General features: G+C 73.8%; 50 protein-coding genes and 1 riboswitch (1 of these 51 running past the window's edge). Of the genes, 35 read left to right on the top strand and 15 right to left on the bottom strand.

Going from position 1 to position 56,993, the window contains the following annotated elements; genetic code table 11:
- Positions 1-160: 160 nt before the first annotated feature.
- Complete coding sequence (locus tag ACFVFS_RS01125; protein ID WP_380618733.1) at positions 161-955, bottom strand: alpha/beta hydrolase; 795 nt, start codon at positions 953-955, stop codon at positions 161-163.
- Positions 956-1,222: 267 nt separating this feature from the next.
- On the opposite strand from ACFVFS_RS01125, the gene ACFVFS_RS01130 reads away from it, so the two are divergent.
- From ACFVFS_RS01130 to ACFVFS_RS01140, 3 genes are read left to right on the top strand one after another with little or no spacing between them, the layout of a single operon-like run.
- On the top strand, positions 1,223-2,047 hold the full coding sequence (locus ACFVFS_RS01130) for a lysophospholipid acyltransferase family protein (RefSeq protein ID WP_380619117.1): 825 nt from the start codon (positions 1,223-1,225) through the stop codon (positions 2,045-2,047).
- Positions 2,048-2,085: 38 nt separating this feature from the next.
- On the top strand, positions 2,086-3,348 hold the full coding sequence (gene macS / locus ACFVFS_RS01135) for a MacS family sensor histidine kinase (RefSeq protein ID WP_380618735.1): 1,263 nt from the start codon (positions 2,086-2,088) through the stop codon (positions 3,346-3,348).
- 40 nt (positions 3,349-3,388) lie between these two features.
- Positions 3,389-4,099 carry a response regulator gene (locus tag ACFVFS_RS01140; protein WP_380618737.1) on the top strand — a complete coding sequence of 237 codons (711 nt, stop codon included), beginning with the start codon at positions 3,389-3,391 and terminating at the stop codon, positions 4,097-4,099.
- A 56-nt stretch (positions 4,100-4,155) separates the two neighbouring features.
- Here the strand turns inward: ACFVFS_RS01140 and ACFVFS_RS01145 are convergent, their stop codons facing one another.
- A complete protein-coding gene (locus ACFVFS_RS01145) occupies positions 4,156-6,090 on the bottom strand; it encodes an anthranilate synthase family protein (RefSeq protein WP_380618739.1) in 1,935 nt (644 codons plus the stop codon).
- A gap of 306 nt (positions 6,091-6,396) precedes the next feature.
- On the opposite strand from ACFVFS_RS01145, the gene ACFVFS_RS01150 reads away from it, so the two are divergent.
- Both ACFVFS_RS01150 and ACFVFS_RS01155 read left to right on the top strand, forming a co-directional pair.
- Positions 6,397-7,734, top strand: coding sequence for a class II 3-deoxy-7-phosphoheptulonate synthase (locus ACFVFS_RS01150; RefSeq protein WP_380618741.1), 1,338 nt, complete (start codon positions 6,397-6,399; stop codon positions 7,732-7,734).
- Positions 7,735-7,903: 169 nt separating this feature from the next.
- A complete protein-coding gene (locus ACFVFS_RS01155) occupies positions 7,904-8,191 on the top strand; it encodes a bacterioferritin-associated ferredoxin (RefSeq protein WP_380618743.1) in 288 nt (95 codons plus the stop codon).
- 13 nt (positions 8,192-8,204) lie between these two features.
- Here ACFVFS_RS01155 and bfr read toward each other — a convergent pair whose 3' ends face one another.
- Positions 8,205-8,684, bottom strand: coding sequence for a bacterioferritin (gene bfr / locus ACFVFS_RS01160; RefSeq protein WP_376084104.1), 480 nt, complete (start codon positions 8,682-8,684; stop codon positions 8,205-8,207).
- Between the two features lie 248 nt (positions 8,685-8,932).
- Here bfr and ACFVFS_RS01165 point away from each other — a divergent pair, with 248 nt between their 5' ends.
- Positions 8,933-9,562, top strand: coding sequence for a sulfite oxidase-like oxidoreductase (locus tag ACFVFS_RS01165; protein WP_380618746.1), 630 nt, complete (start codon positions 8,933-8,935; stop codon positions 9,560-9,562).
- A 40-nt stretch (positions 9,563-9,602) separates the two neighbouring features.
- On the opposite strand, the gene pknB is transcribed toward ACFVFS_RS01165, so the two are convergent.
- From pknB to thiO, 4 genes are all read right to left on the bottom strand, one after another.
- Positions 9,603-11,405 carry a Stk1 family PASTA domain-containing Ser/Thr kinase gene (pknB, locus tag ACFVFS_RS01170; RefSeq protein WP_380619119.1) on the bottom strand — a complete coding sequence of 601 codons (1,803 nt, stop codon included), beginning with the start codon at positions 11,403-11,405 and terminating at the stop codon, positions 9,603-9,605.
- Between the two features lie 126 nt (positions 11,406-11,531).
- Entirely contained in the window at positions 11,532-12,329 is a 798-nt protein-coding gene (locus tag ACFVFS_RS01175) for a thiazole synthase (protein WP_380618748.1), read from the bottom strand.
- A 2-nt stretch (positions 12,330-12,331) separates the two neighbouring features.
- Positions 12,332-12,553 carry a sulfur carrier protein ThiS gene (gene thiS / locus ACFVFS_RS01180; RefSeq protein WP_380618750.1) on the bottom strand — a complete coding sequence of 74 codons (222 nt, stop codon included), beginning with the start codon at positions 12,551-12,553 and terminating at the stop codon, positions 12,332-12,334.
- Entirely contained in the window at positions 12,550-13,713 is a 1,164-nt protein-coding gene (thiO, locus tag ACFVFS_RS01185; protein ID WP_380618752.1) for a glycine oxidase ThiO, read from the bottom strand. The genes thiS and thiO overlap by 4 nt, the downstream gene beginning before the upstream one ends.
- A riboswitch (TPP riboswitch) is annotated at positions 13,705-13,817 on the bottom strand. It overlaps the preceding gene by 9 nt.
- Before the next feature lie 105 nt (positions 13,818-13,922).
- Between thiO and ACFVFS_RS01190 the strand changes: the two genes are divergently transcribed.
- The 3 genes from ACFVFS_RS01190 to thiE all read left to right on the top strand — a co-directional run bounded on the left by ACFVFS_RS01190 (position 13,923) and on the right by thiE (position 16,221).
- On the top strand, positions 13,923-15,152 hold the full coding sequence (locus ACFVFS_RS01190; RefSeq protein ID WP_380618754.1) for an NAD(P)/FAD-dependent oxidoreductase: 1,230 nt from the start codon (positions 13,923-13,925) through the stop codon (positions 15,150-15,152).
- A 62-nt stretch (positions 15,153-15,214) separates the two neighbouring features.
- Positions 15,215-15,580: an Rv2175c family DNA-binding protein gene (locus ACFVFS_RS01195; RefSeq protein WP_380618756.1), complete on the top strand. Its 366-nt coding sequence runs from the start codon at positions 15,215-15,217 to the stop codon at positions 15,578-15,580.
- The gene (gene thiE / locus ACFVFS_RS01200; RefSeq protein ID WP_380618758.1) at positions 15,577-16,221 is read left to right on the top strand and encodes a thiamine phosphate synthase; all 645 of its coding nucleotides are present in this window, start codon (positions 15,577-15,579) and stop codon (positions 16,219-16,221) included. The genes ACFVFS_RS01195 and thiE overlap by 4 nt, the downstream gene beginning before the upstream one ends.
- 66 nt (positions 16,222-16,287) lie before the next feature.
- Here the strand turns inward: thiE and ACFVFS_RS01205 are convergent, their stop codons facing one another.
- On the bottom strand, positions 16,288-17,394 hold the full coding sequence (locus ACFVFS_RS01205) for a polyprenyl synthetase family protein (RefSeq protein WP_380618760.1): 1,107 nt from the start codon (positions 17,392-17,394) through the stop codon (positions 16,288-16,290).
- Between the two features lie 221 nt (positions 17,395-17,615).
- Here ACFVFS_RS01205 and metF point away from each other — a divergent pair, with 221 nt between their 5' ends.
- Both metF and ACFVFS_RS01215 read left to right on the top strand, forming a co-directional pair.
- On the top strand, positions 17,616-18,530 hold the full coding sequence (metF, locus tag ACFVFS_RS01210) for a methylenetetrahydrofolate reductase [NAD(P)H] (RefSeq protein ID WP_380618762.1): 915 nt from the start codon (positions 17,616-17,618) through the stop codon (positions 18,528-18,530).
- 122 nt (positions 18,531-18,652) lie between these two features.
- On the top strand, positions 18,653-19,552 hold the full coding sequence (locus ACFVFS_RS01215; RefSeq protein ID WP_380618764.1) for a hypothetical protein: 900 nt from the start codon (positions 18,653-18,655) through the stop codon (positions 19,550-19,552).
- A 440-nt stretch (positions 19,553-19,992) separates the two neighbouring features.
- On the opposite strand, the gene ACFVFS_RS01220 is transcribed toward ACFVFS_RS01215, so the two are convergent.
- Positions 19,993-21,498: a phytoene desaturase family protein gene (locus ACFVFS_RS01220; RefSeq protein ID WP_380618766.1), complete on the bottom strand. Its 1,506-nt coding sequence runs from the start codon at positions 21,496-21,498 to the stop codon at positions 19,993-19,995.
- A gap of 10 nt (positions 21,499-21,508) precedes the next feature.
- Complete coding sequence (locus tag ACFVFS_RS01225) at positions 21,509-22,147, bottom strand: DUF4126 domain-containing protein (protein WP_380618768.1); 639 nt, start codon at positions 22,145-22,147, stop codon at positions 21,509-21,511.
- 501 nt (positions 22,148-22,648) lie between these two features.
- Here ACFVFS_RS01225 and ACFVFS_RS01230 point away from each other — a divergent pair.
- The 3 genes from ACFVFS_RS01230 to ACFVFS_RS01240 all read left to right on the top strand — a co-directional run bounded on the left by ACFVFS_RS01230 (position 22,649) and on the right by ACFVFS_RS01240 (position 24,847).
- Positions 22,649-23,233 carry an SAV_6107 family HEPN domain-containing protein gene (locus ACFVFS_RS01230; RefSeq protein ID WP_380618770.1) on the top strand — a complete coding sequence of 195 codons (585 nt, stop codon included), beginning with the start codon at positions 22,649-22,651 and terminating at the stop codon, positions 23,231-23,233.
- A 63-nt stretch (positions 23,234-23,296) separates the two neighbouring features.
- Complete coding sequence (locus ACFVFS_RS01235; RefSeq protein ID WP_380618772.1) at positions 23,297-24,049, top strand: methyltransferase domain-containing protein; 753 nt, start codon at positions 23,297-23,299, stop codon at positions 24,047-24,049.
- 408 nt (positions 24,050-24,457) lie between these two features.
- Positions 24,458-24,847, top strand: a complete 390-nt coding sequence (locus tag ACFVFS_RS01240) for a DUF3040 domain-containing protein (protein WP_380618774.1) — start codon at positions 24,458-24,460, stop codon at positions 24,845-24,847.
- A gap of 88 nt (positions 24,848-24,935) precedes the next feature.
- Here the strand turns inward: ACFVFS_RS01240 and ACFVFS_RS01245 are convergent, their stop codons facing one another.
- The 4 genes from ACFVFS_RS01245 to ACFVFS_RS01260 all read right to left on the bottom strand — a co-directional run bounded on the left by ACFVFS_RS01245 (position 24,936) and on the right by ACFVFS_RS01260 (position 30,590).
- A complete protein-coding gene (locus ACFVFS_RS01245) occupies positions 24,936-27,398 on the bottom strand; it encodes a transglutaminaseTgpA domain-containing protein (RefSeq protein ID WP_380618776.1) in 2,463 nt (820 codons plus the stop codon).
- Positions 27,395-28,717 (bottom strand): DUF58 domain-containing protein, encoded by a 1,323-nt coding sequence (locus ACFVFS_RS01250; RefSeq protein WP_380618778.1) that lies wholly within the window; start codon positions 28,715-28,717, stop codon positions 27,395-27,397. Before ACFVFS_RS01250 ends, ACFVFS_RS01245 begins: the two co-directional genes overlap by 4 nt.
- A 1-nt stretch (position 28,718) precedes the next feature.
- Positions 28,719-29,768: an AAA family ATPase gene (locus ACFVFS_RS01255; protein WP_380618780.1), complete on the bottom strand. Its 1,050-nt coding sequence runs from the start codon at positions 29,766-29,768 to the stop codon at positions 28,719-28,721.
- Between the two features lie 282 nt (positions 29,769-30,050).
- Entirely contained in the window at positions 30,051-30,590 is a 540-nt protein-coding gene (locus ACFVFS_RS01260; RefSeq protein WP_380618782.1) for a beta-class carbonic anhydrase, read from the bottom strand.
- 507 nt (positions 30,591-31,097) lie between these two features.
- Between ACFVFS_RS01260 and rsmH the strand changes: the two genes are divergently transcribed.
- The 16 genes from rsmH (at position 31,098) to ACFVFS_RS01340 (ending at position 49,621) form a co-directional block, all read left to right on the top strand.
- On the top strand, positions 31,098-32,072 hold the full coding sequence (rsmH, locus tag ACFVFS_RS01265) for a 16S rRNA (cytosine(1402)-N(4))-methyltransferase RsmH (protein WP_380618784.1): 975 nt from the start codon (positions 31,098-31,100) through the stop codon (positions 32,070-32,072).
- A gap of 129 nt (positions 32,073-32,201) precedes the next feature.
- A complete protein-coding gene (locus ACFVFS_RS01270) occupies positions 32,202-32,729 on the top strand; it encodes a hypothetical protein (protein ID WP_380618786.1) in 528 nt (175 codons plus the stop codon).
- On the top strand, positions 32,726-34,966 hold the full coding sequence (locus tag ACFVFS_RS01275; protein WP_380618788.1) for a penicillin-binding transpeptidase domain-containing protein: 2,241 nt from the start codon (positions 32,726-32,728) through the stop codon (positions 34,964-34,966). Before ACFVFS_RS01270 ends, ACFVFS_RS01275 begins: the two co-directional genes overlap by 4 nt.
- 6 nt (positions 34,967-34,972) lie before the next feature.
- A complete protein-coding gene (locus ACFVFS_RS01280) occupies positions 34,973-36,625 on the top strand; it encodes a UDP-N-acetylmuramoyl-L-alanyl-D-glutamate--2,6-diaminopimelate ligase (RefSeq protein WP_380618790.1) in 1,653 nt (550 codons plus the stop codon).
- Positions 36,622-38,022: a UDP-N-acetylmuramoyl-tripeptide--D-alanyl-D-alanine ligase gene (gene murF / locus ACFVFS_RS01285; protein WP_380618792.1), complete on the top strand. Its 1,401-nt coding sequence runs from the start codon at positions 36,622-36,624 to the stop codon at positions 38,020-38,022. The genes ACFVFS_RS01280 and murF overlap by 4 nt, the downstream gene beginning before the upstream one ends.
- Entirely contained in the window at positions 38,022-39,083 is a 1,062-nt protein-coding gene (gene mraY, locus ACFVFS_RS01290; protein WP_380618794.1) for a phospho-N-acetylmuramoyl-pentapeptide-transferase, read from the top strand. Before murF ends, mraY begins: the two co-directional genes overlap by 1 nt.
- The gene (gene murD / locus ACFVFS_RS01295; protein ID WP_380618796.1) at positions 39,080-40,528 is read left to right on the top strand and encodes a UDP-N-acetylmuramoyl-L-alanine--D-glutamate ligase; all 1,449 of its coding nucleotides are present in this window, start codon (positions 39,080-39,082) and stop codon (positions 40,526-40,528) included. The genes mraY and murD overlap by 4 nt, the downstream gene beginning before the upstream one ends.
- A 46-nt stretch (positions 40,529-40,574) precedes the next feature.
- Positions 40,575-41,951, top strand: coding sequence for a putative lipid II flippase FtsW (gene ftsW / locus ACFVFS_RS01300; protein ID WP_380618798.1), 1,377 nt, complete (start codon positions 40,575-40,577; stop codon positions 41,949-41,951).
- 6 nt (positions 41,952-41,957) lie between these two features.
- A complete protein-coding gene (gene murG, locus ACFVFS_RS01305; protein WP_380618800.1) occupies positions 41,958-43,064 on the top strand; it encodes an undecaprenyldiphospho-muramoylpentapeptide beta-N-acetylglucosaminyltransferase in 1,107 nt (368 codons plus the stop codon).
- On the top strand, positions 43,057-43,833 hold the full coding sequence (locus ACFVFS_RS01310; RefSeq protein ID WP_380618802.1) for a cell division protein FtsQ/DivIB: 777 nt from the start codon (positions 43,057-43,059) through the stop codon (positions 43,831-43,833). The genes murG and ACFVFS_RS01310 overlap by 8 nt, the downstream gene beginning before the upstream one ends.
- A 410-nt stretch (positions 43,834-44,243) precedes the next feature.
- Positions 44,244-45,473: a cell division protein FtsZ gene (gene ftsZ / locus ACFVFS_RS01315; RefSeq protein ID WP_380618804.1), complete on the top strand. Its 1,230-nt coding sequence runs from the start codon at positions 44,244-44,246 to the stop codon at positions 45,471-45,473.
- Positions 45,470-46,201: a peptidoglycan editing factor PgeF gene (gene pgeF, locus ACFVFS_RS01320; RefSeq protein WP_380618806.1), complete on the top strand. Its 732-nt coding sequence runs from the start codon at positions 45,470-45,472 to the stop codon at positions 46,199-46,201. Before ftsZ ends, pgeF begins: the two co-directional genes overlap by 4 nt.
- A complete protein-coding gene (locus ACFVFS_RS01325; protein WP_380618808.1) occupies positions 46,201-47,007 on the top strand; it encodes a YggS family pyridoxal phosphate-dependent enzyme in 807 nt (268 codons plus the stop codon). The genes pgeF and ACFVFS_RS01325 overlap by 1 nt, the downstream gene beginning before the upstream one ends.
- A gap of 227 nt (positions 47,008-47,234) precedes the next feature.
- The gene (locus tag ACFVFS_RS01330; RefSeq protein ID WP_344333946.1) at positions 47,235-47,837 is read left to right on the top strand and encodes a cell division protein SepF; all 603 of its coding nucleotides are present in this window, start codon (positions 47,235-47,237) and stop codon (positions 47,835-47,837) included.
- A gap of 93 nt (positions 47,838-47,930) precedes the next feature.
- On the top strand, positions 47,931-48,212 hold the full coding sequence (locus ACFVFS_RS01335; RefSeq protein ID WP_030301231.1) for a YggT family protein: 282 nt from the start codon (positions 47,931-47,933) through the stop codon (positions 48,210-48,212).
- A 59-nt stretch (positions 48,213-48,271) separates the two neighbouring features.
- Positions 48,272-49,621, top strand: coding sequence for a DivIVA domain-containing protein (locus ACFVFS_RS01340; protein WP_380618811.1), 1,350 nt, complete (start codon positions 48,272-48,274; stop codon positions 49,619-49,621).
- Between the two features lie 168 nt (positions 49,622-49,789).
- Here the strand turns inward: ACFVFS_RS01340 and ileS are convergent, their stop codons facing one another.
- Complete coding sequence (gene ileS, locus ACFVFS_RS01345; RefSeq protein ID WP_380618813.1) at positions 49,790-52,921, bottom strand: isoleucine--tRNA ligase; 3,132 nt, start codon at positions 52,919-52,921, stop codon at positions 49,790-49,792.
- A 580-nt stretch (positions 52,922-53,501) separates the two neighbouring features.
- Here ileS and ACFVFS_RS01350 point away from each other — a divergent pair.
- From ACFVFS_RS01350 to ACFVFS_RS01370, 5 genes are all read left to right on the top strand, one after another.
- A complete protein-coding gene (locus ACFVFS_RS01350) occupies positions 53,502-54,023 on the top strand; it encodes a TraR/DksA family transcriptional regulator (RefSeq protein WP_380618815.1) in 522 nt (173 codons plus the stop codon).
- An 82-nt stretch (positions 54,024-54,105) separates the two neighbouring features.
- A complete protein-coding gene (gene lspA, locus ACFVFS_RS01355) occupies positions 54,106-54,888 on the top strand; it encodes a signal peptidase II (protein ID WP_380618817.1) in 783 nt (260 codons plus the stop codon).
- Between the two features lie 64 nt (positions 54,889-54,952).
- On the top strand, positions 54,953-55,891 hold the full coding sequence (locus ACFVFS_RS01360) for an RluA family pseudouridine synthase (protein WP_380618819.1): 939 nt from the start codon (positions 54,953-54,955) through the stop codon (positions 55,889-55,891).
- A 10-nt stretch (positions 55,892-55,901) separates the two neighbouring features.
- Positions 55,902-56,363, top strand: coding sequence for a GNAT family N-acetyltransferase (locus ACFVFS_RS01365; protein WP_380618821.1), 462 nt, complete (start codon positions 55,902-55,904; stop codon positions 56,361-56,363).
- 99 nt (positions 56,364-56,462) lie between these two features.
- Positions 56,463-56,993 carry the 5' portion of an alpha/beta fold hydrolase gene (locus ACFVFS_RS01370; RefSeq protein ID WP_380618823.1) on the top strand. It continues 2,328 nt past the right edge of the window, so only the first 531 of its 2,859 coding nucleotides appear in the window; it begins with the start codon at positions 56,463-56,465; its stop codon lies off the right edge, out of view.

Consider the following 56,993-nt stretch of genomic DNA (forward strand, 5'->3'; position numbering starts at 1 on the left):
AGCGGGAGCGCCGGCCACCGCTTCGCCGACCGGTCCGCGGCCGGTCTGCTCGCCGTCCGCCCGCCCGGCGCCCGGCCGCGCGCCGCCGGTGGCCGCACCCTCCTCGCGGGGCGTCTCGTCCTCGCCGCCCGCCGTGCTGCTCTCGTGCACTTCCGGCCCTTCAGCCTTGGTGGTGGTCGGATTTCGCCGGGGTGGCGCCCGCCGCGTGCGCGGAAGCCAGCCGTCGGATGAAGTCCTGGGCGGCCGCGAATATTTCCGCCGCGTCGTGGTCGAGCGTCGCGACGTGGTAGCTGCGCTGGCACAGCCGCTCCGTCACGTCGGTCGAGGATATCCGGGTGAGCACCAGCTCGGAGTTGGCCGCGGAGACCACGTGGTCCTGCGGGCTGCGGAAGAGCAGCACCGGCTGGGTCACCTGGGGCAGCCGCGCCTGGACGTCCTTCCACAGCCGGGCCAGCGACCAGGCGGCGTGCAGCGGTGTGCGGTCGTAGCCCAGCTCGACCGCGCCGGGCCGGGCGATGTCGTTGGCGACCCCGGGCAGGCTCGGGAGGAGGTGGCGCAGCACCGGCAGAATGACACTCGCGGGGTTGTCCGAGCGCACCGACGGGTTGACCAGCACCAGTCCGGCGACCGCCGGACCGTGCACCGCGGCCAGCCGCAGCGCCAGGCCGCCGCCCATCGACAGCCCGACCACGAACACCCGCTCGCACTCCGCGGACAGGGCCAGTAGCTCCCGCTCGACCTCGGCGTACCAGTCCTCCCAGCGGGTCGGCTGCATGTCCTCCCAGCGGGTGCCGTGGCCCGGCAGCAGCGGCAGCGCGACGGTGTACCCGGCGGCGGCGAGGTCCTCCGCCCACGGCCGCAGCGACTGCGGCGAGCCGGTGAACCCGTGGCAGAGCAGGACGCCCACCGGCCCGCCCCGGTGGCGGTACGGTTCGGCGCCGGGCAGCAGCGGCATGGCGGACTCCTTCGCGGGCGAGGACGCTGGAGGGTGGCGCTGGTACGGACGAGGGCGTGCGGGGCGGCTCGGTGCGGGCGGCTGCGGAATTCGCATCGTCCCACGGGCCCGCCCGCTGCGTACACCCCCGCCGGGAAGCCGGTCCGACGGCCCGTCACCCCGGGGGCGGGACACCCCGGCGGGGCGGGGCGGGGCACGGGCGGCCACCGCGGGGCATTAGGATCGACCGGTCCGCAATACAGGAGGCCCGGGTTGTTCTACCGACTGATGAAGATGATCGTCGCGCCGCTGCTGCGGATCTTCTTCCGGCCGTGGATCGAGGGTGAGGAGAACATCCCCACCGAGGGTGCCGCGATCATCGCGAGCAACCATCTCTCCTTCTCGGACTCCTTCTTCTTCCCCGCGCTGATCAAGCGCCGGGTGACGTTCATCGCCAAGGCCGAGTACTTCACCACGCCGGGCATCAAGGGCCGGCTGACCGCCGCCTTCTTCAAGGGCGTCGGCCAGCTCCCGGTGGACCGCTCGGGCGTGCGCGGCGCCGGCGAGGCGGCGATCCGCTCGGCGATCGCCGTGCTGGACCGCGGCGAGCTGTTCGGCGTCTACCCGGAGGGCACCCGCTCGCCCGACGGCAAGCTCTACCGGGGCAAGGTCGGCGGCCTGGCCCGCGTCGCGCTGGCGACCGGCGCGCCGGTCATCCCGGTCGCGATGATCGACACCGAGAAGGTGCAGCCGCCCGGCCAGGTGGTCCCGAACTTCGGCATCCGCCCGGGCATCCGGATCGGCCGCCCGCTGGACTTCTCCCGCTACCACGGCATGGAGAACGACCGCTTCATCCTCCGTTCGGTGACGGACGAGGTGATGTACGAGATCATGCGGCTCTCCGGCCAGGAGTACGTGGACATCTACGCGACGGCCGCCAAGCGGCAGATCGCCGACGACAAGAAGAAGGCCGACGCCGAGCGCAAGGCCGTCCAGAAGGCCGAGCAGGCCGCCGCCAAGGCCGAGAAGGCCGAGGAGAAGGCGGAGGCGGAGAAGGCGGCCGAGGCCGCGAAGGCCGAGCAGGAGCAGCAGAAGGGGACCGGGCCGGCCTGAACGGGGGCCGGCCGGGTGCCGGGGGGAGGACGGCAGGGATGACGGACGGCGGCAGAACCAGGCCCGGACCGGGCGCGGTCGGCGCGGCGGTGGCGGCGGGCGGCATGTCCGTCGAACTGCCGCTCTGGCGGGCCATCTCCTTCTTCCGGGTGCTGGCGCTCTGCTACGCGCTGCTCCGGTACCTCGACTCCTACCTGCAGTTCGTCCACCCGGTCGCCGGCTGGATCTACCTCGGCGCGCTGACCCTCTGGACGCTCGCCTCCACCCGGGCCTTCTCCGGCCCGCACCGCTGCACCTGGTACGTGCTGGCCACCGACCTCCTGCTCGCCGTCACCGGCATCGTGATGAGCGGCCTCATCGACGCGCCGTCCCGGATCAGCCACGGCGCGCCGACCCTGCCCACCATCTGGGCGGCCGGCACCGTGCTCGGCTTCGCCGGGCGGGGCGGCTGGCGCTGGGCGGCGGCGGCCGGATCGGTGATCGGGGTGGCCAACATCCTCGGCCACGGCGGCCCGACCGGGGACAACATCCACAACATCGTGCTGCTGATGCTGGCCGGCTGCGCGATCGGTTACGTCATGGAGCTCGCCCGGGCCAGCGAGGCGACGCTCACCCGGGCCCTCCAGGTCGAGGCGGCCACCCGGGAGCGCGAGCGGCTCTCGCGGGACATCCACGACGGCGTGCTCCAGGTGCTCGCGCTGGTCCAGCGCCGGGGCGCCGAGGTGCCGTCCGGCGGCGCGTCCGGCGGTCCGTCCAGTGGCGCTCCGTCCGCCGGCGCGGACCTCGCCGAGCTGGGCCGGCTGGCCGGTGAGCAGGAGCGCGCCCTGCGCGCGCTGATGAGCGGCGGCCCGCTGCCCGGTCCGCGCGAGGCACCGCGGCCGGATCTGCCGCAGGACCTGCGCGCCCTGCTCGCCGCGTACGCGGACGAGCGGGTCACCCTGTCCGCCCCCGGTACCCCGGTGCTGCTGCCGCCCCCTGCCGCCTCCGAGCTGGCCGCGGCCGTCGGCGCCGCGGTGGACAACGTCCGCCGGCACGCCGGGCCCGCGGCGCGCGCCTGGATCCTGGTGGAGGACGAGCCGCAGGCCGTCACCGTCTCGATCCGCGACGACGGGCCGGGCTTCGCGCCCGGGCGGCTCGGCGAGGCGGAGCGGGCCGGGCGGCTCGGCGTCTCCCAGTCGATCCGCGGCCGGCTGCGGGACCTCGGCGGTACGGCCGAGCTGTACTCGGCGCCCGGGGAGGGCGTCGAGGTAGAGCTGACGGTCCCGCGCGCCGGTTCCGGCACCCCGGCCGGCGCACCGTGAGAACCTCCCCGCCGACTCCTCCCGCGAAAGGGCCCCGAGCATGACCCAGCAGCCGATCGACCAGCAGCCGATCGACCAGCAGGCGCCCGCCGGGCGGCCGGTGCGGGTCATGGTGGTGGACGACCACCCGATGTGGCGTGACGCCGTCTCCCGCGACCTCGCCGAGGCGGGGCTGGACGTGGTGGCCACGGCCGGTGACGGCGAGGAGGCCGTCCGCCGGGCCCGCGCCTGTTCCCCGCAGGTGGTGGTGCTCGACCTCAACCTGCCGGGCCTGCCCGGCGCCGAGGTCTGCCGCCGGGTGGTCGCCCACGACCCGACGGTGCGCGTCCTGGTGCTCTCCGCGAGCGGTGAGCACGCGGACGTGCTGGAGGCGGTGAAGTCCGGTGCGACCGGCTACCTGGTCAAGTCGGCCGGGCGGGAGGAGCTGCTGGACGCGGTGCGCCGCACCGCCGTCGGCGACGCGGTGTTCACCCCGGGCCTGGCCGGCCTGGTGCTCGGCGAGTTCCGCCGGCTGGCCGCCGAGCCGCCCGCCCCGGCCGCGCCGGTCGTCCCGCAGCTGACCGCCCGGGAGACCGAGGTGCTGCGGATGGTCGCCAAGGGCCTGTCCTACAAGCAGATCGCGGACCGGCTGGTGCTCTCGCACCGCACGGTGCAGAACCACGTCCAGAACACCCTGGGCAAGCTCCAGCTGCACAACCGGGTCGAACTGGTCCGGTACGCCATCGAGCAGGGGCTGGACGACGAGATCTGACGGCCGGCCGGGCGGGTGCGCGAGCGGCGCCCCGCCCGGCGCGGCGGTCCCGGGGCTCAGCGGGCGGCGGCCACCGCGCCGCGCAGCAGCCCGGCGACGATCTCCACGCCCTCCCGGGTGAGCACCGACTCCGGGTGGAACTGGAGGCCGGCGAAGCCCGGGCCGCGCAGCGCGTGCACGTCCCCGGTCAGCGGGTCGCGGGCCACCTCGACGCCCTCGGCGGCGAGCCGGGCGGCGTCGGCCTCCGTGCAGCGGGCGGTGAAGGTGTTGTAGAAGCCGACCGTGCGCCGCGTCCCGAACAGGTCGACGCTCTCCTGCGCGCCCTGGTACGGCACCGCCTTGCGGGCCAGCGGCAGGCCGAGCGCGGCGGACAGCAGCTGGTGGCTGAGGCAGACGGCGAGCAGCGGTGCGGTGCGGCGGCCCTCGCGGACGGCGGCCAGCGCGTCGGCGACGACCGGGCGCAGCACGGCCATCTTGGGGTCGTCCTCGGCGGCCGGGTCGCCCGGGCCGGGGCCGAGCACCAGCGGGCCGGGGTGGGCGGCGACCCGCTCGCGCAGGCCCGGCTCGTCGTAGCGGACCACGGTGACCCGGTGGCCGAGCGAGGTCAGCAGGTGGGCGAGCATCGCGGTGAAGGTGTCCTCGCCGTCGACGACCAGGGTCTCCAGCTCCTCGGTGGCCCGGGCCGGCTGCTGCATCCGCAGCCAGAACGGGGCGAGGCCGGCCCGCCGGGAGTCCAGCGCGGTCTGGACGCGGTGGTCGTCGGCCAGCCGCGGGCCGCCGGGGCGGGCCGCGTGGTCGGGGGCCGGGCGGGCGCCGATCGCGGTGAGCACCCCGGCCGCCTTGGCGTGCGTCTCGGCGACCTCGGACCGCGGGTCGGAGTGGCGCACCAGGGTGGCGCCGACCCGGACGGCGAGCCGGCCGGTGGCGGTGTCGATGTCGGCGGTGCGGATGCAGATCGGCGAGTCGAGCAGCTGGCCGCCGCTGGCCGAGCGGCCGATCAGGGCGAGCGCGCCGGAGTAGTAGCCGCGGCCGCCGCGCTCGTAGCGCTTGATCACCCGGGTGGCGTTCTGCACCGGGCTGCCGGTGACGGTGGCGGCGAACATCGTCTCCTTGAGGACCTCGCGGACGTCCAGCGAGGTGCGGCCGCGCAGCTCGTACTCGGTGTGCGCGAGGTGGGACATCTCCTTGAGCCGCGGGCCGAGCACCTGGCCGCCGAGGTCGCCGACGGTGCACATCATCTTGAGCTCCTCGTCGACCACCATGGTCAGCTCCTCCAGCTCCTTGGGGTCGTGGAGGAAGGAGAGCAGCGAGTCGAGGTCGGCGCCGGCCGCCGGATAGCGGTAGGTGCCGGAGATCGGGTTCATCACGACGGTCCCGCCGCTCTGCCGGACGTGCACCTCGGGGGAGGCGCCGACCAGGACGCGGTCGCCGGTGTGCACCAGGAAGGTCCAGTAGGCGCCGCGCTCCTGCTCCAGCAGGCGGCGGAACAGGGTGAGCGCGAGCGCGGGGCCGAAGTCCTCCAGCGTCGCGGTGAAGTCGCGGCGGATGACGAAGTTGGCGCCCTCGCCGCGGCCGATCTCCTCCTCGATCACCCGGCGCACGATCGCGGCGTACTCGTCGTCGTCGATGTCGAAGCCGCCGTCGCTCAGCGCGACCGGCAGCCGGGGGAGCGCGGCGGCGACCTCGGCGAGCGGCAGGGCGTACTGCTCGGTGACGGCGAGGGCCTGGAGCGGGGTGGCGTCGTCGTGCGCCTCGAAGCCGCGTTCGCGGATCTGCCGGTAGGGGACGAGCGCGAGCAGGTCGTGCGCGGGGCCGTCGGCGGGGACGCCGTGGCGGACCGGCAGGTCGGCCAGCCGCTCGTAGCTGTCGACGGTGCCGAGCAGCACCTCGACGGTGTCCGGGGCGGTGCGCGGGGTGCGGCGGTGCAGCAGGGCGAAGGCCGGTGCGTCGGCGGCGGTGAGGCGGGCGAGCAGGTCGGCGGCGCTGGTCACGGTGGCGGTGGTCCTTCCGGGTGGCGTGCGGCGGGTGGGTTCCGCTCCCGGGAGGGCTGTCGGCCGGCTGGAGAACGCCGACGGCCGCCCCGAGGGGCGGCCGGTCGTCTGCGTCTAGGAACGCGCGGGCTGTGGGCCACCCAGGGGGTCGGCCCACCACCAGGAGAAGGTGTGCGGCGTGTTCACGGGCCCGAGCCTAGCGGATCCCCGGCCGGGCGTGAGGACCGTCACCCGAATGTCCGCCAGGTGTCTCATCCCTCGGGCGGTGGTCACAAATGGGTTGTCGCACCCCGTAGCCTTGAGCGCGTGACCGTGACGAATCCCCACTCCTGGCAGTCCCTGCCCGCGGCGCAGCAGCCTGAATGGCCGGACCAAGAGGCTCTGCGCAAGACCCTTGCCGAGCTCGCCTCGTATCCGCCGCTCGTCTTCGCAGGTGAGTGCGACCAGCTGCGCGCCCGGCTCGGTGCCGTGGCCCGTGGTGAGGCGTTCCTGCTGCAGGGCGGTGACTGCGCCGAGGCCTTCGACGGTGTCTCGGCGGAGCACATCCGCAACAAGCTCAAGACCCTGCTGCAGATGGCGGCCGTGCTGACGTACGCGGCCTCGGTGCCGGTCGTCAAGGTCGGCCGCATCGCCGGCCAGTACTCCAAGCCGCGCTCCAAGTCGACCGAGACCCGCGACGGCGTGACCCTGCCGGTCTACCGGGGCGACTCGGTGAACGGCTTCGAGTTCACCCCCGAGTCCCGGATCCCGGACCCGGAGCGGCTGAAGCGGATGTACAACGCGTCCGCCGCGACGCTCAACCTGGTGCGCGCCTTCACCACCGGTGGCTACGCCGACCTGCGCCAGGTGCACGCCTGGAACCAGGACTTCGTGCGCAACTCGCCGGCCGGCCAGCGCTACGAGCAGCTCGCCCGCGAGATCGACAACGCGCTGGCGTTCATGAACGCCTGTGGCGTGGCGCCGGAGGAGTTCAAGACGGTCGAGTTCTACTCGTCCCACGAGGCGCTGATCCTGGACTACGAGACCGCGCTGACCCGCGTGGACTCGCGCACCGGCGAGCTGTACGACGTCTCCGGCCACATGGTGTGGATCGGCGAGCGCACCCGCCAGCTGGACCACGCCCACATCGAGTTCGCCTCGAAGGTCCGCAACCCGATCGGCGTGAAGCTCGGCCCGACCACCTCGGTCGACGAGGCGCTGACCCTGATCGAGAAGCTGGACCCGGAGCGCGAGCCCGGCCGGCTCACCTTCATCACCCGGATGGGCGCGGGCAAGGTCCGCGAGCACCTGCCCGCCCTGGTGGAGAAGGTCACCGCCTCCGGCGCGCAGCCGGTCTGGATCTGCGACCCGATGCACGGCAACACCTTCGAGGCCTCCAGCGGCCACAAGACCCGCCGCTTCGACGACGTGCTCGACGAGGTCAAGGGCTTCTTCGAGGTGCACCGCGCGCTCGGCACCCACCCGGGCGGCATCCACGTGGAGCTGACCGGCGACGACGTCACCGAGTGCGTCGGCGGCGGCGACGAGGTGCTGGTCGACGACCTGCACCAGCGCTACGAGACGGCCTGCGACCCGCGGCTCAACCGCAGCCAGTCGCTGGACCTGGCGTTCCTGGTCGCCGAGATGTACCGCGGCGGCAACTGACCGGCGACCGCCCTGCGCGTGTGACAAAAGCCTCTCCGGCCTGGGGTTCTCCCGGGCCGGAGAGGCTTTTGCGTACCCCGATCACCGGGTAAGGTGAGGCTTAGTGAACTAAGGCTTGCCTTAGTCAAGATCCACTCCGCTTCACCGCTTCACCCCGGGAGAGACCGCGATGTACGTGTGCATGTGCCATGCGGTCACCGAGGACCAGGTGAAGCGGGCGATCGACGGCGGTGCCAACACCCCGCGCCAGATCGCCAAGGGCTGCAAGGCCGGAACCGACTGCGGCTCCTGCGTGCGGCGGATCCAGGCCCTGCTCGGCGAGCACGGTGCCCGGCCCTGCCCGACCGCCCGGCTCGCCGCCAGGCTGGGCCTGGCCGACCCGACGGCGGAGGAGGCCGCCGGGCCCGCCGTCGCCCCGGGTCCGGTGTCGGCGCCGGCGCCGCTGCGCGCCGCCTGACCGGAGCCCGGACTCAGGACTCCGGCTGCTCGATCAGCTGGGCGAGGTAGAGCGCCTCGCCGAGCTTCTCGACCAGGGCGAGCTGGGTGTCGAGGTAGTCGATGTGCTCCTCCTCGTCCGCCAGGATCGACTCGAAGATGTTGGCCGAGGTGACGTCGTTCTTGGCCCGCATCACCACGATCCCGCGCTTGAGCCGGTCGATCGCCTCGACCTCGACCTGCCGGTCGGCCTCGAACATCTCCTTGACCGTCTGGCCGATCCGGACGTGGAAGAGCCGCTGGTAGTTGGGCAGCCCGTCCAGGAAGAGGATCCGGTCGGTGAGCACCTCGGCGTGCTTCATCTCGTCGAAGGACTCGTGCCGGGTGTACTTCGCGAGCTTCGTCCAGCCGAAGTTCTCCTGCATCTTGGCGTGCAGGAAGTACTGGTTGATTGCGGTCAGCTCGGCGGTGAGCTGCTCGTTGAGGAACTCGATGACCTCTGCGTCACCCTTCATGGCGGTGCCTTCCTGCTCTGCGTGCGGGGTCGCGGCCGTCTACCCTCCGGCTCCGGCTGCACGCATCCTGGCACCGCTGTGGGACGAAATTCCAGTAAGTTCACACTCACTAGGACATGTGTCGGAATATCCGATTTGCCCCGCGCGCATGGGAGACCCCGCTCCGCCGTTGGCCCGTACGAGCGGGGCGGGAGGGGCGATGAAGGGGCGCGCACCGGGCGTTGCGCGCCGTCTGTCACCATGGATCCATGGGTCAGTCCGAACAAGAACCGTCGCCACCGTCTGACCCGAGGCTCCCGCCGGGCCAGCGCGTCCAGCGCGGCTGGCCCGCCCTGCACTACGGCCCGGTGCCCCGCTTCAAGCCGCTGACCTGGGACCTCCAGGTGTTCGGCGCGACCGCCTCGGCGGAGAAGCGCAGCTGGGACTTCGCGGGCTTCAACGCCCTGCCGCGCACCACCGTCCGGGCCGACCTGCACTGCGTCACCCGCTTCTCGGTGCTCGACGGCGAGTGGACCGGCGTGTCCGCCGCCGTCCTGCTCGACCTGGCGCCGCCGGACACCGGGGTCACCCACGTCATGGTCTGGGCCGAGTACGGCTACAGCGCCAACCTGCGGCTGGAGGACTTCGCCGCCCCGGACACGCTGCTCGCCACCCACCGCGACGGCGAGGCGCTCACCGCCGAGCACGGTTTCCCGGTCCGGCTGGTGGTGCCGCGGCTGTACGCCTGGAAGGGTCCCAAGTGGGTCCGGGCGATCGAGTACATGCGGGCCGACCGGCGCGGCTTCTGGGAGGAGCGCGGCTACCACAACCGGGCCGACCCGTGGCGGGAGCAGCGCTACTCCTACCAGGAGGAGCCGGGCGACGGCCCGCTGCGCTGATCCGCCCGGGCCGGGCCGGCCCGATCCGGCCCGGGTCCGGCTACAGGAACGGGAAGTTGACCGTGACCACGGTGCGCTGCGGGCGGCGCTCGCCGGCCGCGGGTGACTGGCTGGTCACCTTGCCGGTGCCGAACAGGTTGACCCCGCTGCTCTGCATGGCGAACCCGGCCGCCTGGAGCGCCTTCTCGGCGGCCTCCTTGGACATCCCGGTGACGTCCGGGACCGGCACCATGCCCTTGCTGACCAGCAGCGCGACCGGCGTGTTCTCCGGCACCTGCAGCCCGGCCGCCGGCGCGCTGCTGATCACCGAGCCCTCCGGGACGGTGTCGTTGTAGGCCTCGGTGACCGTGCCGGCCGTCAGCTGCGCCCCGGTCAGGGCCGAGGAGGCCTGCGCGGCCGGGCGGCCGACCACGTCGGGGACGGCGATCCGCTTGGGCCCGCGCGAGACGGTGAGGGTGACGGCGTCGCTCTTCCTGGTCCGGGTGCCCACCCCGGGGGCGGCCGCCATCACCTGGCCGACCGGGACGGACTCGCTGTACACCTCGGAGACCCGCCCGTGCATGCCGGCCGCGTCCAGGATCCGCTCGGCCTCCGCCCGGTCCTTGCCGAGCACCCCCGGCACGGTGCCGTACACCGCGCCGGAGATCGTGTACGTGGCGCCGCCGACCAGCAGGACCAGGGCGGCGACGACGGCCGCCCAGATCAGCGGCCCGCGCGGCAGCCGGCGGCCGGTGGAGCGGGCGGCGGAGCGGGAGCGCCGGGCGCGCGGCGGGCGCGGGGCGCGCTCCGGCGGCGGCTCGTCGTACGGGCGCGGCTCGGTGAGCAGCTGGTCCATCAGCTCCGGCGGCACGTCCAGCACGCTGGTGCGCTCGACCGGGGGAGCGGGCCGCAGCACCGGGGTGAGCACCGAGGTCGCCTCGCCGGTCGGGTACCGCGGGTCGGGCCGGGTGGAGGCGGGCGGTTCGGCGTCCAGCTGGGCCGGGGTGAGCCCGCGGCGGGCCCGCTGGAGCGCGGCGAGCAGTTCGACCGCGTCGTGCGGGCGGTGGGCGCGGTCCCGGGCGCAGGCGCCCGCGACTATGGCGTCCAGCGCGGGCACCACGCCGGGGACGGTGGCGGACGGCGCCGGGACGTCCTCGTGCAGATGGCGGTACATCACCTGGACGGGGTTCTCGCCGGTGTGCGGGCGGGAGCCGGTGAGCATCTCGTACAGCAGGATGCCGGCCGCGTAGACGTCCACCCGCTGGTCGGTCTCGGCGCCGGGGCGGATCTGCTCGGGCGCCAGGTACGAGACGGTGCCGAGCACGGTGCCGGCGGTCGCGGTGGTGGAGGTGGTGGCGCCGTCGGCGGCGTTCAGCACCCGGACCAGGCCGAAGTCGGCGACCTTGACCAGGCCGTCCTCGGTGATCAGCACGTTCTCGGGCTTGACGTCGCGGTGCACCAGGCCGGCCCGGTGGGCGGCGCCGAGGGCGGCGAGCACCGGTTCCAGGATGTCCAGGGCGGCCCGGATGGAGAGCGCGCCGCGGTCGCGGAGCAGGTCGCGCAGGGTGCCGCCGGGGACGTACTCCATGGCGAGGAAGACGTGCCCGCCGTCGGCGCCCTGGTCGAAGACGTTGACGACGTTGGGGTGGGCGAGCCGGGCGACGGCCTTGGCCTCGCGGATGAAGCGGGTGGTGAACGCGGTGTCGCCGGCGAGCGAGGGGTGCATCACCTTGAGCGCCACGACCCGGTCGAGCCGGGTGTCGGTGCCCTGGTAGACGGTGGACATCCCGCCGGTGGCGATCCGCCGCTCGACCCGGTACCGGCCGTCGAGCAGGGTACCGATCAGGGGGTCGCGCAGTGCCATGTCCACCCGGCGAGTCTAGGGCGTGGCGGTTCGCGGCCCCGGGGAGACACCGTTCCCGGGGCCGCTCTGTGCCCGGTTTGTGACACCAGGCCGATGATCGGACTGGTTTATCCGGAAAAGCCCCCCTCAGAAGGCCGGGTGCTCGCGGGTGTCCAGGTCGGCGCGGCCGGCCATCGCGGAGGAGGCCTCGGCGTGGAACCGGCGCGGGATCCGGCCCGCCCGGTGGGCCAGCCGCCCGGCCTCGGCGGCGTGCCGCATCGCGTCGGCCATCAGCACCGGGTCCTGGGCGCGGGTGACGGCGGAGGCCAGCATCACCGCGGCGCAGCCCAGCTCCATCGCCAGGGCGACGTCCGAGGCGGTCCCGGCGCCGGCGTCCAGGATCACCGGTACCCCCGCGCCCTCCACGATCAGCTGGAAGTTGTGCGGGTTGCGGATGCCGAGGCCGGAGCCGATCGGCGAGCCCAGCGGCATGATCGCCGCGCAGCCGACGTCCTCCAGCTTGCGGGCCAGCACCGGGTCGTCGTTGGTGTACGGCAGCACGGTGAAGCCGTCGTCGACCAGGGTCTCGGCGGCGTCCAGCAGCTCGATCGGGTCCGGCAGGAGGGTCCGCTCGTCGGCGATCACCTCCAGCTTCACCCAGTCCGTGCCGAGCGCCTCGCGGGCCAGCCGGGCGGTCAGCACGGCCTCGCCGGCGGTGAAGCAGCCGGCCGTGTTGGGCAGCACCCGGATGCCGTTGCGGGTCAGCACGTCGAGCACCGAGCCCTGGGTGGTGGCGTTCACCCGGCGCATCGCCACGGTGGTCAGCTCGGTGCCGGACACCCGGAGCGCCTGCTCCAGGACCTCCAGGCTGGGGGCGCCGCCGGTGCCCATGATCAGCCGGGAGGAGAAGGACGTCCCGGCGATGGTGAGAAGGTCGTCGGCCATGGTCAGCCTCCCTGGACGGCGGTGAGGATCTCGATCCGGTCGCCCGCCGACAGCGGCGTGCGCGGCCACTCGGCGCGCGGCACCACGGCCTCGTTCAGGGCTGCGGCGACGCCGGAGTGCGCCTGGCTGAGGGTGGCGACCACCTCGGCGAGGGTGGTCGAGGCGGGCACCTCGCGGGGCTCGCCGTTGACGTTCAGGGGGATGTCGCTGGTGCGGGGGCTCATGCCGGGACCTTCGTGAATCGGGTGGGGGAGAACGGGCGGGCGAGCTCCGGCAGGGTGCCGGTGGCCAGGTACTCGGCCACCAGGTCGCCGGTGACGGGCGTCAGCAGGACGCCGTTGCGGTAGTGGCCGGTGGCGGCGACCAGGCCGGGCAGCGCGGTCGGGCCGAGCAGCGGCGCGTTGTCCGGGGAGCCGGGGCGCAGCCCGGCGCAGGTCTCCACCAGCGGCAGCTCGGTGATGCCGGGGACCAGCTCGTGCGCGTCGCGCAGCAGCTCGTACACCCCGCCGGCGGTGACCGTGGTGTCGTAGCCCTGCTCCTCGGTGGTCGCGCCGACCACCAGCTCGCCGTTCTCGCGCGGCACCAGGTAGACGTGGCCGCCGCGGACGACGGCCCGCACGTTGCGGGACAGGAACGGCCGGTACGCCTCGGGCACGCTCAGCCGCAGGACCTGGCCCTTGACCGGGCGGATCGCCGGCAGCACGCCCGGGGGCAGGCCGGGCAGCAGGTGGCTGCGCGAGCCGGCCGCGAGCACCACCGTGTCGGCGGTGACGCGCTCGCCGGCGGCCGACCGGACGCCGACGGCCCGGCCCCGCTCGACCAGCAGTTCGGCGGCCTCGGCGCGGTGCAGCACCGCACCCGCCCGCTCGCAGGCCCGCACCAGGGCGGAGGCCAGCCGGCGGCCGTCCACCTGGTGGTCGTCGGTGACGTGCAGGCCGCCGCGCACGCCCGGGGCGAGCATCGGCTCCAGCCGGCGGGCCTCGCGGCCGGTGAGCCACTGGGAGTCCAGGCCGAGCCGCTGGTGGAAGGCGTGCAGTTCGCGCAGTTCCGCGCGGTCGTCGGAGTCGAGGGCGACGGCGATCGTGCCGCACTGCCGGTAGCCGGTGTCGTGGCCGCCGCTCGCCTCGGTGAGCTCGGCCGCGAAGGCCGCGTAGCGCTCGTTGGAGGCCATCCCGAGGCGGAGCAGCGGCTCCTCGCCGTACTGGAGTTCGGTGACCGGCGCGAGCATGCCCGCCGCCACCTGGGCGGCGCCGCCGCCGTGCCGCGGGTCGACGACGACGACGCGCAGTCCGCGCTGGGCCGCCCGCCAGGCGACGGCGAGTCCGATGATCCCACCGCCGACGACCAGCACATCGGCGTGGGCGCCCGGTGCCGAGCGTGTCAAAGCTGCTCTCCCTTCGCCGGTATGACCCGGATCAGGTTCGGACGGTCGCAGGCCGTGCCAGCCCGCCTCTCAGCCCGGTCCGCCGGGCTCCCGTGATGGTGCCCCCACCTTAACTCCGGGGGGTGCGGCCCCTGAAGGTGCCTGCTGGGAGGCGCAAGGGGGCGGCCTAGGACCAGAGGCCCGGGACCGGGCTCAGTACAGTGACGGGCGTGGCTGAGCTGAACGGAACGGGACAGACGGATCGGGTGGTCGTGGTCGGCGCCGGGCTGGCCGGGGCGCAGTGCGCCGCGGTGCTGCGGCGCGACGGCTGGCAGGGGCGGATCACGCTGGTCGGCGAGGAGCCGCACGCGCCGTACGACCGGCCGCCGCTCTCCAAGGACGTCCTGCTCGGCAAGGCCGACAGCACCGCCCTCGACCTCGACTTCGCCGGGCTCGGCGTCGAGCTGCTCACCGGCCGCCGCGCCACCGGCCTCACCCCCGGCGGCCCCGGGGGCGCGGGCACGCTGCACACCGACGCCGGGGACGAGCCGTACGACGCGCTGGTGATCGCCACCGGCGCCGAGCCGCGCGCCCTGCCCGGCGCGGACCGCGCCCACCTGCTGCACACCCTGGACGACGCGCTGGCGCTGCGCGCCCTGCTCCGCCCCGGCCTGCGCCTGGTGCTGGTCGGCGCGGGCTGGATCGGCGCCGAGGTGGCGACCGCCGCCCGGGCGGCCGGCTGCGAGGTGACCGTCGTCGAGGCCGGTCCGGCGCCCGTCCCCGGCGCGCTGCCCGCCGAGGTCGGCCGGGCGATGGCCGCCTGGTACGCCGAGGCCGGCGTGGACCTGCGCTGCGGCACCGGCGTCGCCGCCGTCGAGCCGGGCGCGGTGCTGCTCGCCGACGGCTCCCGCCTGCCCGCCGACGAGGTGGTGGTCGGCATCGGCGCCCGCCCGGCCACCGGCTGGCTGGCCGGCACCGCGGTCGCCCTGGACGCGGCCGGCGCCGTCCTGGTCGACGAGCGGCTGCGCACCACCGCCCCGGGCGTGCTGGCGGCCGGCGACTGCGTCAGCTACCCCTCGGCGCGCTCCGGCACCCGGCTGACCGTCCAGCACTGGGACCACGCGCTGCAGTCCGGCGCGGCGGCGGCCGGCACCCTGCTCGGCACGGACGCGCCGCCGTACGACCCGGTGCAGTACTTCTGGTCCGAGCAGTTCGGGCGGATGGCGCAGTACGCCGGGCGGCACGGCGCGGACGACGAGCTGCTGTGGCGCGGCTCTCCGGGCGACGCCGGCTGGTCGGTGCTCTGGCTGCGCGACGGCGCCCTGCGCGCGCTGCTCGCGGTCGACCGGCCGCGCGACCTGACCCAGGGACGGCGGCTGATCGAGCGCGGCGCCGTCCTCGATCCGGCCCGCGCCGCCGACCCGGCGATCCCGCTGAAGTCGGCCCTGGCCGCCGGGTAGCGCCGCCGGGCGGCGGGCCCGGTTGGTGCGCGGCGGGCCGCCGAGGTGGCAGGCTGGTGCTTGTGAGTGAGATCGAAGCCAAGATTGAAGCCCTGGTTCCCGCGTGGCTGTACCTCCCCGACATCTCCGAGAAGTGGGGTCTGGTGGTCACCGAGGTCCGCAACATGGTCAAGAAGGGTGACCTGATCGCCGTCCGCCGCGGCCCCAACAAGTCGCTGCAGGTCCCGGCGGCGTTCATCGACGAGACCGGCCCGGTGAAGCACCTGATCGGCACGCTGACGGTGCTGCGCGACAGCGGCTTCAGCGACGACGAGATCCTGGTGTGGATGTTCACCGAGGACCCGTCGCTGCCCGGCACCCCGATGCAGGCGCTCTGGGAGAACCGGGCCACCGAGGTCAAGCGGCGCGCCCAGGCGATGGCGTGGTGACGGACCCGCGCGGACGGCTCGCCGACGCGCGGCTGTACCTGTGCACCGACGCCCGGCGCGAGCGCGGCGACCTGGCCGAGTTCCTGGACGCCGCGCTGGCCGGCGGCGTGGACATCGTCCAGCTCCGGGACAAGGGCCTGGAGGCCAGGCAGGAGCTGGCGGCGCTGGAGGTCTTCGCCGACGCCTGCCGCCGGCACGGCAAGCTGCTCGCCGTCAACGACCGCGCCGACGTCGCCCACGCGGCGGGCCCGGACGTGCTGCACCTCGGGCAGGACGACCTGCCGGTGCCCGCCGCCCGGGCGATCATCGGCGAGGACGTCCTGATCGGGCGGTCCTGCCACGCCGAGTCCGAGGTGGACGCGGCCGCCGCCGAGCCCGGCGTCGACTACTTCTGCACCGGCCCGGTCTGGCCGACGCCGACCAAGCCGGGCCGCCCCGCGCCGGGCCTCGGCCTGGTCGAGTACGCGGCGAAGCTGGGGACCGCGCGGCCGTGGTTCGCCATCGGCGGCATCGACCTCGGCAACCTGGACGAGGTGCTGGCCGCCGGCGCCCGCCGGGTCGTGGTGGTCCGGGCCATCACCGCCGCGGAGGACCCGGGGGCTGCGGCCGCCGCGTTCGCCCGCCGGCTGCGTGGGCGCTGACCGGACTCCGGCCGGACTCCGGCCGAACGGGGCCGCCGCCGTCCGTCCCGCCCGCGCCCGCGCGGGTCAGTACTTGCGGACGGTGGCGGCCTCGGCCAGCGCCAGCAGCGTCGTGCGGGCCCGCGGGTCCGCCAGCGGAGCCTCCTCCAGCGCGGCCAGCGCCTGCCGCAGCAGCTCCTCGATCCGCTGCTCCACCCGCTCCGGCGCGCCGCTGCGGGCCACCAGCTCGCGCAGCCCGGCGACCTCGCCGGCGGTCAGGTCCGGCGCGCCCAGCCGCTCGTCCAGCCGCCGCGCCTCGGCGCCCGGCAGGCCCCGCATGGCGTGCGCGACCAGCAGCGTCCGCTTGCCCTCGCGCAGGTCGTCGCCGGCCGGCTTGCCGGTGACCGCCGGGTCGCCGAACACCCCGAGCAGGTCGTCCCGCAACTGGAACGCCTCGCCCAGCGGCAGGCCGAACGCCCCGTACGCCTCCACCAGCCGCGGCGGGGCGCCCGCCAGCAGCGCGCCGACCTGGAGCGGCCGCTCGATCGTGTACTTGGCCGACTTGTAGTGCAGGACGGTCTGCGCGCGCTCCAGCGCGCCCTCGTCGGTGGAGTCCCCGGCGACCGGCTCCAGCACGTCCAGGTACTGGCCGACCATGACCTCGGTGCGCATCAGGTCGAACATCGGCTTGGCGGCCAGCACCGCCGCCGGGTCCAGGCCGGAGTTCAGGAACAGCTCGTCGCACCAGATCAGCAGCAGGTCGCCGAGCAGCACCGCCGCCGAGGCGCCGTACTGCTCGCGGTCGCCGCGCCAGCCGCGCGCGCGGTGCATCGCCTCGAAGCGGCGGTGCACGGAGGGCAGGCCGCGCCGGGTGTCGCTGCGGTCCATCAGGTCGTCGTGGACCAGCGCGCTGGCCTGCAGCAGCTCCAGGGCCGCCGCCGCCCGGGCGATCCCCTCGCCGGCCGCCGGGCCGCCGGCGCCGCGCCAGCCCCAGTAGCAGAACGCCGGGCGGAGCCGCTTGCCGCCGTCCAGCAGGAAGTCGCGCAGCGCCTCGGTGACCGGCTCCAGCTGCGGGGAGACCTTGCCGAGCAGGGCCGACTGGCCGTCCATGAAGCCGACGAGGGCGGCGTTGACGCGCTCGCGCACGTCCTCCACGTCAATCGGGTTGGCCGGCCGGTGGCTGGACGAGGTCACGATGGGGCTCCGGAGGTAGCTGGGGTGCGCAGCAAGCGTATCCGGGGCGGAGGGGAACAGCCGTACGCACGAGCCTCGGCCGGGCGCGGCGGCCGCTGTTCGCGCGGATGCCGCGCCCGGCCACGGCGCCGTCCACCCGGAGTCCACCGGTGGTCCATCCGGCGTCTCACAGGATGGGACCGAGTTGTCCGCGCCCTTCCGCCGACGGCTAACCTGCCAGCATGGCACTCGGTATCGCTTCGACCAGACCGGACCGCGCTCAGACGGTCCGCGACCTCCTGGCAGCCGGAAAGCGGTCCTTCTCCTTCGAGTTCATGCCGCCGCGCAGCGAGGTCGGCGAGCAGAAGCTCTGGGACGCCATCCGGCGGCTCGAACCGCTCGACCCCAACTTCGTCTGCATGACGTACGGCGCCGGAGGCTCCTCGCGCGAGCGCACGGTGAACATGGTCGGCCGGATCGCCACCGAGACCACGCTCACCCCGGTGGCCCACCTGACCGCCGTCGACCACTCGATCGCGGAGCTGCGCAACATCATCGGCCAGTACGCCGACCAGGGCGTGCGCAACGTCCTCGCGGTGCGCGGCGACCCGCCCGGCGACCCGCTGGGCGAGTGGGTCAGCCACCCGCAGGGCGTCACCTACGCGTACGAGCTGGTCGAGCTGATCAAGGGCATCGGCGACTTCTGCGTCGGCGTGGCGGCCTCGCCCAACATGCACCCGCGCTCGACCGACTGGGACGACGACATCCGGCACTTCGTGGCGAAGATCCGCTCCGGGGCCGACTACGCCATCACCCAGATGTTCTTCGAGGTCGACGACTACCTGCGGCTGCGCGACCGGGTGGTGGCCGCCGGCTGCGAGGCGCCGATCATCCCGGAGATCATGCCGGTCACCAACGCCAAGCAGCTGGAGCGCTTCCCGCAGCTGAGCGGCTCGGCCTTCCCGCCGGACCTGGAGGCCAGGCTGCGCGCGGTGATCGACGACCCGGCGGCGCTGCGCGCGATCGGCATGGAGCACGCCACCGCGATGTCCGAGCGGCTGCTGGCGGAGGGCGCCCCCGGGCTGCACTTCATCACGCTGAACCACTCGACGGCGACCCTGGAGATCTACCAGAACCTCGGTCTTCACCGGCGCTGAGCTGCGGCGCGTCGCGTTCCCGCGGACGGCGGGAACGCGATGCGGTACCCGGGCCGTTGAACCGGTACAGTCGCCGCACACGCGCGGCGGGCGCGGGCACGCGACTGGAGGTAGCGGGCGGGATGGGCATCGGATACCTGCTGCTGTACGCCGCGTTGGCGGTGGTGGCGCTCTGGCTGGTCGCCGAGCTGTTGTTCCAGAACCGGGCCCCGCTGCACTGGCGCGGCCTCGCGCTGGCCGGCTTCCTCGCGGTGGCCGGCGGGATGGCGATCGGCTCCGTGCCGGTGATCGGCGCGGGCGCCGCGATGTTCGCGGTCGGCCAGACCTTCGTGACCCTCTCGGTCAAGCGCGGCTACGCGGCCGGGTGGTCGCTGCGCGCGGCGGACGGGAGCCTGCCCGGGCCGCTCGCCAAGGTGCCGCTGCTCGGTGCGCTCACCGGGGGTGGCGCGGTGGCCGCCGCGGCGGTCGCGGTGGAGCAGGTCGGCGAGGTCGGCGCCGTCGAGGAGGCCCCGGCCGCGGCGCCGGCGGCGGAGGAGACGGCCGTCGAGCAGACCGCCGCGTTCGAGATGCAGGAGCTGGCCGCCGACGGCGTGTACGCCCCGGCGTACTACGAGCAGCAGCAGACCGAGCTGCTCCAGGCGATCCCGCAGCAGGACGCCTACACCGAGGCCTACCAGGCCGGCTACGACCCGGCGCAGCAGCAGTACGGCTACGACCAGCAGCAGTGGCAGCCCGCCCAGCAGCAGCCGGCCTTCGGCTACGACCAGGGCTACGGCGGCTACCCCCAGCAGGACCAGTACGGCGGTTACCAGCAGCAGCCCGACCCGTACGGCGGCTACCCGCAGCAGCAGCAACAGCAACAACAGCAGCAGTACGGCTACGACCACCAGCAGCAGTGGCAGCCCGCCCAGCCCGCCCAGCCGGAGCAGCCCATCACCGGCATCCCCCAGCAGCCGCAGCAGCCCCAGTACGACCAGTACGGCTACCAGCAGCAGCACCCCACCTGGCAGCAGCAGTCCTGACCCGGGCCCGGAGCGGAAAGTCGGCCCACCCGACTTCCTGCTCCGCGCACGCCCCTTGCGGCTCCCCGCGCACGAGAAGTCGGCGGGGCCGACTTCCCACTCCTGGCGCGCCCCGCCGGGCCGTACCCGCGGGGGATCTATGCGCGTAGATCCTGTTCCGTGCGCCGCTTCCTGCGGTTCGAGCCGCCGGCGTTGGCTCGCGTGCGCGAGAAGTCGGCGGGGTCGACTTTCCACTCCGGGCGTGCCCTGCTGGGCCGTGCCTGCGGGGAGTCTATGCGTGTAGACCCATGTGTCGCTTCCTGTGCTCCGGGCCGCCGGCGCTGGTGTGCGTGCGCGAGAAGTCGGCGGGGCCGACTTTCCACTCCGGGTGCGTCCGGGGGTGCTGTGCCTGCCCTCCCGGTGTCTCTGCGTGTGGTTGCCGGGTGGGGGGTGACGGTCCGTCAGGCGGGGCCGATGAGGTTGGCGACGATGCAGGCGGACATGCCGACGCGGGCCAGGCCGCCGCCGGGGTGGGCGGCGCCGCCGGTGAGGTAGAGGCCGGGGTGGTCCTCGTTGGGGGCCTGGAGGAGGCCGCCGTCGAGGCCGGCCAGGGCCGGGGGCGGGACGGAGCCGAAGAAGGAGCCGGTCTCGCGCTCGGTGTGCTCGGGGGTGCGGACCACCCGCCAGAGCATCCGCCCGCGCAGGTTCAGGCCGGCCGCGTCGACGTGGTCGAGCATCCGGTCGGCGAAGGCGTCCGCCACGCCCGGCGCGCCCCAGTCGAGGTCCAGGGACGGGGTGGTCGCGGTCAGCACCACGGCCTCGTGCCCCTCCGGGTGCAGTGAGGGGTCGTCCGGCCGCAGCACCTGCACGGTCGGCCGGTCGGCCGGCGACGTGCCCGGGTCGAAGACGCCGGCCAGCTCGGCGGCCGGGTCGCCGGCGTGCACCACCGTGCGGTGCGCCGTGCCCTCGGGCCGGGCGCCGCGCAGCGCGAGGAGCACGCTCACCCGCCCCGGTACGCCGTGCAGCCGCTGGGCGGCGTCGGGCCACTCGTCCGAGCTCTCGGCCGGGCCCATCCACTGGGTGTGCAGCACCCGGGCGTCGATCGACGAGACGACCAGGTCGGCGTCGATCCGGTCGCCCTTGGTCTGCACACCGCACACCCGGCCGTCGCGCACGACCACCCGGGCGACCGGTGTCTCGAAGCGGAACTCCACCTTGCGCTGCTCGCAGCGGCGGTACACCGCGTCGGCCAGCGCGCGCAGACCGCCCTTGACGTACCAGACGCCGAAGGACTGCTCCATGTACGGCAGCACGGTGGCCCCGGCGGGGGCGGTGCGCGGGTCGAGGCCGAACCGCAGCGCGTGCTCGTGCAGCAGGGCGGTCAGCCCCGGGTGCCCGCCGAGCTGTTCGGCGGCGACGTCGGCGAGCGTCCACCGGCGCGGGCCGCGCCGCCGGCCGAACAGGCCGCGCCGGGGTGCGGCGGGCTGGGGGTACGGGTCGGTGTGCAGCGGCGTCGGGTCGGCCGGCAGCGGCTCCTCCAGCAGCGGGCGGCGGGTGGCCTCCCAGACCGTTCGGCCGTGGTTGAGCACCTCGGCCCACCGCTCGCCCGCGCCCGGGCCGAAGGCCTGGTCGAGGGCCTGGACCACGCCGCCCCGGGAGGCGTTGGGCAGCGAGACGGCCGTTCCGTCCGGGAACAGGTGCCGGCTCTCCGGGTCGACCGGGCCCAGCTCGACCAGCTGCTCCAGCGGCTCGCGCCCGGTCTTCAGCGCGAGGTCGCGGTAGACGGCGGGCAGGGTGAGCAGCCCGGGACCGGTGTCGAAGGCGAAACCGTCGCGCTCGTAGCGGCCGACCATGCCGCCGTAGGTGCCGCGCGCCTCGCAGACCGTCACCTTGTGCCCGATGGTGGCCAGCCGGGAAGCCGCCGCGAGCCCGCTCATACCTGCGCCGATGATGACGATCCGTGCCATGCCTCCGATCCTAGGTCCGCGGGACGGATCCCCCGGCCACGGGCTGCCCGCCCGCCGTCCCGGCGGCCCGGGCGGCCCGGCGTTCGCGCCGCCGGGCGCGGAAGGCGCGGATCCGGTTGATCGCGAACCACACCAGCAGGATGCCGATCAGCAGCAGGACGGTGGCGATCGAGGCGGCCAGCCACGGGTGGAAGATCGCCAGTGTGATCAGCCCGGCCACCGAGACGTCCTCGGCCAGCGAGACCGCGATGTTGCTGGCCGGCTCGGGCGAGGTGTTGACCGCCATCCGCAGCGAGGCCTTCACCAGATGGCTGACCAGCGCCGTCGTGCCGCCCATCGCGCCCGCGGCGACCTCGCCCAGCGAGCCGGGGTCGGTGGAGGCGATCAGTGCGCCGACGGTGGCACCGGCGACCGGCCGGATCACCGTGTGGGCGACGTCCCAGACGCTGTCCACGTAGGGGATCTTGTCGGCCACCGCCTCCAGCAGGAACAGCGCGGCGGCCGCGAGCAGCACATCGGTGCGCTCCAGGGCAGGCGGCACCGAGTCGGCCCCGGCGAACCGGCCCAGCAGGCCGAGCAGCAGGACCACCGCGTAGGCGTTGATCCCGCTCGCCAGTCCGCTGGTGAAGATCAGCGGGACGATCGTCATCCGTTTCCCCGTCCGTTCCTGCTCGCAGTCCCCGCCGGAGTCGGCCCGGCTCGCCGTACCGTACCGGGACCGACGCCGACGACGGCGCCGCCGGTTCCCGTCCGCGCCGCCCGGACGGTCTGAGTACGGATACTCAGATCACCGATTGAGTATCTGCGCGGATGGCCTCCGACCTGCGAAGACGCCACAGTGGTGGCACCGGGACGGCGGCGCGTCGGGCGCCCCGCCCCGGAGGAGCGGACGGCCGGCGCGAGCGCACGGGCCCGTCCGCACCGGAGCCGGCCGGAGGCCGCGCACCGCCGGCACGGGGCGGCGGTGCGGGCCACGGGGGAGCCGGCGCCCGGGGGGAACCGGGGCGTGCCGGAGCGCCGTTCGTGGGGGGACGGCGCTTCGGCGGCCCGGCGGGCGGGAGCAGCGGCCTCCCCGATTGTCAGTGGTGCCGTTCACCATGGAGGGGCACGGGCCACCCGGCCCGCGCGCTGCCTCGGAACGGGGGAGACTATGAGCATCAGCCACCCGGAGCCCGTCACCGCCCGCCTCCACTCCGCCGCCTACCGACCGGGGAGTGCGCCGCGCTCCTCCGCCCACCGGCCGTCCGCCGGTGCCGACGTGCACCCGGTGCTGCTCCGCGCCGGCGCCCCGCCCGCCGCGCTCGACCTGCTCGCCGAGGCCCACCGCACGCTCGCCCGGGCCCGCACCCTGGAGGACCCGCTGGAGCGGTACGCCGCCGCGCACCTCGCGGCGCTGCGCACCGTCGCGGCGGTGCTCGCCGTGCGCGGGCGCCCGGAGAAGAGCGAGCGCCGGCGCCGGGCGATCCGCAGCGCCTGGGAGGTACTGCCCGAGGTGGCGCCCGAACTCGCCGAGTGGGCTCCGTACTTCGCGGCGGGCGCGCGCCGCCGGGCGGCAGCCGAGGCGGGCATCCGGGGCTCGGCCTCGGTCCGGGACGCGGACGACCTGATCCGCAACTCGGCCCTGTTCCTCCGCCTGGTCGAGCGCCTGCTCGGCCTGCACGCCGCCCCGCCCGCCCCGCGGCTGCCGCTGGACGGCGTGGACGGGCGGCAGGAGGAGGTGCGCGAGGCCGGGTGAGGAAAGGGGAGGGCCTAAGGTGGAGGCAACCTGATCGACACTGCACGTCCGAGGAGCCTCGCCTTGTACCCGACGCGTCCCCGCAGCGCCCTGCGTACCGCCGTGGTGTGGGAGGTGGTGCGCGCCGCCCTGGAGAAGCGGGTGGCCGAGCTGGACCAGCCGGTGCTCGACGTGGTCGACACCGGCGGCGGCACCGGCAACTTCGCCGTGCCGGTGGCCCGGCTGGGCCACCGCGTCACCGTGGTCGACCCGAGCCCGGACGCGCTGTTCGCGCTGGAGCGGCGGGCCGCCGAGGCCGGCGTGACCGATCTGGTCCGCGCCGTGCAGGGCGACACCCAGACGCTCCCCGAGCTGGTCGCGCCCGGCACCGTCGACGCGGTGCTCTGCCACGGCGTGCTGGAGGTCGTCGACGACCCGGCCGAGGCGCTCGGCAGCCTGGCCGGCACCCTGCGCCGGGGCGGCTTCGTGAGCCTGCTGGCCGCCAACCGCAACGGCGCCGTGCTCGCCCGCGCGCTCGGCGGACACTTCGACGACGCCCGCGCGGTGCTGAGCGCCGCCGACGGCCGCTGGGGCGCGAGCGACCCGATGCCGCGCCGCTTCACCGGCGAGGAGCTGGACCGGCTGGCGTCCGGCGCCGGACTGCGGGTGGAGTCGGTGCACGGCGTGCGGGTCTTCGCCGATCTGGTGCCGGGCGTCCTGGTGGACACCGAGCCGGGCGCGCTGGACGCGCTGTTGAAGCTGGAGGAGGCCGCCGCCGGGCAGCCGGCCTTCCACGCCGTGGCGACCCAGCTCCACCTGCTGGCCACCCTGGGCTGACCGGGCGGCCCACCGCCGTTCGCCGACGGACTTCCCTCCGTTCGCCGGCGGATCCTCGGTGCGTCCCCCGCCCGTTTCCCGGCCTTCTCCCGGGGATCTCCCCAGGTCCGGGCCGATTCCAACGGCTCGGGCACTTGTCCGCCCCCCTCCGCGTTGAGGAGGGTGCGGTGAGGAGCCGCCGAAGTGGCCGGGCCCACGCGTGGTCGACCACTCCGCGAAGGGCCCGTGGACCGTATGATCTGGGTAAAGCCGGAAAGCATGACCGCCGGATGCTCGGGGCATATGGACGACACGGGCCCGGGCCCCCGCACAGGCGTCCGACCGCGCGTTCTGAAGGCTGATTGGACTTGCCACCCCGACCGGGGCGGCGGACCGGTCGCACCCGCGACCGACGAGTAGGAGGACTCCGTGCCGCTCTCGGAGCACGAGCAGCGACTGCTCGACCAGATGGAGCGAGCGCTGTATGCCGAAGATCCCAAATTCGCGTCGGCGCTCGAGGGAACCGGTCTGCGCACCTACACCCGTCGACGGGTCTATCTGGCCGTCGGCGGCTTCGTGGTCGGTATCGGCCTGCTGATGGGCGGCATGGTCGTCGACCAGATCTGGGTCAGTGTGGTCGGCTTCCTGGTGATGCTCGGGTGCGCCGTCTTCGCCGTGACCGGCTGGCGCCGTGGGCCCGCCGGCCAGGCGCAGCAGTCCGGCGGCGCGGCCGCCGCCCCCCGCCGCAAGGCCGGGATGATGGACCGGGTCGAACAGCGCTGGCAGCGTCGCCGGGACGAGCAGACCGGCGGGTTCTGAGGCCTCACCGCCGGTACCGGCGGACGGTACGGACACGACGAGGGCGGGCAGTCGACCGACTGCCCGCCCTCGTCGTGTCCGGGCGCCGTCAGGACGCCGGGTCGCCGTCGCCCCCGCCGCGGGGGCGGCGCCGGGTCAGCACCCGGCGGACCGGTCCGGTGACCGCTCCCACCGCCCGCCCCACCGCGGCGCCCGTCGCCAGCCGGGCGGTGAGCAGCGCGTCCGAGACGCGCCACCGCAGCTGGGCGGAGGAGGGCGGCAGCAGCACCGCCCGGATCCGCTCCCGCCGTCCGAGCCGGGCCCGCAGACCGTCCCGGGCGGTCCGGACGTCCGCCGCCAGCGGCTCGCCGATCTGCGCGGAGCGGGCGTAGAGCACCCGCTCGGTGGCCAGCGCGACCCGGCCGGCGGCGGCCGCCGAGGCCTCGTCCAGCTCACCGGTCTCGGCGATCCGGCGGGCGGCGGCGCGCGGGGTGCGCGACTCGTCCGGCGGGATGCCGAGGTCCCAGGCGGAGTCGATCAGCTCGTCCCAGGCGGCCAGCACCTGGGCGTCGGTGAGCCCGCCCGGACCCGGTCCGCCGGGGCGGCGCCGCCCGCCCGCGCCGAGCCGGCGCCGGCGCAGCAGGGCGCGCCAGGCCATCGGCACCAGCAGCAGGACGAACAGCAGCACCCCGACGACCAGGCCGGCCAGGGCCTTGCCGGAGGGCAGCCTGAACCCTTCGTGGGCGCCCGCCGCGGTGTCGCGCCTGTCGCCGCAGTCGCCGGTCCGGCGCAGCTTGGCGTCGCAGTCGGGGTTGGCGGACGGCACCTGGACCGGCGCGGTGGTCTGCGGCTGCGAGGTCGGCGCGGTGCTCGGCTGGGTGGCCGGCGAGGAGACCGGGTCCGAGTAGTCGGGCTGGATGCCGCGGGTCGGGGTGGGCTCGAAGCGCAGCCAGCCGTAGCCCTCGAAGTACAGCTCGGGCCAGGCGTGGTACATCGAGTCGGTCACCGAGTAGACGTTTCCGCCCTTGGTGTTGCCGGGGGTGAAGCCGAGCGCGACCCGGGAGGGGACGTCCAGGATGCGGGCCATCACCGCCATGGTGGAGGCGAAGTGGACGCAGAAGCCGCGGCGGCGGTCGAGGAAGTCCGCCATCGCGTCGCTGCCGCTGTCGGTCCTGGTGGTGACGTCGTACGTGAAGTCCGGGCCGGTGAACCAGGCGCGCAGCGCCTCCATCTTGTCGTACGCGTTCTTCGCGTTCTTCGTCTTCTCGAACGCGGTCTTCCGGACCACCTCGGGCAGAGCGGGCGGCACGGCGAGGTACCGCTGGCGGATCCGCTCGGGCGCGGCCGGCGCGGTACGCAGGGCGCTCGCGGTGGGCTGGACCTCCAGCCCGGTGACCGTGTACTTGAGGCCCTTGATCGCCTTCTCCTTGGCGGGGATCAGGCTGGCGGTGGCCTCGTCGAGCTGCCAGGCGCCGTTGTCGCGCAGGGCGACGTTCCGCGCCGGGTAGGGCATCGGCAGCCAGGCCTCGTCCAGCCGGTTGCCGATGATCACGTCGGTCCTGGCCTCGCGGGTGTCGAACGGGCCCAGGCCCTCGGGGGCGGGCAGGGAGCCGGTGAACGGGACCGTGGTCAGCGTGCTGCGCTTCCAGGTGGTGCCGTCGAAGGCGTCCAGCGCGCCGGTGCGCAGATACGTGGCGTCGGCGGACGGGCCCTCCGACGCGTAGGTGAACAGTTCGACGTTGCGCGGGCTGGGGAGCGTCCCGGTCAGGGCGACCAGCGGGTCGAGGCTGCTGACGCCCGCGGCGCCGCGGCCGGAGGCCGTTCCGGAGCCGGTGTGCAGCAGGCCGGAGCCCCAGCGCGGCAGGAAGGCCGGCAGCAGCAGGGCGATCGCGAGGGCCACCACGCCGACCTGGCGGCCGTTCTGGCCGAGCGCGCCCAGGCCGCTGCCCTCGCCGCGTTCGGCGCCCCGGTCGGCGCCGCGGAAGATCCGGCCCCAGCGGGAGACCCGGTCCTGGCCCTCGGCGAACAGCAGCACCAGGTAGCCGGTGGCGGCGGTGGCGAACCAGAGCCAGCTGCCCTGGTTGCCGGCCAGGCCGTTGCCGACCGAGTAGAGCGCGAGCAGCGGCAGCCCGGCCAGGGCCGAGCGGCGGTAGGTGACCGCGAGGGTGTCCACCGCGACGGCGATCACGCCGACCGCGCCGACCAGGATCAGCCGCAGGCCGGGGTTGGGCGGGGCCGGGATGGCGTAGTCGCGGACGTCGTTGAACCCCTGGCCGAGGATCCGGCCGAGGGTGTGGACCGACTCGGAGCCGGGCACGACGCCGCCGAAGACCGCCGCGGAGGAGGCGAAGCCCAGCAGCAGCAGGACGAACAGCACCAGCAGCTGGCCGATCGGGACGGTCCACCGGTAGAACGGCGTGCGCCGCAGTCCGGCGCCGACCGCGGCGATGACCGCCACCACCAGGGCGGCGTTGACGATCCAGCCCTTGGTGGTCAGCAGCGGGGTCAGGCAGAGCGCGGCCATGAGGGTGGCCAGCGCCGAGTACACGGTCAGTTTGGCCCGGGTGGTCACGCGCCGGCCTCTTCTCGGTAGGGGGCGGGCGACTCGGCCCGGTCGGCGGCCCGCCACAGCTCGGGGACGGAGTCGCCGGCGCGGACGGTGAGCACCGTCCAGCCGGCCTCGCGCAGCCGGCGCGCCCGGTCGCGGAACTCCTCGCCGCCGGTGTCGGGGGCGAGCATCCGCAGGCCGGCCCAGGTGCCGGTGTCGAGCAGGAAGACGACGGCGCCGCCGGTGCGGCCGCGCAGCCGGGCGAGCCGGGCGGTCTGCTCCTCGTCGAGTTCGCCGAGGACGGCCACCAGCAGGCCCTCGCCGCCGGCCCGCAGCGGCTCCTCGGCGCGGGAGAGCCCGGCCCCGTCGGAGAGGTCGACGACCGCGAGCGCGTCCAGGATGACACCGGAGGTGTCGGCGGCGCTGTGCCCGCCGTCGCCGTCGGTGCTGGGGACGGCGTGGCCGGTGTCGGTGAGCAGACGGGTCTGGTAGCCGCGCTCCAGCAGGTGCGCGGCGACGGAGGCGGCGCAGCTGACGGCCCATTCGAAGGAGGAGGCCGGGCCGCTGCCCCGGTGGCCGGTCTCCCGGGTGTCCAGCAGGACGGTGGCGCGGGCCCTGCGGGGCTGCTCCTCGCGGCGGACCATCAGTTCGCCGTAGCGGGCGGTGGACTTCCAGTGCACCCGGCGCAGGTCGTCGCCGGCCCGGTACTCGCGCAGGATGACGTCGTCGTCGCCGGCCAGCGCGAGGGCCCGGGTGTGGCTCTCGCCCTGCCCGGCCCACTCGCCGCTGAGCCGCACGTAGGGCAGCGCCAGCACCTGCGGGACGACGGTGAGCACGTCGGAGGCGGCGAACGAGCGGTTCAGCTCGCACATTCCGAACGGGTCGGAGAGCCGCAACTGGAGCGGGCCGAGCGGGTAGCGGCCGCGCAGGTCGGAGCGGACCCGGTAGGAGACCTCGCGGTGGCCGCGCGGCTCGACCCGGTCCAGCACGAACCGCGGGCGCGGTCCGAGCACGTACGGGACCTTGTCCTCCAGGAGCAGCAGGCCGGTGGGGACCCGTGAGACGTTGTCCACCCGCAGGTGCACCCGGGCCTCCTGGCCGGCCACCGCCCGGTGCGGGGTGAGCCGGCGTCCGCTGGCGACCCGGTAGCGGGTGTTGGCCAGCAGCAGCACGGCGGCCAGCGGCAGTACGGCGAGCAGCACGCCGACGCGCAGCAGCGCGTCCTGGCCGAGCAGGTACGCGCAGACCACCGCGGTCAGCCCGGCGGCGAGGAAGGACCGCCCCCGGGTGGTGAGGCCGCGCAGGCCGGCGCGCAGGCCCGACGGTTCGTCGGACGGGCCCACCTCAGCCCCTCCGGACGGCGCTGCCGCCCTGCTGCGGGCGCGGCAGCGGCAGGCGGGCGACCAGGTCGGCGACGATCTGCTCGGAGGTGCGGCGGCTGAGCTGGGTCTCGGCGGTCGGCATCAGGCGGTGGGCGAGCACCGGGACGGCGAGGCGCTGGATGTCGTCCGGGGTGACGTAGTCGCGCCCGTCCAGGGCAGCGGCGGCGCGGGCGGCCCGGACCAGGTGCAGGGTGGCGCGCGGCGAGGCGCCGAGCCGCAGCTCGTGGCTGCTGCGGGTGGCGGCGACCAGGTCGACGGCATAGCGGCGGACCGGGTCGGCGACGTGCACGGTGCGGACCAGCTCGACCAGCTTGAGGATGTCGGCGGCGTGCGCGACCGGCTGGAGGTCGTCCAGCGGGCTGGCGCCGGCGTGCACGTCGAGCATGGCGAACTCGGCCTCGGGGCTGGGGTAGCCCATCGAGATCCGGGCCATGAAGCGGTCCCGCTGGGCCTCCGGGAGGGGGTAGGTGCCCTCCATCTCGACCGGGTTCTGGGTGGCGACCACCATGAACGGCGAGGGCAGCTCGTAGCTGGTGCCGTCGATGGTGACCTGGCGCTCCTCCATCGACTCCAGCAGCGCGGACTGGGTCTTCGGCGAGGCGCGGTTGATCTCGTCGCCGACCACGATCTGGGCGAAGATCGCGCCGGGGCGGAACTCGAAGTCGCGCTGCTGCTGGTCGAAGATGTTGGTGCCGGTGACGTCCGAGGGCAGCAGGTCGGGGGTGAACTGGATGCGCCGCACGGTGCAGTCGACGGACCGGGCGAGCGCCTTGGCGAGCATCGTCTTGCCGACGCCGGGCACGTCCTCCAGCAGCAGGTGGCCCTCGGCGAGCAGCACGGTCAGGGCGATCCGGACGGCTTCCGGCTTGCCCTCGATCACGTTCTCGATGTTGGCCCGGACCCGGTCGACGACGGCGGCGAGTTCCGGCAGACCGACCGGGCTGTAGCCCGGTGCCTCCTGGCCGCCCCCCGCACGACCGTTGAGACCGGCCTGATCGCTGTAGCTCGTCACCCGTTCGCTCCCTGGCACACCACGACCGGCTCCGTCCGAGCCCGGCCCCACCCCATGCTGGACGCGGCCCCTCCGGGAGCGGTTCCGCGTGCGGGAGCCGGTGCCGGGGTACGGCCTGCGGCTGGCCGCCCCAGGTGGTTCGAGGTCAGACCGGCAGGCGCATTCTCCCCCCTGCGGGCGTCAGAAGTCACCACTTGGAAGGGCCGCCCAGGTCGGGGGAGGGGGCCGGGGGCACCCGGCGGGCCCGGACGGCGTCGGCCGGGCCGGTCGGGCGGCGGGGGATCAGCCGATCTCGCGCAGCAGGCCGGTGTGGACGTCGAACACGAAGCCGCGCACGTCGTCGGTGTGGAGCAGGAAGGGCGAGGTGCGGACCCGCTGCATGGACTGGCGGACGTCGCCGTCCAGGTCGACGAAGGCCTCGACCGCCCACTGCGGACGCTGGCCGACCTCCAGCTCCAGCTCGCGGCGGAAGTCCTCGGTGAGGCCGAGCAGGCCGCAGCCGGTGTGGTGGATCAGCGCGATCGAGCGAGTGCCGAGGGCGCGCTGGCTGATGGTGAGGGAGCGGATGGTGTCGTCGGTGACCACGCCGCCCGCGTTGCGGATGACGTGGGCGTCGCCGAGTTCCAGGCCGAGCGCGGCGAACAGGTCGAGACGGGCGTCCATGCAGGCCACCACGGCGATCCGCTGGACCGGGCGGGCGTCCATGCCGCCGTCGCGGAAGGTCAGCGCGTACGCGCGGTTGGCCGCGACGAAGCGGTCGATGATGGTCGGGGTGGGGTCGGCAGCGGCGGTCGGCGTGGGCCGGTCGGGAGTCACTGTCATGGTGAAGACGTTAGTGCGATTTCCGTGTTCGCGGTGGGGCTGATTGCGACAGAGCGGACGCCTGTGACCGAGGGCGTCCCCACAACGCCGGGGCGGGCGGGAGTCCGCCGTCCGGGTGGCCCGGCCAGGCCTCTGGCATGTGCCACCAGCACCGTCCCGACCTGCGGAGATCCGTACCGCCGCCCGGGTGGTGCGCCGGAGCGGGCCATTGACTGACGGGGCGTGCGCGATAGAGTTGCGGCGCAGTGGAGCACACCCGCCGGGGCCCGTCAACCGGGCCTTTCCGGCCGTGCGGTGACCGACGCGGCCCGTGGCCTCCACCCGCTCTCCGTGCCACCTGGCGCACCTTCCCCGGCGCCGGGCGGACACGACCTTCCCCTTGAGCGGGCGGGGACCACGGGCCGCGCGGCCCGGCCCGTGCGACGGCTCCGCCGCGTGGTGGGACAGAATGGTCGGAGCTCCCCGGACGTCGGGCGGCTTTCGCACCGAGGAAGGGCGCCACAGCGCATGACCACCAACGATCCGGCACCCAAGCACGTCCCGGTGATGCTGCAGCGGTGCATGGACGCGCTGGCCCCGGCGATCTCGCGGCCCGGCGCGGTGGTGGTGGACGCCACCCTCGGCCTCGGCGGCCACAGCGAGGCCCTGCTCACCCAGTTCCCGGACGTCCGGCTGATCGCGGTGGACCGCGACCCGGCGGCGCTGAAGCTCTCCGGCGAGCGGCTGGCCCCCTTCGGCGACCGGGCCACCCTGGTGCACGCCGTCTACGACGAGATCCCCGAGGTGCTGGAGCGCCTCGACGTCCCGAAGGCCGACGGCATCCTCTTCGACCTCGGCGTCTCCTCGATGCAGCTGGACGAGGCCGACCGCGGCTTCGCCTACGCCCAGGACGCGCCGCTGGACATGCGGATGGACCAGACCCGGGGGATCAGCGCGGCCGAGGTGCTGAACACCTACAGCCACGGCCAGCTGGCCCGGATCCTCAAGGTGTACGGCGAGGAGCGGTTCGCCGGCAAGATCGCCTCGGTCATCCTCCGGGAGCGGGAGAAGGAACCGTTCACCACCAGCGCGCGTCTGGTCGATCTGGTGCGCAACGCCATCCCGGCCGCCACCCGCCGGACCGGCGGGAACCCGGCCAAGCGGACGTTCCAGGCGCTGCGGATCGAGGTCAACGGCGAGCTGGAGGTCCTGGACCGGGCGATCCCCGGGGCGCTGGACGTCCTGGCGCTCGGCGGGCGGATCGCCGTGATGTCCTACCAGTCGCTGGAGGACCGCCTGGTCAAGCAGTACTTCGCGGCCGGGGCCACCAGCACCGCTCCGCCGGGGCTGCCGTTCGTCCCCGAGGAGCACCAGCCCTGGCTGAAGCTGATCACCCGCGGTGCCGAGTTGGCCACGGAGGAGGAGATCGAGGAGAACCGGCGCGCCGCGCCCGTGCGGCTGCGGGTGGCGGAGAGGATCAGGGACCGAAGCACCCGGGGCTGACCGGCACCGGGGCGGTCCGAAGGGCGGAGGAACGAAGTGGTGGGGCCGGTGGCCGGAGGCGGGGCGGGGGTCCGGGTGCTCCCCGGACAGAGCGGCAGGGCGCGGATCACCGTGCGCCCTGGTCGGCCGGTGCGGGGGCGTACGCCGTTCGCGGTGCTGGTGGTGCTGTTGCTCGGGGCCGGGCTGCTCGGACTGCTGGCGCTGAACACCGCGCTCAACGAGGGCTCCTTCGAGCTGTCCCGGCTGCAGCGGCAGACCACGGTGCTGACCGACGAGCAGCAGGGGCTGCAGCACCAGATCGACCAGAACTCCGCGCCGGACGCGCTGGCCCGCCGGGCCGCCGAGCTGGGCATGGTGCCCGGCGGCGGGATGGCCTTCCTCGACGTGCCGAACGGCGGCGCGGTGGTCGGCACGCCCAAGGCGGCCCAGGACAGCCCGCCGGTGAAACGGTCCACCGCGGAACCGTGGCCCGGGACGCTGCCCGCGCCGGGCGCCCAGCCGAGCGGTCAGCCGACCCCGGCGGCGACGGCCCCGGCCGCCCCGCCGCCCGCCGCGGTCCCGCCGACCGGCCCGGCGACGGGCGGCGACGTCACCGTCCAGGTCAACCCGGGCACGGCGAAGCCGTCGCCGCACGCGAGCGGGGGTGCCGGCCGATGAGCACGCCCCGTCAGCCCTCCGGCGGCGGTAGCGGCGGGCGCCGGCCCGTCAAGGGCGCCGCGCCGCGTCCGGACGCCCCGCGCGGACAGTCCGCCGGCCGCGCCCAGAGCCCCAAGGCGCCGAACCCGAAGGCACAGGCCCCCAAGGCGCAGGCCCCCAAGGCACAGACGCCCAGGTCGCAGAGCCCCAAGCCGCAGGCCGCCAAGCAGCCGGCCGCCAAGCCGCCGGCCGCCAAGGGACAGGGCGTCCGGCCCCGCCCCGCGGGCGCTCCGCAGCAGCGCCGCTCCGACGGCCGCCCGCCGGTCCCGCGGCCGCGCCCGCAGCGCCGCCCGCCGGCCCGCCGCCCCGCCCCCCGGGGGATCCGGCTGGCCGATCCGCGCCGCCGCCTGCGGGTGATCACCATCGCGCTCTCGGTGGTGTTCTCGGTGTTCGCCGGGCGGCTGGTCCAGCTCCAGCTGCTGGACTCCGACGCGCTGGCCGCCGACGCCAACACCAACCGCTACCTGAACATCCCGATCACCGCCGAGCGCGGCTCGATAACGTCCTCCGACGGCGTCGCCCTGGCCACCACTGTCGACGCCTACGACATCACCGCCGACCCGGCGATGTTCACCCCCGAGGCGACCGGCCTGCCCGACGCCCCGGAACAGGCCGCCGCGCTGCTGGCGCCGATCCTCGGCGTGCCCAAGGAGAAGATCGCCGCCGACCTGCACACCCCCAAGTCCCGCTACAAGCGGCTGGCCGCCCAGCAGAGCCCGGACGTCAAGAACCAGATCAGCGACCTCAAGTCCGGCCTGGAGAAGCAGGCCGGCTCGCGGGCCTGCCAGGCCCAGAAGCGGCTGCTGAACAAGCCCGCCGAGGAGGGCGGCCGCACCCGGGTGGACAACGAGTGCGTCAACCCGCTGGCCGGCGTCTTCAACCGGGACACCCAGAAGCGGGTCTACCCGTCCGACGGGCTGGCCGCCAACCTGGTCGGCTTCGTCAACGCCGAGGGCGAGGGCGCCGGCGGGCTGGAGCAGCAGTACCAGAAGCTGCTGGCCGGCAAGGAGGGCCGCAGCAGCTACGCCCAGGCCGGCGGCCGGCTGGTGCCCACCGCGGGCGGCTCGCTGGACCCCGCCGTGCCCGGCACCGACCTGCGGCTGACCGTCAACCGGGACATCCAGTGGGCGGCCCAGCGCGCCATCACCGACCAGGTCGCCAACGCCGGGGCGGAGAAGGGCTACGTGATCGTCCAGGACGTGCGGAACGGGCAGGTGCTGGCGATGGCCACCTCGCCCGGCTTCAACCCGAACGACCTGAGCACCGCCAAGAACTCGCAGCTCGGCAACGCCGCCCTGCAGGACGCCTACGAGCCCGGCTCCACCGCCAAGCTGATGACCATGGCGGCCGTCCTGGACACCGGCAAGGCCACCTGGGACACCAAGGTCACCGTGCCGTACCCGCTGGTCCGCGGCGACGTGGCGTTCAAGGACGACATCGAGCACGAGACCTGGTACCTGACCCTGGCCGGCGTGCTCGCCAAGTCCTCCAACATCGGCACCATCGAGGCCGCCCAGACCCTCGGCGCCACCCAGCCCGAGGCGAACCAGGTGCTCTACGACTACCTGCGGAAGTTCGGCATCGGCCAGCAGACCGGCCTGGGCTTCCCCGGCGAGACCGCCGGACTGCTCGACAAGCCGGAGGACTGGAAGGCGTCCAAGCAGTACACCATCCCGTTCGGCCAGGGCCTGTCGGTCAACGCGCTGCAGGCGACCTCGGTGTTCTCGACCATCGCCAACGGCGGGGTCCGGGTGGCGCCCAGCGTGGTCCAGGGCACCACCGCGCCGGACGGCAAGTACACCCAGGCCCCGGCGTCCGAGCAGTCCCGGGTGGTCAGCGAGCAGACCGCCAAGACCCTCACCGAGATGCTGGAGTCGGTCGTCTCCGACGAGCAGGGCACCGGCGGCAAGGCCGCGATCCCCGGCTACCGGGTCGCCGGAAAGACCGGCACCGCCAACCGGGTGGACCCGAAGGTCGGCGGCTACCGCGGGTACACCGCCTCCTTCATCGGCTTCGCCCCGGCCGACCAGCCCCGGGTCACCGTCTCCTGCGTGATCCAGGACCCGGTCAACGGCCACTTCGGCGGCCAGCTGTGCGGCCCGGTCTTCAAGCAGGTGATGGAGTTCACCCTCAAGACCCTCCAGGTCCCGCCGAGCGGCAGCGAGGCGCCCAACCTGCCCGTCGAGTGGAAGCCGTGATCGACCATGAGCAACGACCGGGCGGGTGCGGCCGCCGGTGCGGAAAAGGGCCGGTTTGGCCCTGGACGCCCTTCGGCGGATAGCCTCTCCGCCGTGCCGAAACCCGATCAAATCACCGTGAGCCCGCCCCGCCCCGCCCGGACCGGCGCCCGTCCGCTCGCCGAGGTCGCCCGCCTGCTGGGCCTCGACCCCGTCGAGGGGCCCGAGGTCACCGGCGTCACCCACAACGCCCGCGAGGTCCGCCCCGGCGACGTGTACGTGGCGTTCCCGGGCGCCAACCACCACGGCGCCTCGTTCGCCGGGCAGGCCGCCGAGGCCGGCGCGGTCGCGGTGCTCACCGACCCGGCCGGCGCCGAGCTGGCGGCGGGCAGCGGCCTGCCGCTGCTGGTCGTCGACCGGCCCCGGGCCCGGATGGGCGAGCTCGCGGCCGCCGTCTACGACCGGCCGTCCGATCGCCTGCTGATGATCGGGCTCACCGGCACCAACGGCAAGACCACCACCTCCTACCTGGTCGAGGGCGGCCTGCGCGGCGCCGACCGCCATCCCGGTGTGATCGGCACCGTCGAGATGCGGGTCGGCGACGAGCGGATCAAGAGCGAGCGGACCACCCCCGAGGCCACCGACCTGCACGCGATCCTCGCCGTGATGGGCGAGCGCGGCGCCGACGCGGTGACCATGGAGGTCTCCAGCCACGCCCTGGTCTACGGCCGCACCGACGGCGTGGCCTACGACGTCGCGCTGTTCAACAACCTCACCCCCGAGCACCTCGACTTCCACCCGGACATGGAGGACTACTTCCAGGCGAAGGCCCGGCTCTTCCAGCCCGGCAAGTCCCGCGCCGGCGTGGTCAACCTGGACGACGCCTACGGCCGCCGGCTCGCCGCCGAGGCGAAGATCCCGGTCGCCACCTTCTCCGCCACCGGCGCCCCCGGGGCGGACTGGCGCGCGGTGGACGTCCAGCTCGGCCCGATCGGCTCGACCTTCCGGGTGCTCGGCCCCGACGGCGCCGAGGCGGACGCCTCCGTGCCGCTGCCCGGGCCGTTCAACGTCGCCAACGCACTGGCCGCGATCGTCGTGCTCGCCACCGCCGGGCTGCCGCTGGAGCGGGCCGTGGCCGGTGTCGCCGCCGTCCCCGGCGTGCCCGGCCGGCTGGAACGGGTGGACGCGGGCCAGCCGTACGTCGCGGTGGTCGACTACGCGCACAAGCCGGACGCCCTGGAGGCCGTCCTCGGCTCGCTGCGCGAGGTCACCAAGGGCCGGCTGCACGTGGTGGTCGGCTGCGGCGGCGACCGCGACCCGCACAAGCGCGCCCCGATGGGCGGCATCGCCGCCCGGCTCGCCGACACCGCCCTGCTGACCAGCGACAACCCGCGCAGCGAGGACCCGCTGGCGATCCTCGCCAGCATGCTGAACGGCGCCGCCGCGGTGCCCGAGGCCGAGCGCGGCGCCGTGCTGGTCGTGCCCGACCGCGCGGAGGCGATCGAGCTGGCGGTCGCCCGCGCCCAGGCCGGCGACACCGTGCTGGTGGCCGGCAAGGGCCACGAGCTCGGCCAGTACGTACGAGACGAGATCCGCCCCTTCGACGACCGGGAGGTGCTGCGCGAATCCATCGCGCGGACCACGGCCGCCCGGGGCACCGGAGGAGTAGAGCAGTCGTGATCGCACTGACCCTCGCCGAGGTGGCCGCCGCAGTCGGGGGAACCCTGTCCGGCGCCGACCCCGACGCCCTGGTGACGGCCCCGGTCGAGGTCGACTCCCGCAAGGTCCGCCCCGGCGGGCTGTTCGCGGCCTTCGTCGGCGAGCACGTGGACGGCCACGACTACGCGGCCACCGCGGTCGGGGCCGGCGCCGTCGCGGTGCTGGCCTCCCGCCCGGTCGGCGGTCCCGTCGTCCTGGTCGACAGCGTGGTGGACGCCCTCGGCAAGCTGGCCCGCACCGTCGTGGGCCGCTCCGAGGCCGCCGTGGTCGCGCTGACCGGCTCGGCCGGCAAGACCAGCACCAAGGACCTCATCGCCCAGCTGCTGGAGCGCCTGGGCGACACGGTCTACCCGCCCGGCTCGCTCAACAACGAGATCGGGCACCCGATGACCGCCCTGCGGGTCGAGGACGCCACCCGACACCTGGTGCTGGAGATGGGCGCCCGGCACAAGGGCGACATCGAGTACCTCACCTCGATCACCCCGCCCCGGATCGGCCTGGTGCTCAACGTCGGCACCGCGCACGTCGGCGAGTTCGGCTCCCAGGAGGCGATCGCCGAGGCCAAGGGCGAACTCGTCGAGGCGCTGCCCGCCGACGGCACGGCGATCCTCAACGCGGACGACCGACTGGTGCGCGCGATGGCCGCGCGGACCAGGGCGAAGGTGGTGTTCTTCGGCGAGTCCGCGGAGGCCGGCGTCCGGGCACAGGACGTTCGCCTGGACTCCACCGGACGTCCATCCTTCACGCTGAGCACCCCGGCCGGTTCCGCACCCGTGCAGCTGCGCCTGTACGGTGAGCACCACGTCTCGAACGCCCTCGCCGCCGCCGCGGTGGCGATGGAGCTCGGGATGACCGTCGACGACACCGCCGAAGCGCTGAGCCAGGCGGGTGCGCTGTCCCGCTGGCGCATGGAGGTCGTCGACCGGGCCGATGGTGTCACCGTCGTCAACGACGCCTACAACGCGAACCCCGACTCGATGCGGGCCGCGCTGCGGGCGCTCATCTCGATGGGGGGGCGCGGCCCGGAGCGCCGCCGCACCTGGGCGGTGCTCGGCGAGATGCGGGAGCTCGGCGAGGACAGCCTGGCCGAGCACGACGCCATCGGGCGGCTCGCCGTCCGGCTGGACGTCACCAAGCTGGTGGCGGTCGGCGGACGCGAGGCGGCCTGCATGGAACTGGGCGCGAGGAACGAAGGTTCGTGGGGTGAGGAGTCGGTGCTGGTGTCCGACGCGGACGCGGCGGTCGAGCTGCTGCGCAGTCAGCTGCGGCCGGGGGATGTGGTGCTGGTGAAGGCCTCCCGTTCGGTGGGGCTGGAGAAGGTGGCCGAGGCCCTCCTCGCGGACGGTGCGGCCGAGTAATGAAGCAGATCCTCTTCTCCGGCATGATCGGCCTGATCCTGTCGCTGGTCGGCACCCCCGCGCTGATCAAGCTGCTCGCCCGGCAGGGCTACGGCCAGTACATCCGCGACGACGGCCCCAAGGCGCACCACAGCAAGAAGGGCACGCCCACCATGGGCGGCATCGCGTTCATCCTGGCGACCCTGGTCGCCTACTTCGCCACCAAGGCGATAACGCGCGAGAGCCCGACCGCCTCCGGGCTGCTGGTGCTGTTCCTGACCACCGGTCTGGGCCTGGTGGGCTTCCTCGACGACTACATCAAGGTCGTCAAGCGCCGCTCGCTGGGCCTGCGGGCCAAGGCCAAGCTGGCCGGCCAGTCGATCGTCGGCCTCGCCTTCGCGGTCCTGGCCCTGCAGTTCCCCGACAACGCGGGCCGCCGCCCGGCCTCCGAGCACCTGTCCTTCGTCCGGGACTTCGAGTGGGCGATCGGCCCGGTGCTGTTCGTCATCTTCGCGTACTTCCTGATCGCGGCCGCCTCCAACGGCGTCAACCTGACGGACGGTCTGGACGGCCTGGCCACCGGCGCCTCGGTGATGGCCTTCGGCGCCTACACCTTCATCGGCGTCTGGGAGTACGGCCAGAGCTGCGCCTACGTGGCCTCGGCCACCTCGAACTGCTACGACGTCCGCGATCCGCTGGACCTCGCGGTGGTCGCGGCCGCCCTGATGGGCTCCTGCTTCGGCTTCCTGTGGTGGAACACCTCGCCCGCCAAGATCTTCATGGGCGACACCGGCTCGCTGGCCCTCGGCGGCGCGCTGGCCGGTCTGGCGATCTGCTCGCGCACCGAGATCCTGCTCGTCCTGCTGGGCGGCCTCTTCGTGATCATCACCCTCTCGGTGATCATCCAGGTCGGCTCGTTCCGGATGACCGGCAAGCGCGTGTTCAAGATGGCCCCGCTGCAGCACCACTTCGAACTCAAGGGCTGGAGCGAGGTCCTGGTCGTGGTCCGGTTCTGGATCATCCAGGGCCTGTGCGTGGCCGTCGGCCTCGGCCTCTTCTACGCGGGATGGGTGACCGGATGACCGTCGCCGAACCGACCGGCCCGGACTGGGCCGGGCTCCCGGTCGCCGTCGCCGGGCTGGGCGTCTCCGGCATCAGCGCCGCCCGGGTCCTGCACGGCCTCGGCGCGCAGGTCACCGTCGTGGACGGCGGCTCCGGCGAGGGCCTGAAGGCCCGCGCCGCCGAGCTGGAGGCGCAGGGCGTCACCGTCCGCCTCGGCGACGGCGCCACCCTGCCCGAGGGCACCCGGCTGGTCGTCACCTCGCCCGGCTGGCCGCCGAGCAGCCCGCTGTTCGCCGCGGCCGCCGAGGCCGGTGTCGAGGTCTGGGGCGACGTCGAGCTGGCCTGGCGGCTGCGCAGGCCGCTGCCCGCCACCGGCGAGCCCGCCCCCTGGCTGGCCGTCACCGGCACCAACGGCAAGACCACCACCGTCCAGATGCTCGCCTCGATCCTCACCGCCGCCGGCCGGCGCACCGCCGCCGTCGGCAACGTCGGGGTCTCGGTGCTGGACGGGGTGCTCGCCGAGGAGCCCTACGACGTGCTCGCCGTCGAGCTCTCCAGCTACCAGCTGCACTGGGCGCCCTCGCTGCGCCCGTACGCGGCGGCCGTGCTCAACCTGGCGCCCGACCACCTCGACTGGCACGGCTCGATGGAGGCGTACGCCGCCGACAAGGGCCGGATCTACGAGGGCAACGTCGTCGCCTGCGTCTACAACCTGGCCGACCCGGCCACCGAGGCACTGGTCCGCGAGGCGGACGTCGAGGAAGGCTGCCGGGCGATCGGTTTCGGCCTCGGCGCGCCCGGCCCGTCGAACTTCGGCGTGGTCGAGGGCCTGCTGGTGGACCGGGCCTTCGTGGCCGACCGGGCCAAGAACGCCGCCGAACTCGGCGCGGTCGAGGACGTCAACCCGCCGGCTCCGCACAACATCGCCAACGCCCTCGCGGCCGCGGCGCTGGCCCGGGCCTACGGGGTGGAGCCGAAGGCCGTCCGGGAGGGCCTGCGGGCCTTCCGCCCGGACGCGCACCGGATCGCCGAGGTCGCGGTGGTCGACGGCGTCACGTACGTCGACGACTCCAAGGCGACCAACACCCACGCCGCCGCGGCCTCGCTCGCCGCGTACCGGCCGATCGTCTGGATCGCCGGCGGCCTGGCCAAGGGCGCGACCTTCGACGACCTGGTCCAGGGCGCGGCCGAGCGGCTGCGGGCCGCCGTGCTGATCGGCGAGGACCGCGCGCTGATCCGCGAGGCGCTGGCGCGACACGCGCCGGATGTCCCGGTGATCGAGGCGGCCGAGGGCCAGACTGGCGCGGTGGCGATGACCGAGGTGGTCCGTGCGGCCGCGTCGCTCGCCCGAACGGGTGACACGGTGCTGCTGGCACCGGCCTGCGCCTCGATGGACATGTTCACCAACTACGGCGAGCGCGGCGACCTGTTCGCCGCGGCCGTCCGGGAGCTGGCGGACCGGTAGGGACGTGGACGGGCTCCGGCCTGAGGGACGAGATGGGGAGCGGAGCGTGGCCGGGAGCGGCAGGGCGGGCGGTTCGGGCGTGCCGGAGAAGGGCCGCCCGGTCGATCCCTTCCGGGTGATCTCGGCCACCACCACCGCCTACAAGTCGGCCGGCCCGGTGGCCCGTCTGCAGGCCTTCCGGGCCCGCGCGCGGTACGCCCTGGACCGGCCGCTCACGCCCTACCTGCTGATCGCCGGCACGGCGCTGCTGCTGGTCGTGCTCGGGCTGATGATGGTCTTCTCGGCCTCGCAGATCCTCGCGCTCGGCCAGCACCGCTCGACCCAGTTCTACTTCTACAAGCAGCTGCTCGCGGTGGTGCTCGGCTTCGCGCTGCTGCTGGGCTTCGCCCTGGTGCCGGTGGCCGTGCTGCGGGTGATCGTCTACCCGGTGATGTTCGCGGTGATCGGCGCCATGGTGCTGGTCGCGATCCCGGGCATCGGCATGGAGGTCAACGGCAACCGGAACTGGCTGGATTTCGGCGTGTTCCAGTTCCAGCCGTCGGAGTTCGCCAAGCTCGCCCTGGTGCTCTGGGGCGCCGACCTGCTGGCCCGCAAGCACAAGACCGGCACGCTGGACCAGTGGAAGCACCTGCTGGTCCCGCTGGTGCCGGGCACCCTGCTGCTGCTCGCGCTGATCATGCTCGGCGGCGACATGGGCACCACGATGATCCTGGTGGCGATGCTGTTCGGCCTGCTCTGGATGGTCGGCGCGCCGCTGCGGCTGTTCGTCGCCACCCTGGGCGTGGCCGTCGTGGTCTGCACCGCCCTGGTGGTCACCGTCCCGCACCGCGCCGAGCGGCTCTCCTGCATCGGCGTGACCAAGCTCGACCCGGCCGGCGCCTGCTTCCAGGCGCTGCACGGCGTCTACTCGTTCGGCCTCGGCGGTCTGTTCGGCTCCGGACTCGGCGCCGGCGTGGAGAAGTGGGGCCAGCTCCCGGAGGCGCACACCGACTTCATCTTCGCCACCACCGGCGAGGAACTGGGTCTGGTGGGGACGCTGTCGGTGATCGGTCTCTTCGCGGCACTAGGCTACGCGGGTATCCGTGTGGCCATCGGCACGAAGGATCCCTTCGTCAGGTACGCCGCGGGAGCCGCCACCACGTGGATCATGGCGCAGGCCATGATCAACCTGGGGTCGGCGCTGGGACTGCTGCCCATCGCGGGCGTCCCGCTCCCGCTGTTCTCCTACGGCGGTTCCGCCATGCTGTCGGCCATGTCCGCGATCGGGGTGCTGCTCTGCCTGGCACGCAGCAGCTCGGGCGCGAAGGCGGCCCTGGCCGCCCGGAGCAAGAACTCCCGGATCAGGAAGCAGCTGGCCCGGGTGCTGCCACGACGACGAACCACAGCGCGCCCGGCCAGCGGGCCGGCACGCAGGGAGCGGTGAATTTCGGTGCATGTCGTACTCGCCGGCGGGGGGACCGCCGGTCACATCGAGCCGGCCATGGCCCTCGCGGACGCCCTCCGCAGGCATGACCCGTCCGTCGGGATCACCGCCCTCGGCACCGAGCGCGGCCTGGAGACCCGACTGGTCCCCGAGCGCGGCTACCAGCTGGAGCTGATCCCGGCCGTCCCGCTGCCCCGCAAGCCCACCCCCGAGCTGATCACCGTGCCGGGCCGGCTGCGCGGCACCGTCCGGGCCGCCCAGGAGATCATCGAGCGGGTCAAGGCGGACGCCGTGGTCGGCTTCGGCGGCTACGTCGCGATGCCCGCCTACCTGGCCGCCAAGCGGGCCGGTGTGCCGATCGTGGTGCACGAGGCCAACGCCCGGCCCGGCCTGGCCAACAAGATCGGCGCCCGGTACAGCGACTTCGTCGCCGTCTCCACGCCGGACAGCAAGCTGCGCGACTCCCGGTACATCGGCATCCCGCTGCGCCGGACCATCGCGACCCTGGACCGCAACGCGGTCCGCCCGGAGGCCCGGCACTACTTCGGCCTCGACCAGCGGCTGCCCACCCTGCTGGTCTCCGGCGGCTCGCAGGGCGCCCGCCGGCTGAACGAGACGATCGCCGCGATCGCCCCCCGGCTCCAGCAGTACGGGGTGCAGATCCTGCACGCGGTCGGCCCGAAGAACGAGCTGCCGCAGGTGGACGAGATCCCCGGGATGCCGCCGTACCGCCCGGTGCCGTACCTGGACCGGATGGACCTCGCCTACGCGGCGGCCGACATGATGCTCTGCCGGGCCGGCGCCATGACGGTGGCCGAGCTGGCCGCGGTCGGCCTGCCCGCCGCGTTCGTGCCGCTGCCGATCGGCAACGGCGAGCAGCGGCTGAACGCCCAGCCGATGGTCAAGGCCGGCGGCGGCCTGCTGGTCGACGACGCCGAGCTGACCCCGGACTGGGTGCTGCAGAACGTGCTGCCGGTGCTCACCGACCCGCAGCGGCTGTGGGACATGAGCCGGGCCGCCGCCGAGTTCGGCCGCCGGGACGCCGACGACCTGCTGGTCGGCATGGTCTACGAGGCCATCGAGGCCGCCCGGGGCGGCCGCCGTCGTGGCTGACGCCCGGCCCGCCGATCCCCTCGACGAGGAGTTCGAGGCCGAGGAGTACGCTCCTCGGCTCCGGCTCTCCCGGCGGGGGGCGGTGGTGCTGGGCGCCCTGGCGGTGGTGCTCCTCGGCACGCTGTCCTGGCTGGTGTTCCTCTCCTCGGTGCTGGAGGTCCGCTCGGTCTCGGTGCAGGGGATGCGGGACGACCGGCTGACGGCCGACGAGGTCCGCTCGGCGATCGGCGGGGTCGGTTCCGGCCCGCTGGCCCGGGTGGACCTCGACGAGGCCCGCCGACGGGTGGAGGCGATCCCCCGGGTGGCGCGGGCGGAGGTCTGGCGCGGCTGGCCGAACACCCTGCGGGTGAAGGTCGCCCAGCGCACGGCGGTCGCCGTGGTCAAGGGCGAGGACGGGCAGTTCACCCAGGTCGACGCGGGCGGCGTGAGCTTCGCCACCGAACCGGCCGCCCCGGAGGGGGTGCCGGTGGTCGAGCTGAAGCTGAGCCAGCAGGCCCTGGACGTCGAGTCGGTGATCGGCCGTCCGCAGCTGGTGCAGGGCGCCGTGGCGGTGGCCGCCGGCCTGCCGGCGGACGTGCGCCAGAAGGCCGGGGCCGTTCTCGTGCACTCGTACGACGACATCCAGCTGCAGCTCGGCGGCGGGGTGACGGTGCGCTGGGGGAGTCCCGAGCAGATCGATCGAAAAGCCCGGGTCCTGGTGGCACTGCTGACTCAGAAGGGTACGAACTTCGATGTGAGCGCCCCGGACTCGCCGGCGGTGTCCGGATGATCCGGTAGGTTTCTGGGGCACAAGGGTTTCACGCGAAGCACGTCGCCGAAAGGTGGCGACGGGCGACGGGTGGGCTTGACGCGGTTTCGTGTCGGCCTGACGCTTGGTGGTCACCCCGGTTTCATGCGCCGGTCGATGATCACATAGGCTCAAAAGAAAAAGGGAAGCTCGGCGTGTTCGTTGAAACACGTGGCCGGAGCCACCTAGTGTCCTGTGTCACCAGACTGTGTTCCCTGGTGATGTGACAGAGGCACAGCACTAACCCTAAAGGTCAAGTTTAGGGTTGGGGTCGGCGGTCGGCATTTCGGACATTACGTCAGAAACCAGGCTCCCTACCCATCGACATCCGTCGGTTCGGCCCGCACCGGGCCTCGGGCCGACCCGGAAATTCGAGGCGAGAGGCCTTCGACGTGGCAGCACCGCAGAACTACCTCGCAGTCATCAAGGTCGTCGGTATCGGCGGCGGTGGTGTCAACGCCATCAACCGGATGATCGAGGTCGGTCTCAAGGGCGTCGAGTTCATCGCGATCAACACCGATGCGCAGGCCCTCCTCATGAGCGACGCCGACGTCAAGCTCGATGTGGGCCGTGAACTCACCCGGGGCCTCGGCGCCGGCGCCAACCCCGAGGTCGGCCGGAAGGCCGCCGAGGACCACCGTGAGGAGATCGAGGAGGTCCTCAAGGGGGCCGACATGGTCTTCGTCACCGCCGGCGAGGGCGGCGGCACCGGTACGGGCGGCGCACCGGTGGTCGCCAACATCGCCCGCTCGCTGGGCGCGCTCACCATCGGCGTGGTCACCCGCCCGTTCACCTTCGAGGGCCGGCGGCGTGCCAACCAGGCCGAGGACGGCATCGCCGCCCTGCGCGAAGAGGTCGACACCCTCATCGTGATCCCCAACGACCGACTGCTGTCCATCTCCGACCGCCAGGTCAGCGTGCTGGACGCGTTCCGCTCGGCCGACCAGGTCCTGCTCTCCGGTGTCCAGGGCATCACCGACCTGATCACCACCCCCGGTCTGATCAACCTCGACTTCGCCGACGTCAAGTCGGTCATGTCGGACGCCGGCTCGGCGCTCATGGGCATCGGCTCGGCCCGCGGTGAGGACCGTGCCAAGGCCGCCGCCGTGATGGCGATCTCCTCGCCGCTGCTGGAGGCCTCGATCGACGGCGCCCGCGGCGTGCTGCTCTCCATCTCCGGCGGCTCCGACCTCGGCCTGTTCGAGATCAACGAGTCCGCCCAGCTGGTCAGCGAGGCGGCCCACCCCGAGGCCAACATCATCTTCGGTGCCGTCATCGACGACGCCCTCGGCGACGAGGTCCGGGTCACCGTCATCGCGGCGGGCTTCGACGGCGGTCAGCCGCCGGCGATCGTCCGCGAGCCGGTGGTCAAGGCGAGCGCGGCCCCGGCCAACCCGCCCGCCTCCGGGTCCGGCGGCGCCCCCGAGCGTCCGTCCGGCCGGCCCTCGTACGGCGGCATCGGCTCGGTGACCTCCCGTCCGGAGGGCGACGCCCCGACCCGCCCGGCCGAGGCCCCGGCCACCGCGACCGCGGCCCCGGTGCCGCCGCAGGTGCAGCCGGTCCGCCAGCCGTTCGTGGAGAGCCCGGCCGAGGAACTCGACGTTCCGGACTTCCTTAAGTGATCGACCACGCGGTCCGCGACGGTGCTCACTTCGCCTTCACCACCCGGTGGGGCGGGGTGAGCACTTCGCCGTACGGGGAGCTGAACCTCGGCGGCGCCGTGGGGGACGACCCGGCGGCCGTCCGGGAGAACCGGGCGATCGCGGCCCGCGTGCTCGGCCTGGACCCGGCCGACGTGGTCTGGATGAACCAGGTGCACGGCGCGGACGTGGCCGTGGTGACGGAGCGGCAGCCGGCGGGGGAGGCCCCGACCGTCGACGCGGTGGTCACCGACCGGCCGCTGGCGCTGGCGGTGCTCACCGCCGACTGCACCCCGGTGCTGCTGGCCGACCCGGTCGCGGGCGTGGTCGGCGCCGCCCACGCCGGACGGCCCGGCCTCGCCGCCGGGGTGGTCCCGGCGGTGGTCGGGGCGATGCTGGAGCTCGGCGCCGAGCCCGGGCGGATCACCGCCGCCACCGGCCCCGCCGTCTGCGGCCGCTGCTACGAGGTGCCCGAAGAGCTGCGCGCCGAGGTCGCCGACCGGGTGCCCGCCGCCTACGCGCGGACCTCCTGGGGGACCCCGGCGCTGGACGTGCCGGAGGGAGTCGAGGCCCAGCTGGCCGCCGTGGGGGTCGCCGGGCTGGTGCGCTCACCGGTCTGCACCCTCGAATCCGCCGATCACTACTCCTACCGCCGCGAGCAGCGCACGGGTCGGCTCGCGAGCTACGTCTGGTTGGGCTCTGAACACTGATGACGAATGACATCTACGGACCGTTCCCGGGCGGCTCCGATCGGTTTCCGGACAAGGACTGGCTGGACGCGCTGACCGAGGGGCAGCGCGCCCGCTACGAGGAGCTGGGCACCAACCTGGAGGTCGTCGAGCGCCGGATCGCCGACGCCTGCGCCGCCGCCGGGCGGGCGCGCGACGAGGTCCGGCTGATCGTGGTCACCAAGACCTACCCCGCCGAGGACACCGCGCTGCTGGCCGGGCTGGGCGTCACCGACGTCGCGGAGAACCGCGACCAGGACGCCGCGCCCAAGGCGGAGCAGTGCAGAAACCTTCCGCTGGTCTGGCACTTCGTCGGGCAGCTGCAGACCAACAAGGTCCGCTCGGTCGTCCGCTACGCCGACCACGTCCACTCGGTGGACCGGGTGCGGCTGGTGGAGTCGCTCGGCGCGGCGGTGCGCAAGGCCGGGCGCGCCGACCTCGGCTGCCTGGTGCAGATCGCGCTGGACAAGGAGCACGGCGAGGGCGAGCACCGGGCCGGGGTCGCCCCGGCGGACGTCGCGGAACTGACCGACGCCATCGCCGACACGCCCGGGCTGCGACTGGACGGTGTGATGACGGTCGCTCCGCTCGCCGGGCCGCTGGCCGGCGACCCGGCCGCGGCCTTCGATCGGCTGGCGGAAATCGCAACCGCCGTACGGACCGCCCATCCGGCTGCCACCATGGTGTCGGCAGGGATGAGCGGTGACCTTGAGCAGGCCATTGCCGCCGGAGCGACACATGTGCGCGTCGGAACGGCGGTACTCGGAGTGCGGTCACCCCTCGGGTAACGTCACCGGGTAGTAGATCAGACTGCAGGACAAAATAGGACAGAAGCTAGCAGCTTATCTGAGCGCTAGCCAACCGTGGATCGCAGCTCCGCGGCCCTCATCCACGAACTTTGATTGGCCGTCGGCCTGACGAAGCGTCGTGGGCGGACCGCGGAATCCGCAGGCGGGGCCGCACGGCCCGGCCGCCGGGACGGAGCCGGTCCACCACAAGCGGAGGAGACAGGAGCATGGCCGGCGCGATGCGCAAGATGGCGGTCTACCTCGGCCTCGTGGAGGACGAGACGTACGACGGCCAGGGGTACGACCCCGATGACGACTACGACGCGGACCCCGAGCCGATCCGGACCGGGCGGACCGAGGACATCCCCCGGCCGGCCGCGCCGGCGCCCGCGCCGGTCTCCTCCATCACCCCGCAGCCGGTGCCGGCCGCCGTCCCGATCCGCCAGGAGACCCCGAGGATGGCCCCAGTGTCGTCCATCACACCCGACCGCCGCCACAACCTGGAGAAGAGCGCCCCGGTGATCATGCCCAAGGTCGTGAACGAACGAGAGCCCTACCGCATCACCACGCTGCACCCTAGGACCTACAACGAGGCCCGTACCATCGGCGAACAGTTCCGTGGCGGCACCCCCGTGATCATGAATCTCACGGAGATGGACGACACCGACGCGAAGCGACTCGTAGACTTCGCCGCTGGACTCGTCTTCGGTCTGCACGGCAGTATCGAGCGCGTGACGCAGAAGGTGTTCCTGCTGTCGCCTGCTAACGTCGATGTCACGGCGGAGGACAAGGCTCGGATCGCCGAGGGTGGGTTCTTCAACCAGAGCTGACCCGTCCACGACTTTACGTGTGGATCTGATCGACAGTGAGTTAGCGACAGGAGAGCGGCCCCCAGGGCCGAGAACAGGGGAGAGGGAAGCGCGATGGAGATCGTGTGGGCAGTGCTCTACTACGCACTGACCGTCTTCCTGGTGTTCCTGCTCGTGCGGTTGGTGATGGACTGGGTGTTCCAGTTCGCACGTTCGTGGCGGCCGGGCAAGGCCATGGTCCTGGTCCTTGAGGCCACGTACACTGTCACGGATCCGCCGCTCAAGCTTCTGCGGCGGTTCATTCCGCCGCTGCGTCTCGGGGGCGTGGCGCTCGACCTGTCCTTCTTCGTACTGATGATCATTGTGTATGTCCTGATCTCGCTTGTGCGGCCCTAGTCGTAGGTGAGCGATGCGACAGGATGCCGGTGTGCCGACGATCACGTTGAGGTGAAGAGATGCCATTGACCCCCGAGGACGTTCGGAACAAGCAGTTCACGACCGTCCGCCTGCGCGAAGGCTATGACGAGGACGAGGTCGATGCCTTCCTCGACGAGGTCGAAGCGGAGCTGACCCGTCTCCTCCGCGAGAACGAGGACCTGCGCGCCAAGCTGGCCGCCGCGACCCGGGCCGCCGCGCAGAACCAGGCCAACATGCGCAAGGAGCCGCCGCAGGACGCCCGTCCCGGCGCCCCCGTGCCGGCCGCCATATCCGGCCCGCCGGTCCCTGGCCAGCAGGGCGGCCCCGGTGGCCCGCAGCAGATGGGCCCGGGCGGTCCGCAGCAGCAGATGGGTCCCGGCCCGCAGCAGCAGATGGGCAACCAGCCGCTCGGCCTGCCGTCCGGCGCCCCGCAGCTCCCCGCCGGCCAGGGCGGTCCGATGGGCGGCCCCGGCGGCCCGCAGCAGCAGATGGGCCAGACCATGGGCGGCCAGCAGCAGCTGGTCCAGCCGATGGGCGGTCAGATGCTCCAGCCGATGGGCGGCCCCGGTGGCCCGCAGGGCATGGGCAACCCGATGGGCCAGGGCATGGGCCAGCAGCAGATGCAGCAGATGGGCGGCCCCATGGGCGGCCCGCAGCAGCAGATGGGCGGCCCGCTCGGCGCCCCGATGCAGCAGCAGCAGCCGAACCCGGGTGGCGACAGCGCCGCCCGTGTCCTGGCGCTCGCCCAGCAGACCGCCGACCAGGCGATCTCCGAGGCGCGCTCCGAGGCCAACAAGATCGTCGGCGAGGCCCGCAGCCGCGCCGAGGGTCTGGAGCGGGACGCCCGCGCCAAGGCCGACGCGCTGGAGCGGGACGCCCAGGAGAAGCACCGGGTCGCGATGGGCTCGCTGGAGTCCGCCCGCGCCACGCTGGAGCGCAAGGTCGAGGACCTGCGGGCGTTCGAGCGTGAGTACCGGACGCGCCTGAAGTCCTACCTGGAGACCCAGCTGCGCCAGCTGGAGTCGCAGGCGGACGACTCGCTCGCCCCGCCGCGGATCCCGGCCACCGCTTCGCTGCCGCCGGCCGCGTCGTCGATGGCTCCGGCCGGTGCGAGCGCGATGAGCAGCCCGTCGCCGAGCTTCGGCGGCAGCCAGCCGGCGTTCGGCGGGAACCAGCCCTCCTTCGGCGGGCAGAGCTCCTTCGGCGGGAACTCGGGTGCGCCTGGCTTCGGCGGGCAGCCCTCGGGTGGCAACTCGGGTGCGCCGCAGATGCAGCCGGCCGGGATGACCCAGCCGATGGCGGCCGTGCGTCCGCAGCCGCCGCAGCCGATGCAGCAGGCGCCGGCGCCGATGCGGGGCTTCCTGATCGACGAGGACGGCGACAACTAGCGGTAGCCGTTCGGCGAAGCGCCCCCTGCTCGACCCTTCGGGGTCGGGGAGGGGGCGCTTTTCCGTTGCGGGGGTCGGGCGCGGTCTGCCGTGCGCCTGAGGGGGAGTGGGGGAGGGAACGGCGAAGCCGCCGCCGGTCGGGGACCGGCGGCGGCTTCGGCGGGTCGGTCAGGCCTTGCGGAGCTGGAAGGCGAGGCCGAGGGAGTCGTCGGAGAAGGTGTCGGACTGCCAGTCGGCCGCGCCGGCGGCGAAGTCGGTGGCGAGGACCTCCTCGGCGACGAGGGCGCCGTGCTCGGCGATGGCCTCCGCGGTCTCGTCGCTGCTGGCCCGCCAGCGCAGGACGATGCGGTCGGCGACGTCCAGGCCGGAGTTCTTGCGGGCCTCCTGGATCTGGCGGATCGCGTCGCGGGCGATGCCGAGGCGCTTGAGCTCGGGGGTGATCGCCAGGTCGAGGGCGACGGTGGCGCCGGACTCGTTGGCGACGGCCCAGCCCTCGCGCGGGGTCTCGGTGATGATCACCTCGTCGGGGGAGAGGGCGACGGTCTCGCCGTTCAGCTCGACGGAGGTGCTGCCCCCGGCCCGCAGTTCGGCGGCGAGCTCGGCGGCGTCCGCGGCGGCGACCGCCTTGGCGACGTCCTGCACGCCCTTGCCGAAGCGCTTGCCCAGCGCGCGGAAGTTGGCCTTGGCGGTGGTGTCGACCAGCGAGGCGCCGACTTCGGCGAGCGACTCCAGGGCGGAGACGTTGAGCTCCTCGGCGATCTGCGCGCGCAGGTCGGCGGGCAGCTCGTCCCAGCCCTGGGCCGCGACCAGCGCGCGGGACAGCGGCTGACGGGTCTTCACCCCGGACTCGGCGCGGGTGGCCCGGCCCAGCTCGACCAGGCGGCGGACCAGTGCCATGTGCCGGGAGAGGTCGGTGTCGATCAGCGACCCGTCCGCCTCCGGCCAGGTGGCCAGGTGGACCGAGGCCGGCGCGTCCGGGGCGACCGGGACGACCAGGTCCTGCCAGACCCGCTCGGTGATGAACGGGGTGAGCGGGGCCATCAGCCGGGTGACGGTCTCCAGCGCCTCGTGCAGGGTGGCGAGCGCGGCGGCGTCGCCCTGCCAGAAGCGGCGGCGGCCGCGGCGCACGTACCAGTTGGAGAGGTCGTCGACGAAGCCGGAGAGCAGCTTGCCGGCGCGCTGGGTGTCGTACGCCTCGAAGGCCGCGTCGACCTCGCGGACCAGGGTGTTCAGCTCGGAGAGCACCCAGCGGTCCAGCTGCGGTCGGTCGGCCGGGGCCGGGTCGGCCGCGGACGGCGCCCAGCCGGAGGTGCGGGCGTACAGGGCCTGGAAGGCGACGGTGTTCCAGTAGGTGAGGAGGGTCTTGCGGACCACCTCCTGGATGGTGCCGTGGCCCACCCGGCGGGCCGACCAGGGCGAGCCGCCGGCGGCCATGAACCAGCGGACGGCGTCGGCGCCGTGCTGGTCCATCAGCGGGATCGGCTGCAGGATGTTGCCCAGGTGCTTGGACATCTTGCGGCCGTCCTCGGCCAGGATGTGGCCCAGGCAGACGACGTTCTCGTAGCTGTTCCGGTCGAACACCAGGGTGCCGACGGCCATCAGGGTGTAGAACCAGCCGCGGGTCTGGTCGATCGCCTCGGAGATGAACTGCGCCGGGTAGCGCTTCTCGAACAGCTCCTTGTTCTCGTACGGGTAGCCGTACTGGGCGAAGGGCATCGAACCCGAGTCGTACCAGGCGTCGATCACCTCGGGCACCCGGGTCGCGGTGCCGCCGCAGTCACGGCAGGCGAAGGTGACCTCGTCGATGTACGGGCGGTGCGGGTCGAGGCCGCTCCGGTCGGTGCCGGTCAGCTCGCTCAGCTCGGCCAGCGAGCCGACGCAGGTGAGGTGGCCCTCCTCGCAGCGCCAGATCGGCAGCGGGGTGCCCCAGTAGCGGTTGCGGCTGAGCGCCCAGTCGATGTTGTTGTTCAGCCAGTCGCCGAAGCGGCCGTGCTTGACGTTCTCGGGGAACCAGTTGGTGGCCTCGTTCTCCCGGATCAGGGCGTCCTTGACCGCGGTGGTGCGGATGTACCAGGACGGCTGCGCGTAGTAGAGCAGTGCGGTGTGGCAGCGCCAGCAGTGCGGGTAGCTGTGCTCGTACGGCAGGTGGCGGAAGAGCAGGCCGCGGGCCTGGAGGTCCTTGACCAGGGCCTCGTCGGCCTTCTTGAAGAACTGGCCGCCGACCAGCGGGACCTCGGGGGCGAAGGTGCCGTCGGCCAGCACCGGGTTGACCACCGGCAGGCCGTACTTGCGGCAGGTCGCGAGGTCGTCGGCGCCGAAGGCGGGCGACTGGTGGACGATGCCGGTGCCGTCCTCGGTGGTGACGTACTCGGCGTTGAGGACGTAGTGCGCGTTCTCGATCTCGACCAGGTCGAACGGGCGGCGGTAGGCCCAGCGCTCCATCTCGGCGCCGGTGAAGGACTCGCCGGTCGGCTCCCAGCCCTCGCCGAGGGCCTTGGCCAGCAGCGGCTCGGCGACCACCAGCTGCTCGGTGCCGTCGGTGGCCACCACGTAGGTGACCTCCGGGTGCACGGCGGCGGCGGTGTTGGAGACCAGGGTCCACGGGGTGGTGGTCCACACCAGCAGGGCGGCCCGGCCGGCCAGCGGGCCGCCGGTCAGCGGGAAGCGGACGAAGACCGAGGGGTCGACGACGGTCTCGTAGCCCTGGGCCAGCTCGTGGTCGGAGAGGCCGGTGCCGCAGCGCGGGCACCAGGGGGCGACCCGGTGGTCCTGGACCAGCAGGCCCTTGTCGAAGATCTGCTTGAGCGACCACCAGACGGACTGCACGTAGGACGGGTCCATGGTGCGGTAGGCCTGGTCCAGGTCGACCCAGTAGCCCATCCGGGTGGTGAGCTCGGCGAAGGCGTCGGTGTGGCGGGTCACCGACTCGCGGCACTTGGCGTTGAACTCCGCGATGCCGTACGCCTCGATGTCCTGCTTGCCGGAGAAGCCCAGCTCCTTCTCGACGGCCAGCTCGACCGGGAGGCCGTGGCAGTCCCAGCCGGCCTTGCGGGCGACGTGGTAGCCCTTCATGGTCCGGTAGCGCGGGAAGACGTCCTTGAAGACGCGGGCCTCGATGTGGTGGGCGCCGGGCATGCCGTTGGCGGTCGGCGGGCCCTCGTAGAAGACCCACTCCGGGCGGCCCTCGGACTGCTCCAGGCTGCGCTGGAACACCTTGTTGTCCTGCCAGAAGGAGAGGATCTGGTGTTCGAGGGCGGGCAGGTCCACCTGGGCGGGGACGGGGTTGTATGAGCTGGCCATCGCGGGCGTCTACCTCCGGCGGATGCGTGGACGGGATCCGACGGAGGGACGAGACGGCGTGCCGTCCCGCGGTACCACCCTCCTTGGCCGCGGTACTGGCTGCGGCCCTCTTGTTTGGGCTTGCTGCCGGGTCTAGCGGGCCGACGAGCGATGTCGCGGACCGTTCTTCCGGCGGCTCCGGGGTGATCTTCGCGCCGTGCACACCCCCGGGCTCGCACCGTCCCCGGGTCGCTGGTGGCTGCGTACTGCGGTACTCGTCCCCATCTGCGCCTTGCAGGCCCAGTGTATCGGCCGTCGCAAGTCGGTTTCGGCGCGCCGGGGCCGGGGGCACAACTCTGTTCGGCGTGCTGGGCGTGGCGCCTATGACGTCTGCCCGGGTGGGATCATTGTGAGGCGCCGGTATGTCATGTTGTGACCGTTTTTGATCGGGATTATCGTTCCGGCACTGGAGGCCGCCGGGAACCGGCGGCTCGATTCGTTCGTAGATGGGGTCGAAGCCATGGCTGAGAAGGCAACCGGCGCGGGTACCGCCACCAAGCGGACACGCAAGGCCGTGGCAGGCGACCCAGGGGAGGGGACCGTGACCACTACCGCACGGCGAAAGAACAGCACCGACACCGCCCTCGTGGCCCCGGGCCGCACCCGCACCCCGGCCGCGGCCGGGACCAACGCCCGGCCCTCCGGCGGCGGGGCCGAGTCGGTCGACCCGGCCGAGCTGCCGGTCCGGCCCGGCGAGGACCCGTGGACCTCCGAGGAGGTGCACGAGCTGCACGCGGAGCTGATCGGGGAGCTGGACCGGCTCCAGCGCGAGATCGACGCGGCCGAGGCGGCGATCACCGGTCTGATGCGGGACTCCAACGACGGAGCCGGCGACGACCAGGTGGACGCCGGTACGAAGAACATCTCGCGGGAGAGCGAGCTGGCGCTGGCCAACAACGCCCGCGACAGCCTGGCCCAGACCGAGCACGCGCTGGCCCGGCTGGAGGGCGTCGGCTTCGGCACCTGCGAGTCCTGCGGCCAGGCCATCGGCAAGGCGCGGATGCAGGCCTTCCCTCGGGCGACGCTCTGCGTCCAGTGCAAGGCGAAGCAGGAGCGCCGCTGACGGCTCCCGGGCGACCGACCGGGGCGACGCGGGGGGTCGGGCTTGCCGTAGGCTCGACCCCGTAACGTCGCCCGATCCCTCGGTGGATCGGGTTTTCCACCGGCCCCCGGCCCCCCACGTCACGGCAGCGGAGCGGATCATCAGTACGCAAGGTTCCCCCCAGACCCGGGACGAGTCCGTCCCGACGCCCGCCGACGACGCGGCCGGGGCCCCGGCCGACGGGAAGGCGCCCGCCGCGAAGCCGGAGGCCCGCGTCCAGCCGGAGGCTCCCGTGCAGACCGAGGAACCGGCCCCGACCGGGGAGGCCGCGCCGGACGAGGCGCCCAAGGGGCCCCGGCGCGTCGGCGTGCTGCTGGTCGTGGCCCTGCTCGCCTTCCTGATCGACTTCGGCAGCAAGCTGCTGGTGGTGGCCCGGCTGGAGAACCACGCGGCGATCAAGGTGATCGGCGACGTGGTGACCTTCCAGGTGATCCGCAACTCCGGCGCCGCCTTCGGCATGGGGCAGGCGCTGACCGTCGTCTTCACCATGATCGCCTCGGCCGTCATCGTGGTGATCTGGCGGATCGCCCGGCGGCTGTACAGCCTGCCCTGGGCGATCGCGCTGGGCCTGCTGCTCGGCGGGGCGCTCGGCAACCTCACCGACCGGCTGTTCCGCTCGCCCGGCGTCTTCCGCGGGCACGTGGTGGACTTCATCTCGGTCCAGCACTTCGCGGTCTTCAACCTCGCCGACTCGGCGATCGTCTGCGGCGGCATCCTCGTCGTGCTGCTCTCCTTCCGCGGCAGCAACCCGGACGGCACCGTGCACCAGCAGGTGGACAAGGGCGAGAAGGCCGACGAGGCCGAGAAGGCCGACAGGGCCGAGTAGCGCCCGCACCCGCCCGGGACGGGAGCGGACGGCGGGGCGGCGCGCGTCCGGCATACTCGTACGGGTGAGTACCGCAGCGCAGATCCGCAGCCTCCCCGTTCCCGACGGCCTGGAGGGCGAACGCCTCGACGCCGCCCTGGCCCGGATGTTCGGCTTCTCCCGGACCAAGGCCGCCGAGCTGGCCGCCGACGGGAAGGTGACGCTCGACGGTGCCGTCGCCGGCAAGTCGGACCGGGTGACCGCCGGCTCCTGGCTGGAGGTCGAGATCCCGGCGCCCGCCGCGCCGGTGCAGATCGTCGCGGAGCCGGTCGACGGCATGCGGATCGTCCACGACGACGAGGACATCGTGCTCGTCGACAAGCCGGTCGGCGTCGCCGCGCACCCCAGCCCCGGCTGGACCGGCCCCACCGTGATCGGCGGGCTCGCCGCGGCCGGCTACCGGATCTCCACCTCGGGTGCCGCCGAGCGCCAGGGCGTCGTGCACCGGCTCGACGTCGGCACCTCCGGGCTGATGGTGGTCGCCAAGTCGGAGCGCGCCTACACCGACCTCAAGCGGCAGTTCCACGACCGGGTGACCGAGAAGAAGTACCACACGCTGGTCCAGGGCCACCCGGACCCGCTCAGCGGTACCGTCGACGCGCCGATCGGCCGGCACCCCAGCTCCGACTGGAAGTGGGCGGTCACCCGCGAGGGCAAGCCGTCGGTCACCCACTACGACCTCATCGAGGCCTACCGGGCCGCCTCGCTGCTGGACATCAAGCTGGAGACCGGCCGCACCCACCAGATCCGCGTCCACATGTCCGCGCTGCGCCACCCCTGCGTCGGCGACCTCACCTACGGCGCCGACCCGACGCTCGCCAAGCGGCTGGGCCTGACCCGGCAGTGGCTGCACGCGGTCTCGCTCGGGTTCGAGCACCCGGCGGACGGCGAGTGGGTCCAGTTCTCCAGCGAGTACCCCGCGGACCTGCGGAAGGCGCTGGACATCATCGCCGCCGAGAGCTGAGGAGCACGGGATGGCGACGACGATCCGGGTGGCGCGGGGCGAGGCCGACCTCGCGCTGGTGCACGGTGTCCGGCGGGACGTCTTCATCGTCGAACAGGGGATCTCCGAGGAGGAGGAGTGGGACGACCTCGACCCCACCTCGGAGCACCTGCTGGCGCTCGGCCCGGACGGTGAGCCGCTCGGGACCGCGCGGCTGATCTTCGGGGAGCAGGCGCTGGGGATCACCGGCGGGATCGAGGGACGGGTGCTGCTCGGGCGGCTCGCGGTGCTGAAAGCGGCCCGCGGGACCGGGCTCGGCGCGGACCTGGTCCGGGCGGTCGAGGCCGCGGGGCTGGCGCGCGGGGCGCGCGAGGTGGAGCTGCACGCGCAGGTGCAGGCACTCGGGTTCTACGAGCGCCTGGGCTACGCGGCCGAGGGGCCGGTGTACGACGACGCCGGCATCCCGCACCGGACGATGACCCGGGTGCTGTAGGCCGGGGTGTCGTAGGCCGCGGTGCCGCGGACCGGCGGCCCCTGCGGGGGCCGGTGGTTTTATCGGACGCCTACTCCGGTGGCGGCTACGATCACCGCCATGGAGCTCGGAGGGGCATGGCGCCGGTGGCGAGGCCGTGGGACGGCCGCCGGACGGAGACTGGTGGCCGGCGCGGTCGCCCTGGTGGCCGTGGCCGGCATGGGGACGGCGGCCGTCGCGGCCGGCGGTGAGCGGTCCGTCCGCCAGGAGGACCGCTTCCTCGCGATGCCCGAGACGCCCGGCAGCGCGCAGGTCGTCCAGCTGGACACGTCCTTCTTCACCACCGGCGACGGCCCGCGCCCGGCCGTCCTGCTCGGGCACGGCTTCGGCGGCTCCAAGGAGGGCGAGCGGGAGCGCGCCCAGGCGCTCGCCCGGCAGGGGTACGCGGTGCTGACCTGGTCGGCGCGCGGCTTCGGGCGCTCCGGCGGGCAGATCGGGCTGAACGCGCCGGACCGCGAGGTCGAGGACGTCAAGCACCTGGTCGACTGGCTGGCGCAGCGCCCCGAGGTACGGCTGGACGGCCCCGGCGACCCCCGGGTGGGGATCACCGGGGCCTCGTACGGCGGCGCGGTGGCGCTGCTCGGCTCGGCC

Source organism: Kitasatospora sp. NPDC057692, assembly GCF_042799475.1.
Classification (GTDB): Bacteria; Actinomycetota; Actinomycetes; order Streptomycetales; family Streptomycetaceae; genus Kitasatospora.

Excerpts from the sequence above, each read along its gene's own strand:
- ACFVFS_RS01125 (WP_380618733.1), bottom strand. The coding sequence starts at position 955 with ATGCCGCTGCTGCCCGGCGCCGAACCGTACCGCCACCGGGGCGGGCCG.
- ACFVFS_RS01130 (WP_380619117.1), top strand. The coding sequence starts at position 1,223 with ATGAAGATGATCGTCGCGCCGCTGCTGCGGATCTTCTTCCGGCCGTGG.
- macS (WP_380618735.1), top strand. The coding sequence starts at position 2,086 with ATGACGGACGGCGGCAGAACCAGGCCCGGACCGGGCGCGGTCGGCGCG.
- ACFVFS_RS01140 (WP_380618737.1), top strand. The coding sequence starts at position 3,389 with ATGACCCAGCAGCCGATCGACCAGCAGCCGATCGACCAGCAGGCGCCC.
- ACFVFS_RS01155 (WP_380618743.1), top strand. The coding sequence starts at position 7,904 with ATGTACGTGTGCATGTGCCATGCGGTCACCGAGGACCAGGTGAAGCGG.
- bfr (WP_376084104.1), bottom strand. The coding sequence starts at position 8,684 with ATGAAGGGTGACGCAGAGGTCATCGAGTTCCTCAACGAGCAGCTCACC.
- ACFVFS_RS01165 (WP_380618746.1), top strand. The coding sequence starts at position 8,933 with ATGGGTCAGTCCGAACAAGAACCGTCGCCACCGTCTGACCCGAGGCTC.
- pknB (WP_380619119.1), bottom strand. The coding sequence starts at position 11,405 with ATGGCACTGCGCGACCCCCTGATCGGTACCCTGCTCGACGGCCGGTAC.
- ACFVFS_RS01175 (WP_380618748.1), bottom strand. The coding sequence starts at position 12,329 with ATGGCCGACGACCTTCTCACCATCGCCGGGACGTCCTTCTCCTCCCGG.
- thiS (WP_380618750.1), bottom strand. The coding sequence starts at position 12,553 with ATGAGCCCCCGCACCAGCGACATCCCCCTGAACGTCAACGGCGAGCCC.
- metF (WP_380618762.1), top strand. The coding sequence starts at position 17,616 with ATGGCACTCGGTATCGCTTCGACCAGACCGGACCGCGCTCAGACGGTC.
- ACFVFS_RS01215 (WP_380618764.1), top strand. The coding sequence starts at position 18,653 with ATGGGCATCGGATACCTGCTGCTGTACGCCGCGTTGGCGGTGGTGGCG.
- ACFVFS_RS01220 (WP_380618766.1), bottom strand. The coding sequence starts at position 21,498 with ATGGCACGGATCGTCATCATCGGCGCAGGTATGAGCGGGCTCGCGGCG.
- ACFVFS_RS01225 (WP_380618768.1), bottom strand. The coding sequence starts at position 22,147 with ATGACGATCGTCCCGCTGATCTTCACCAGCGGACTGGCGAGCGGGATC.
- ACFVFS_RS01230 (WP_380618770.1), top strand. The coding sequence starts at position 22,649 with ATGAGCATCAGCCACCCGGAGCCCGTCACCGCCCGCCTCCACTCCGCC.
- ACFVFS_RS01260 (WP_380618782.1), bottom strand. The coding sequence starts at position 30,590 with ATGACAGTGACTCCCGACCGGCCCACGCCGACCGCCGCTGCCGACCCC.
- rsmH (WP_380618784.1), top strand. The coding sequence starts at position 31,098 with ATGACCACCAACGATCCGGCACCCAAGCACGTCCCGGTGATGCTGCAG.
- ACFVFS_RS01275 (WP_380618788.1), top strand. The coding sequence starts at position 32,726 with ATGAGCACGCCCCGTCAGCCCTCCGGCGGCGGTAGCGGCGGGCGCCGG.
- ACFVFS_RS01280 (WP_380618790.1), top strand. The coding sequence starts at position 34,973 with ATGAGCAACGACCGGGCGGGTGCGGCCGCCGGTGCGGAAAAGGGCCGG.
- mraY (WP_380618794.1), top strand. The coding sequence starts at position 38,022 with ATGAAGCAGATCCTCTTCTCCGGCATGATCGGCCTGATCCTGTCGCTG.
- murD (WP_380618796.1), top strand. The coding sequence starts at position 39,080 with ATGACCGTCGCCGAACCGACCGGCCCGGACTGGGCCGGGCTCCCGGTC.
- ACFVFS_RS01325 (WP_380618808.1), top strand. The coding sequence starts at position 46,201 with ATGACGAATGACATCTACGGACCGTTCCCGGGCGGCTCCGATCGGTTT.
- ACFVFS_RS01330 (WP_344333946.1), top strand. The coding sequence starts at position 47,235 with ATGGCCGGCGCGATGCGCAAGATGGCGGTCTACCTCGGCCTCGTGGAG.
- ACFVFS_RS01335 (WP_030301231.1), top strand. The coding sequence starts at position 47,931 with ATGGAGATCGTGTGGGCAGTGCTCTACTACGCACTGACCGTCTTCCTG.
- ACFVFS_RS01340 (WP_380618811.1), top strand. The coding sequence starts at position 48,272 with ATGCCATTGACCCCCGAGGACGTTCGGAACAAGCAGTTCACGACCGTC.
- ileS (WP_380618813.1), bottom strand. The coding sequence starts at position 52,921 with ATGGCCAGCTCATACAACCCCGTCCCCGCCCAGGTGGACCTGCCCGCC.
- ACFVFS_RS01365 (WP_380618821.1), top strand. The coding sequence starts at position 55,902 with ATGGCGACGACGATCCGGGTGGCGCGGGGCGAGGCCGACCTCGCGCTG.